The following is a 56,517-nucleotide window of genomic DNA, read 5'->3' on the forward strand; positions in this document are numbered from 1 at the left end:
ACAATGAGATCGTGGCTTGGCAGTTATCTGAACGCAACGACGTTAAACTTGTGCTCGACACTTTTGAACAGTGGACAAGAAAAAGAGACGTCTCGGAAGCAGTGCTCCATTCGGATCAGAGCTTCCAATATACGTCTCAAGCGTACAACACACGATTAGAAGCCTTCAACGTTAAGGGCAGCCACTCTCGCAAAGCAACCTGCCTAGATAACGCATGCATTGAATCCTTCTTTTCGCATCTCAAAACAGAGAAGTTGTACCTCCATCAGTGTAAGTCAGGAACCGAAATTCATCAAGCGATAGAAGAATACATTTATTTTTATAACTATCAACGGTTTCAAGCTAAACTTAAACAACGCGCACCGATTGAATATCGGCACGCGCTGGCAGCATAGCTTTTTTCATCTGTCTACTTGACGGGGGTATATCCAGAGCCTGCGGTTTTTTTTCGGAAAAATAAAAGTGAGGCTTGAAAAACTAATGATATTAGTTTATTATTTAACTAATGATATTAGTTTCTGGATAAGGAGCTGAACGGAATGAGAATTGTAAAAGGAAACAAGATCGTTCAACTGACGTACTTGCCGAATGTTTTTCCGGTCAATTGTTATTTGGTGGAAGAGGATGATGGGTTTACGCTGGTGGATGCGGCATTGCCGAATAACGCCGAGGCGATATGGAATGCCGCGGAGCGATTAGGCAAGCCGATCGCGCGCATCTTGCTCACCCATGCGCATGACGATCATGTCGGGGCGCTGGACCGTTTGAAGGAAAAGCTGCCGGGCATTCCCGTCCATATTTCCGCACGCGATGCGCTGCTCTTGGCGGGAGATGTTACGCTAGCGGCTGGGGAGCCGCAATTGCCGATCCGCGGAGGCGTGCCGAAGTCGGTGAAGACGAGACCCGACGTGCTGCTGAAGGATGGGGATCGAATCGGCTCGCTGCTGGCGATCGACGCCGCTGGCCATACGCCGGGGTCAATGGCATTCCTTGACGAGCGAACGGGTCTCTTGATTGCGGGAGACGCTTTTTATACGAGGGGCGGCGTGACTGTAACCAGTCGATTAAAGTGGTCATTCCCTTTCCCAGCCTTGGCGACTTGGAATGCCGAAGCCAGCCTGGCAACCGCGAAACGTCTTACGGAGCTGGAGCCGACCATGCTTGCAGCCGGGCATGGCAATCTGGTTTCCCGTCCGGTGGAAGCCATGAAAGCAGCGGTGGCGGACGCGGAGCGCGCTTGGAGCAAGAAAAGGAAAAGGGGAGCGTAACATGACGCCTAGACGCGGTCTGGATATGGAAATGATCGTACGGACGGCAGCAAGGATCGCCGATGAAAACGGAGTGGAGGCGGTCACGCTTGCAACGCTTGCAAGCGAGCTTGGCGTACGTTCTCCTTCGCTTTACAATCATGTGAACGGACTGCCAGAGCTTAAGGAAATGTTGACGACCCTTGGGTTAACGCAATTAAACGAGAGATTGAAGAACGCGGGAACAGGACTTGCTTGCGAAGAAGAATTGATCGCGATCGCGGATGCTTACTTGGCATTTGCGAGGGAGCATCCCGGGCTGTATGAATTGACGTTGAAGTCGCCGACGGGAGGAGCGGCCATCCAACGGGAGCTGGGAGCTCAGCTAGTAGGCAGGCTACTGACGGCAATGGAGCCGCTGCGATTAACCGAAGAGGATGGCATTCATGCCGTTAGAGGGTTCCGCAGCATTCTGCACGGCTTCGCCAGCATTGGGCAAAGAGGCGGCTTCGGGATGCCGATCGAAGTGAACGCCAGCATCCGATTCGTGCTGCGGAACTATATTCGCGGCTTAGTAGGTACAGTGAACGAGAGCGGCAGCGCCGATTAACCCGGCATCCTGCTGCAGCTTGGCGGGCACGATCAACGTTTCTCTTCCGCTAGGGTTCAAGGCATGGGCAGCAACGTATTCCCGCACGGCGGAGAAGAGAGGCTCGCCGACCTGGGACACGCCGCCGCCAATGACGATTTTCGAAGGATCAAGCAGATTAATCAAGGAAACGCAGCCCATGCCGATATACGTATATACGCGATCGATCAGCGAAGAGACGAGTGGATCGCCTTGAGCGGCGAGGTCGAACGCTTCTTTGGATGAAACATCCCTGCCGAGCAGCTCGCTTGCTTGACTCGCGATGGCCGTTCCCGAAGCCAGGCGCTCCCAGTAGCCGGAAGCCTCTTCCTTCGAAATGTTGCCTTGCGGATGTAGGAACATAAAGCCGGCATCGCCCGCATTGCCCGTCGATCCGGTGATGAGTTTCCCATGCAGATAAATGCCCGCCCCGATGCCGGTACTTATGGTAATAAATACGAAATTTTCAGCCTCCTGCGCGGCGCCTACCCATTTCTCCGCAAGCGTCGCCGCCGTCGCATCGTTCTCCATGCGGACCTGGAGCGGCAGAAGATCGCCAAGCCGCTCGACGACCGGATAGTCCCACCAGCTTTTCAGGTTAGGCGGGCAGGTCAACCGGCCGGTCCTTGTATTGAGCGGACCCGGCGCGCCGACGCCTATCCCTTTGAGCTCTTGCAAGGTTAAGCCTGCCGATTCCGCAAGCCGCCGCACTTCGTCTGCGACTTGACCGAGCATGTCCGAAGGCTGCAAAGCCAGATCGGTTTTCAGCGAGCTCTTCGCGGTTACCTCTCCGCGTTCGTTCACGAGTCCGATCGCGATCTTCGTTCCTCCGATATCGATTCCAACAGCAATGTTGCTCAAGTTCCATTCCCCCAGTTATGATAGCGAATTATGCAATATTTCTTTTTAGTCTATCATATCGGCTTGACCGGCGGAATAATGGGCGCAATATTGTACTTTTCGAAACGAATAACTAATGCTGTACAAAAAGAACGTTGTGTAGTAATATCCAATCGAATGAGACGTTCGAGGAGAGGATCCTCTGCCCTGCGCAGAGGGTCCTCCGTCCGTTCCGACATCTAAGCGAAGAAGGTATCGATCACGTATGGCACGGATCCCAAGGAAAAACTATTCTACAATAAGGCTCGGCATGCCGATGACGGCAAGGGTGTGGCGGAACGTGCGCATCGATGTAGGCGCCACGCTGCTCTTCAGCCTGTTCAACGTCGTGATGAACCAATTTTATATCGCCTTTGCGCTTCAGCAAGGCGCGGATAAACTCCAAGTGGGTCTGCTGGCGGCTGCGCCCGCGGTCGGACTTATTTTTTCGCCGTTCTGGGCGAGTTGGATAGAGAAAGCGAACAATCCCAAACCGTTCGTCATTCTGCCGAACGCAATCGGACGTTTGCTGCTGTTGCTGCCGGCCTTCTTCCCCGACCCGAGCGTATACGTAGCCGCCGCCATTGCCTTCCAGCTGTTAATGGGCATCCAGGCGCCCGCCTACGCATCGCTGGTATCTCGCATGTATCCGAGCGAAACCAGAGGAAGGTTGATGGGGTATGTGCGCGTCGCGATGGGTGTGGTGATGATACCGCTCGCGTACGTGGTCGGCAGCTGGGCGGAAGCAAACGGCCCGACAGGTCCGCTTATCGCCGCTTCCATTATGGGCGTCTTGTCGATCGGACTGTTCAACACGTTGAAGTTATCCAAGAAAAAGGATTCCGTATCAAAAGGCGACATTGCGATGCCGGCACCCGAACCTAACAAAAAGCGCGCCAGCTTCGACCTCAGGGAACAATGGAAACTCGTCAGGCATAATCGGACGTTAGGCGTATTTTTGCTCGCGACAACTTTCGCGGGGTTCGGTAATATGTTCGCGAGCCCGCTGTATCAGATCATCCAGGTAAACGTGCTTGATCTGTCAAACATCCAGATCGGCTATGCGAGGGTCGCTTATTTTACCGCTTTGCTGTTAACGTTCTGGATTGCGGGTATGATGATCGACAGGTATCCGATCAAATATACGCTTATGGTCGGAATCGGGGCTTACGCGGTCGTTCCGATGCTGTACGGGGTGTGGGGAACCTATCCGGCCGTCTTGCTCGGCAACGCCGTCCAAGGCATCGGCGAAGCGATTTGGGATATCGGCATTCTCGCCTTCGTTTTCCGGTTAGTGCCCGGACGAGAAGCGATGGTATTCGGCATTCATCTGATGCTGTTCGGTATTCGGGGCTCGCTCGGCCCGATTCTAGGCACTTCGTTATCGTCGAGCGTATCGATGAGCGCATTACTGATCGCGGCCTCGATCTGCGGATGGATCGGAACGATTATGTTCATGTGGTGGAACCGAGGCAAGGAACATAACTTATAGAGTCAAATTTGCCGAAAAATAAAGAAAGACGAAGCGAGAGAATTCTCTTGCTTCGTCTTTCTTTGATTCCAAGCATAATTACGCATGCACGCAGCATGTTTAGTACAACGAAATGGTTAACGTATCCCGTTCATAAAGGGAGTGAAGCGTAGCTTCGCTGCCGATAATTTCGACGCTGATCAGCGAGCTTATGCATTTTTTCAGGGCGTTTTTGCCGGTGGTCAGCTTTCGGTTAAGTACGGTGGACAGCTTTTCCAGTGCTTGTTTGTTCGTATCGGTTAAGTATACGGGTATTGTTTTATTTTGGAACAGCAGCATTGTTTTCATAAGGGGGTGCCTCCATCCTATGAAGGATTTATTAGCCAATAGCGCAGTTGAATTGGCGGTGTTATTTCTCATAGTGTAAGTGATAATTCTTAAATGTTTATTAAAAAAAAGTGAGCAAAAGGTTACAATCTTCTCATAATTCGGACGATCTGTTTATGTACGAACGGTCTGACATGAATAAAAACGGCCTCGGCTTATATAATAAGGGGGTTATCGGCATGTGTCAAAGCCTGTTTGGATCGGTAACTCCCTTGTCCCGGGAGGTGGGAATACCAAAATCGCATAAAAATAAACTAATAAGCCAACTGTTTTTCGATCTATATGATCGATATAATGATATACGTCAACCAAGCATTACAAGCAGATATGAGAAACTTTTTACCTTATCAATTCTTATGTGGTCACCAAAACTATATAAAAAAGGAGTGCAATACAATGAAACGTATGGGTATCGGTTTGCAAATGTATACGCTGCGCGACGCAACGGCCGAGAATTTCGAAGGAACCCTCCGCCAAGTTGCCGCAATGGGCTATGAAGGCGTCGAATTCGCCGGTTACGGGGATATCGAAGCGGACAAAATGCGCGACTTGCTGCAGGAGCTGAACTTGACGGCGATCGGAAGCCATATCGGCTTGCATTTGCTGGAGAATAATTTGGAGAATGAAATCGCTTACCTGAAAACGATCGGCGCGAAATACGCGATTTGCCCTTGGCTTCCGGTAGAAGCGCGCGATACGGAAGCTTGGCGCGGGCATCTCGTGAAATTCGAGCAATTCGGCAAGCGATTCCGTGAAGAAGGCATCGCGTTCGCTTACCATAACCACGAGTTCGAATTCGAAGTGGAAATCGACGGCGAAATCGTATTCGACGCGTTGTACGAGCGCATTTCCCCGGAATACCTCCAAGTGGAGATGGATATCGGCTGGGTTCAATATGCCGGCAAAGATCCGCTTGCCTACATTAAGAAATACACGAACCGCCTGCCGCTTCTCCACCTGAAGGACTTCCGCGGCGGTGAGAAGGGCAAAGGCATCGATACGGTCGAGCTTGGCCGCGGCGATCTGCCGCTAGTGCCGATTATCGGCGCGGCTTCCGAAGCGAACGTGGAATGGCTGATCGTCGAGCAGGATACTTGCGCGAATCCGCCGCTCGAGTCGGTTGCCGAAAGCATGCAGTGGATGAAAAACAACTATTTGAACCAATTTTAATGGAATCGATCAACAAATCATTTTATGGAAAGCAGGGGAACTGAATGTCTAAAGTACGTGTAGCCGTTATCGGCTGCGGATCCATCTCGAAATACCGCCATATTCCCGAATACGCGGCTCACCCGAACGTTGAGCTAGTCGCTTTCGTTGATCCCGTTATCGAACGCGCGGAAGAATACGCGGCCAAACACGGCGGCAAAGCTTATGCCGATTACGAAACGATGCTCGCCGAAGTGAAGCCGGACGCGGTAAGCGTATGTACGCCTAACGCGCTTCATGCGCCAATGACGATCGCAGCGGTGAACGCCGGCGCTCACGTCCTGGTCGAGAAGCCTATGGCCGTGACGGACAAAGAAGCGGAAGCGATGATCGAAGCCGCGAAACAAAACGGCGTAAATCTGATGGTTGGCCACAACCAACGTTTCATGCCGCCTCACGTTAAAGCGAAACAAATCCTTGAATCCGGCTCGCTGGGCAAAGTGTTGACGTTCCGTACTTCGTTCGGCCATCCCGGACCGGACGGCTGGAGCGTTGACGGCGCAAACAGCTGGTTCTTCCGCAAGGAAGAAGCGATTATGGGCGCAATGGGCGACCTTGGCGTGCATAAGTCCGACCTGATCCGTTGGATGCTGAACGATGAAGTAGCGGAAATCGCGGCGCTTGTTGGCACGCTTGACAAAAAAGGCACGCAAGTGGACGACAACGCATCCTGCGTGCTTCGCATGGAGAGCGGCGTGATCGGCACGCTGGTCGCAAGCTGGACGTATTATAGAGGCGAAGACAACAGTACGATCCTCTGGTGCGAGAACGGCGTAATGAAAATCGGCACTCATCCTGACGATCAAGTCATCGTCGAGCTCCGCAACGGTACGATCGAGAGACATAAGGTCGGTGCGATCTCCACGAACGACAAACAAGAGACGAGCGGCGTAGTCGATGCTTTCTTGACCAGCATTCTGACGAAGACGACTCCTGCCGTATCCGGCGAAGACGGACGCAAGTCGCTGAAAGTCATTCTGTGCGCCTTCGAATCGCAAGAAACAGGACGTTTCATTCAAGTAAACAACTAATCCTCACGGTATAGAAAACAGACCTCCGGCAAGCCGCTAAGGCTTGATCGGAGGTTTTTTTGCGCTGCGATCGCCGCATTTCTACCGGATTCGAGCCCGACAACGCGCATGAGTAGATTCTCATAATGCAGTCGCGGCGCAGGATTGAGTCGGATTTTCAAAGGATTGGCATTTTTTGTGTCATGAAAGGGCTTTAACCCCGTGCTAAGATAGGTGACGTCGGAAGGTTGTCCGAAAAAATCCAACATGCTTAGGGGGAAATTGATTCATGAAAATGCAACCCATTCGTATTGGCGTAGCGAGCCTGGTGGCAGCGACGATGATCGGAACAGGTTTGGCCGCTCCAAAAGCGGAGGCAGCATCCACGAACGATTCCAGCTTCAAGCTGCAAGCGAACTACATCAATTACGAACTCATTAACGATATTGCTTCCAAATACGGCATCGACCTTAGCAATTTCAACATTTCGTTTAATGGTATTGTCATCAAATGGCCAGGCAGCGGCACAACGAAACCGGTGCCGACGGCAACTACGGCGCCTACGGCTACGCCAGCGCCAACGGCTACTCCAGCACCTACAGTGAAGCCGACGCCAACGGCGACGCCGAAACCAACGGCAACGGTAAAACCGACGCCGACAGCGACACCTAAACCGACAGCAACTCCGAAACCGACCACGGGCACGGAAATGGGAACATTCCAGTCCCAAGTCGTCACGCTTGTAAACCAAGAGCGTGCGAAGGTCGGATTGCCGGCTCTGCAAGTCGACTCCCTGCTCAACAAGGTAGCGACGGAGAAAGCAAGAGACATGGACGTAAACAATTACTTTAGCCACACTTCTCCAACGTACGGTTCTCCGTTCGACATGATGCGTTCCTTCGGCGTGAAATACAGCTACGCCGGCGAGAATATCGCATCGGGACAACCGACGCCTGCCCGCGTTATGCAGGATTGGATGAACAGCCCGGGCCATAAAGCAAACATTTTGAACCGGAACTTTACGAAAATCGGCGTTGGATATGTGAACGGCGAATGGGTTCAAATGTTTATCGGGTAACAAATAAACGGTAATAAGCTAGCGGGGCAGCACCGAGGGACGCCAAGACGGAAGTTTTGGCGCTCCCACGCTGCTTACGCAATCTTTTCCTTTGGAGGTACAACGGTTTGAAGAAATGGATGATTACGACTGCAGCGATCGCAGTAACAGCCACGATATTCGCCGGTAACGCACAAGCCGCCGAACAAACACATAAGATTGAAAACAATGATACATTCTGGGAAATTTCGCTTCAATATAAAGTGCCGCTCAAACAATTAATGGACGCGAACGATTCCATGGATCCGCTTAACCTGAAGGTTGGCGCGGATGTCGTCATCCCTGGCAACGAAGCAGGCGAGAAGGAATCGGCCAAGAAAGTAACGGCACAATCGACGCCTGCTCCCGCGCAGCCTATCGCTATGACGGTAACGGCGCCCGGAGGAACTACGTATACCTATAAGAAACAAATGAAGGTGAAGGCAACGGCATATACGGCAGCCGCGTCGGAGAACGGCAAGTGGGGTGCGGTTGACTACTTCGGGAACAAGCTGAAGGTTGGTACGATTGCCGTTGATCCGAAGATGATTCCGCTCGGAACGAAGCTGTACGTGACCGGTTACGACTATGACGGTTTGCCGCAAGGCGGCATGGTGGCAACCGCAACCGATATGGGCGGCTCGATCAAGGGCAACCGAATCGATATCTTCGTGCCCGGCACCACCCAGCAAGCGAGCAAGTTCGGTTTTCAAGATGTGAAGGTATTTATTCTTAATTAGTTGATTCGAAAAAGGAAGGCGCCCTTGCCGAGGGCGCCTTTTTTAGCGGTATGGCCGTTTGCCTAGCAGCTCGGGCAGCGTTACCATTTCGTAGCCTTTGCCCTGCAACTGCTCGATGAGCACGGGCAAAGCATCGATCGTTCCCGCCAAGCTCTGTCCTTCCCCGCCTCCCGCATGCTGCAGAATGATAGAGCCTGGCTGAAGCGTCTTGCGAATATTGGCAAGCACCTTCGCGCTCGTCGGATTTTTCCGCCAATCCTCGGAATCTACATCCCAATTGACAATCGTAAATCCGGAGCCTTGTCCCCATTTCACCTGCTGCGGGAGAAGCTCCCCATAAGGCGGTCGAATGAACAGCGGCGATACGCCCACGATACGGCGTATAATGCCGTCCGTCTGCCAGATTTGATTTTGAAACTTGTTCAGGGTCAGCTTCGAGAAGACCGCGTGGTTATAAGAGTGATTACCGATAATATGGCCTTCGTTTATGATTCTTCGGACGAGGTCTGGATGTTTGGCTGCCCTGTCGCCTACGACAAAAAACGTCGCGCAAATCCGGTATCTGGCGAGAACGTCAAGAATCTCGGGCGTAAATCGGGGATCCGGAGCGTCGTCGAAGGTCAGTGCAACGCGCTTCTGATTGCGGGGGCCGTTCACCAGAAAGGAGGAAGGATATTGACGATGGAGCTTTACCCAGGACATATCGACCTTTTGAATTGCTTGCTTTTTTTTCTGTTTTTTCTTTTGTTTGGACTTGGCATGCTCGCGCGAGGATTGGGACTGATTCGGCGATTGATGTTCGGCTGATACGGACGGAGCAGCGGCGAACATAAACGCAACGATCGTTGCGGCAAAGATAAAACATTTCGATAAATGAGCGAGTCGCATACGTAAATTCATCCGTTCTTGTGTAAGTTGGCAGTAAAACTTCAAAGCGTGTAAAAAGTAGGTTCCCCGCTTGCGGTTGCCTTCATTCGCGAAAGATTGCGCTAATGCAAAAAACAACCCGATGCCATAGCCGCGCGGCTTGGGATCGGGTTGGAGGACATTGATCGTGGTTTTCTCACTTCATCTTGAATACTTGGATCGTACGCTGCAGCTGCGTGGCCATCGTCAGCATGCGTTCCGTCTCTTGAACGACCGCTTGAACGGATGCGATCTGCTCGTTCATCGATGCCGATACTTGTTCCGTGCCGGCAGCCGATTGCTGCGTAATGGCGGAGATGTTCTGAATCGCTCCCGAGATATGGCGGGCGCTCTCCAGCATGGCGTCGCTCTCTTGCGAGAATGCATAAATTTGCTTCGTAATGAATTGAATGCTTTGCACGATCTCTTGGAAGATCTCTTCGGACTCCCGGATATGCTCGGTTTGGAGCTTCACGACCTCTTCGTTCACTTTCATGTTGCTGATCGCGAGGCGAATGCCTTCATCGATGCTCTTCACCAGCGTGAATACTTGTTTCGTAGAAGCCGTCGATTCCTCGGCGAGTTTGCGCACCTCCTGGGCGACGACCGCAAACCCTCGTCCATGCTCTCCCGCACGCGCCGCCTCGATGGAAGCGTTCAAGGACAGCAGGTTCGTCTGTTCGGCAATATCGGAAATCGTGGACGTAATCGCCGAAATGCCTTGCGCTTTGCGAGCGAGCTCTTCGATCGTAGCGGATACCTTCGCCGTGGCTTCCACGTTGCGCTTCATGCCCTCCGCTTGAATCTCGAGCGCTTCTCTGCCTCTATCGACGATCGCGATCGTTTGTTCCGAGCGTTCGTTCATCTCTTTGGTCGATTGCGCGTACGCGCCGACCTTCTCTTCGATCTCGTTGATCGATGCGCTCATGTCGGATACGTCTTCGGAGATTTCGTTGGCTCCCGTAGCCAGCTCGCCAGCCGAAGCCGCGACCTGTTCCATGGCGGTCTGGATGCTGTTGTTCTTATCGAATATTCCACGGCTTGTATCGGCGACGTGGCGAATGATATTGGACGTCTCCGTCAGGATGTCGCGAAGCTTGTCCACCATGCTGTTGAAAGAATGGCCGAGCTCGCCGGAGCCGGAGCTGGAAGACATGTCGACTTTCTGGGTGAAGTCGCCCTTCGCGATCCGGTAAGCGGCGCCGGAAATTTCGTCGAAGGATTGCGTAATGGCTTTCTCGATGAAGGAGACCGTCGGATAAGCCGCGATCGCGAGAACAAGGGATACAAGCGTCACCGCGAGTACCGGCCCGTGGGCTAGCGCTGTCGTAAGAATCGTAACAATGGCAAATAGCGCTAAATTGAAATACGTCGTAATCAATAATTTATTGCGCACGGAGAGAGAGTAGTACCATTGGATCATTATGTAAGCGCTCCTTTAATTAGAATACCCATATTATAACACCGCGCTCGAAAATGGTCTATAATTGTCGACCTAATAAAAGTGATGTCGAGCTGAGACTTTTAGCTTATTTTGTTTAGGTATTTTAGCGCAATAACCGCTTCGGAAATTACTAATAACCTTTTCGGTGATTAATGCAATTGGCAATGTTACCATTAATTACAATTCGATGTTTGAAATCGTCATATGGTGTCGAAGCAACTGGGGAAAATGTCGAAAAACTAAAGGAGGCTTCGGTATGGAACTAAGTTCTGTTTCATTGGCAAGGCAGGTGGATTTTGTGTTCAGGCAATTGGAGGGCGAGCTCACGAACGCGGCGGCGGGTACGGTGCAGATTTGCATCCGGAATAACGCGGTGGGGAAATTCGGAATGAAACACCATCCGATCGAAAGCAAGGATGGCAAGATCGAAGGCGGAGACAAAGGTTTGACGCAGGCGCAAGTGCAAGCATTCCGCCAACTCGCGATCGATGCTCTGAAATACAGGAAGGATTGGACGCATGGCGAAATCTTGTATGATTTCTCAGTAAAACCAAGCTCGAATACGTGGTCGGCGAGCGTCCTCTATGAATCCAATTACAACATGGCAACCTGGAATAGCCGATACATGCCGCCGAAGTCGAAAAGCGCGAACTGGCTAAGCGAATATCAGTAAATCATAAAACGGCTGTTTCTAATTGGGCGGTTTTTGGCCCTGAAGAAACAGCCGTTCTGTTTCACAAACCAAATTCGAGATCGGGATACACGTAGGGAGATTCAGGCGCTTCGATACGCTCGATCCGCGTCGCGGTCAAAGTCAAGATTTCGTTGCCCATATAATTCGAAGTCGCGAGCGTTCCCGTTGCTTTCACCCATTCATCCTCGGCATACCCGCTTGCCTTCGGCCATTGAATCATAAGTCCGTACGGAAGAGCGTCCGCAGAGCAGCAATTCATGGCGAATCGGCTGACCGCCAGCCGCTCGGCTCCCATCTCTTCTTCCCGATACACGAATCCGCTGATCTCGATCTCCTTGCCGATAAACGCCTCCCGATACAGATCGAGCGCCGTCAATGTTTCGATGAATTGATGTTCCGGAATGCGTATGATTGGCTGGGCAAACAACCTCTTCCCGAGCGCCGCATGGTCGACTGTAAATTCGTCGAAAGGAAAGAGCGCGTCGAGATCGTCAGAAGCTGGTAAGGTCGAACCCGAATTTTCATTAGCTTCTTCCCCGGACAACCTAGCCTCTGTCCTCACGCCGACCTCGCTTCCTGTGAAGCTAATGCCCTTCTTCGCGGCAAGCGCGCTGCCTAACGTTCCTGTCGGTACAAGGAATCCAAGTATCAACGGGAATAAAAACAATCCATAGATCATGGCACTCTTCAGCTTCGAGGGCGAATGGTCATGCCCGCACTCGCATGCTTCGGCGGATCGTTTGATTATTCGGGCGCGAAGCGCGGCATAGAACTGATAGACGGCCGCCGCGTAGAGGCCGAGCGCCGACAGCTTCACAAGCAGCTCCATTCTCGGCGCGATGTAAAGCGTAATGTCGCCGGTATGGAACAAATAAACGATAAACATGGCAAATCCGGTCAGAATGAACGCTCGGATCAAATGCTGGGTCATCGTCATAATAACACCTCCGCGATGACGGCGCCCGCCAATGTAAACAACGCGGTTAGGACGATAAGCAAGGCGACGATACGTATTTTGAACGTAGAGAGCAGCATGAGCGTGTTTTTGAAATCGATCATCGGTCCGAATACGAGGAAAGCGAGCAGCGGTCCTTGCTGGAAGATGCCGCTGATAACGGGAACACGATGCCGAGCAAGGCCCCGAACAATACGCCGGCAATGGGGTTGCGCGGCATGATTCGCCGGATAAGCTCGTCCGTCACAAAAACCTGCAGCAAGGCGGAAAACAAGACGCCGAGCAGAATAAAGGGGAAAGCTTCCAATATAATGCTGATGAACAATATTTTGAACGACTGGAAGTTGCCCGGATCTAGTATCGCATCCCATGCGGCATGGGGGAGCTCGCGATTCATGAAAATCAATGCCAGCATAATGAGGCAGCCAACACCGAGCGCGGGCGTACCAATTCGGAATAACGCAGTTCGCATGAAAGTATTCCTTTCTTATTAGTAATCATTACGATAAACAACTAGCCCTACTATAACTTATGCGACTAAATCTGTCGATAGGACAAGTTCTGGTGTAAGAAAAAAGACCGGCGCCTTTGGGGCGTCAGTCTTGTTTGTGGTCCGCTTTGCGGCGAAGCCTTGCTTTGACGATGAACCCTGCCCCTATGCTGAATAGGGACAGCAAACCGAACAGAAGCACGAACCAACCGCTATAGCTGATCGAAACGGCGGTCGCGCTCATAAGCAGCACGGACAACACGGCAAAAAACATAGATAATGATTTGGACACTCGAAACTCTCCTTGGGCGCTTTGAAACGCGTACAAATATTTTTTAGAATACAGCATAGTTTCCGAAGCGATGCACATAATAAATTTGCAAGCTTGCAATACACATCAAAGTGCAGAGGACGAAAGGAGAAATTTCTTATGGCAGGAAGCAACCAACTCATTGTCCCACAAGCAACGCAAGCACTGAATCAACTGAAACTTGAGGCAGCGCAAGAATTGGGCGTGCAAATTCCGGCAGACGGCTATTACGGTAACGTTTCTACTCGTGATGCCGGTTCGCTTGGCGGATACATTACGAAGAAGCTTGTCCAAATTGCTGAGCAACAATTGTCCGGCGGCTACCGTTAATCGATTTCTCATACACAGGATGTAACAGCAAGACAAGCCCAGGGGAAACCTTGGGCTTCTTATTGTCCGACAGACAAGACTTAGAATTCAAGCGAAAGCCCCTTTCCATTGTGGAGGAAGGGGCTTGCTTTCGTCAACCCGCGAGCCGATTGCTTAGATACAACGAGGTTTCTCAATACGTATCCATACGCAGCCGTTTCATGAGCCTTTCCTCACTGAGCCAACCAACATAGGATCCGACTGTCTCGAATTGTTTGTTCATCAGCAAAACCGCGACGAACGGATATTGTTTGCGATGACGGTAACGAACATCCGACCATCTGACCTCGTACCCCCATGAATGCTCCTTGACGTCGGAGCAAGCGAAGCTCGTGAAGTAAAGAAACGAACGGATGGCCGGATCGTTTTTCGACTTAGCGACGGCCGGATGGCTGGAGCAACGCACCTTGTCGAGCCATTTGAGCGTATTGCTTCGCAAATTGCCAACGTAGAACGTTCCGTCCTCGCTTTGCTTCACGATGTTCCAGATCGACATGGATATCGTCGGGATTGCAATGTACGTATCGCTTGGGCGGTGGCTGGCATCGAGCTTCTTGAGCCTGTTCACGGTCGATTTGGCCGCGTACGTCCGCCAGACGAAATAGACCACCAGGAACAAGTACATAACCGGGAAAAGAACGGCGGGATTTACGAGACCCGTCGCCCACAGTAAAATGGCAATGAGATGCGTCGTAAAAATGATGGGATCGAAGATGTGAATAATATTCCACGATATCCACTTCTCGTTGAACGGTCGCATAGCTTGCGTGCCGTACGCATTAAACAGATCCGTGAACACGTGCACGACGACCGCCAGCAGCACCCAGCTGCCGATATGGAGCCATGGCAAGCTTCCCCTGTAGAACAATTGCAGGAGCACCGTGATGGCCACGGTCCATAACAGGATCGCCGGGATGGAATGCGACATGCCCCTGTGGTTCCGGATGTAGCTGGCATTGCCTTTGAGCCGGAACAGATTGTCAAGATCCGGCGCTTGAGAGCCGGCGACCGTCCCGAGAAGTACGGCGGTCTGGACGGCAGGACTTGCGGCTACGACCGGGTCGATCGTTGCAAGGCCCGCGAGACCGATCCCCATCACCAGATGTGTTCCTGTATCCATATTTTCAGTTGACCTCCCTTATGCGAAGACGATTGGGATTAGTATCGCCCGAAGCGGGGGGACTTTATCAGAAGAAGCGAGAGGAGACTGCCGCCAATGTTTATATGTTTCGCCGAATATCGGATCAGGCCGGAGTGCCGGGAGCAATACGAGCAGGAAACGGAACGATTAATGAAGGAAACGGGAGAGGGCATGCGATTGTACGAAGGAACGGATCAGCCCTGCCTATTCGTGGAAGTATGGAGTGCTTCATGTGCGGAAGAAGCGGAGCGAATCAAAAAAGAACGCCGCAGCGAGCGTTCTTCTTGGGCGGTCCTTTCGCAGTGGATCGACGGAGGGGAAGCCAAGCTCCACATATGGACGTTCAAGCCCGCGCATGTTTCGTCATCCTGAGCCATCGCCATTGTATCCCGTCCAGGGGTGACGGTCGATACGTCCGGCGACGGCGCATCGGATTCGGAATCCTTGCGAATGCGATTATTGTTGTCCGTTCATTCCCGTCGTGCCGGTTGTAAGCGGTGTGCTCGGCGTTACGACTGTGCCTTGGAACGGATATTCGTAGTTGATCGGACCGTCGAACGTGACATAATCCAGGTTGAGCATAAGTAACAGGTAACGCATACCGGTCGCCGGATCGCTAATAATAATATGATCGCGTCCCGCCGCTTCGATGACGCCCTTGAACACTTTGGCGTTCCATTCTTTATTGTTCTCGTACGTCATGTAGAACGTGGCCAGCTTGCCGCGGTTCAGACGCAGAATGTTTTCTACATACGACTCTTCGACGGCTGGCAGAGTGACGATATTGCCGCCGCTCGGCGTTACGAAGGATCCGCTTGGGACGGTACTCATCGGGCTCATCGTACCTGCCGCAGGCATCGTGCTTGTGTACGGCGGCGCGTATTGACCTTGACCTTGCGGATACCCGCGATATCCGAATCCGTACGGCTGATAGCCGTAACCTGACGGCGCGAAGCCTGCGTTTCCGTCCGTCGTGCTGACTTGTTGTTTGTAACCGAAGATACTCATTTCTCGTTGTTCCTCGCTTTCATGCAATGGAAATCGGAATCGTAATTAATAAACTGTCGGACATTCGCCGGCCTTCGGGATGTAGAAGCAATGCGCCTTGAATCGGCCGGCGTTGCTTTGGTTCCACCATGTTCCGGGACAGCCGCCTGCCGGACGGAAAAACCAAAGGGCGTTGGAAGCCGGATGCTGGCGTTCGCCGCCGATGACCCGTTTCGCAAGCCGGATTTCGCTTTCGCGCGCTTTTTGGTAGAAGTAGCTTTTGTGGATCGCCTCGAAGCCGCCTGGGCTTTGATACACCATATCGGGGATCGATCGGATGTTTTTGAAATCAAGACAGTTGCCGCGCACGCGGTTGACGCCGACATTGCCGACCATGAGCATACCCAGATCGCCTTCGCCTTCCGCTTCGGCGCGCATGAGGCGCGCAAGCATCTTCGTATCTTCGGCATTGGTTTTGATGACTGCCATAGATGAGATCCTTCACTCCCTTCGTCCTTGGAATGGGCGTTACACTACATGGTTAATGTATGGAACATTAGGCGGAAAGGTTACAAAATTCAAATACAACCGAATTGTCACATTATGAGTGTCGAAATCATGAACAAAGGCGGTGAACGTTGTCACCGCCAACATTTTTCGGTATGATTAGTAACGATTCAACAATGAAAGAGAGATGTTTTGCGCGTCTTGTCGCATACTCGGGAGGCTAGCTTTTGTGCTGAAGGATTTGATTGCGTTAACGAAACCGCGGCTGCTCCGGCTGAATATGTTTGCCGCTTTAGGCGGGTTCTGGGTAGCTTCCAAGTGGGAGCTTGACTTCCCGCTTATGATATGGATGTTGATCGGCTCGACATTGACGATGGCTTCGGCAACCGTCGTGAACAACTACTGGGACCGCGAGCTGGACCAGAAGATGGAGCGCACGAGAAACCGCACGCTGCCGATGGGAAGAATGACGCCTGCCGCAGTGTTGGCCTACGGCATTATTTTGGGCGTCGCCGGACTTGCCATCCTGTTCGTTCTCGATCCACTTACCGGCTTCCTTGGTTTGCTCGGCTGGTTCGTGTATATCGTCATCTATACCATGTGGCTGAAGCGCAGCTCGACATGGAGCACGTCAATCGGAGGCATTTCCGGGGCTATGCCGCCGGTAATCGGCTACTGCGCCGTAACGAACGAGGTTGACGCCGGAGCCTGGTTATTGTTCGCGCTTCTATTCTTATGGCAGCCCGCACACTTCTGGTCGCTCGCTATCCGCAGGGTCGAAGAATACCGCGAAGCCGGGTTCCCGCTGCTGCCGGTGGTCAAAGGCGTCAAACGGACCAAGCTGCAAATGATTCCTTACGTGCTTCTGCTGCTGCCGACGGTCGTGTTGCTTTATACGTACGGGTATGCAGGCATTTATTTTTTGATCATCTCGGCTGTGCTCAGCGTCGTATGGCTCGTTCATACGATTGGAGGCATACGTGCCGCGGATACAGAGAAGTGGGCGAAAGTTAATTTTTTGATTTCGGTTAATTATTTGATGATCGTATTTGTTGCGATGATCGCGAATACCGTGAAGTAACGGTTGTCTTAAGGCGAGGAGGATTGGATTTTTTGGTGTTTTTACGGAGGCATGCGTTCAAGATAGCCGTGCTCGCGTTATGTGCGGCGATGGGCATTTATTTGTTAATTACATACGTGTGGAAGCCGGAGGCGGCGCTGCCTGTGCTGCAATCCGCTCCGGAATTCGAAATGAACGACATCGACGGCAATCCGGTTTCGCTTTCGTCCACGAACGGGAAGGTCCGGCTTGTTTACTATTATTTCGCCAATTGTCCGGATGTGTGCCCGCCGACGACGTTCCTGCTGTCGGAAGCGCAGGACAAGCTTCGCGCGGAGGGCAAACTCGGGAGCGAGGCCGAGCTGATCTCGATCACCTTCGATCCGGAGAGGGATTCCCCGGACGCGATTCGGCAATTCGCCGAGCGGACCTCCGCGGAGCTGGACGGCTGGCATTTCCTTCGCGGAGACGGCGACGCTACAATCGAGCTCGCGAGGAAGATGGGAGTCAGCGTTGTGAAGGATCCGGAATCGGGGACGTTCTCCCATATGAACTTGATTGTCCTGATCGACAAGGATGGCCAAATCCGGCAGTTGATCAAAGGCAGCGACGAAAACTTGGACGCCAACTACATCGTAAATCAAGTGAACAAGCTGCTTTAAGCTAAATATGAAAATGCAGAAGGACCGTCGGGCAGCCCCGGCGGTCCTTTCTGTTACGTTTTACAAGCCGGAGAATAGCTTTACGAACTTCTCCATCGATTGCTCCATCGCCGCTTGCATGTCGGCCATGACGTTTGAAAGATGCGGCAACTTGTCGCTTTCACCGATCGTCTTCAAATAAGCGACCGCAGCCATGGAAACTTCCGTGTTAACGTTGATTTTGCAGATGCCGTTCGCGATCGAATCGCGGATTTTGTCATCCGGCGTACCGGAGCCGCCATGCAGAACAAGCGGCACGTCGACCGCTTGCCTGATGCGTCCGAGCAGTGGAATATCAATGTTCGGCTCGCCCGTGTACATGCCGTGCACGGTGCCGATGGCCGCCGCGAGGAAGTCGACGCCCGTTTCCTGCACGAACGCGCGGGCGGAATCCGGATCGGTCAGTGCGCCGCTGCCCTCTTCCTCGTCGGAGAAGGCGCCGCGGGCGAGCGAGCCGATCTCCGCTTCCACGGATACGCCGGCCATATGCGCGATCTCGACCATTTCCTTCGTGCGGCGAATATTTTCCTCAAGCGGATATTTGGAGCCGTCGTACATGACTGAACCGAAGCCGCAACGGATAGCCCGGATGATCGATTGTTTCTCATAAGCATGATCCAAATGGAGGGCAACCGGAATGCCGGCTTTCTCTGCGATCACCTTCACGAACGCGCTGAACGCTTCGACATCGACGGTATCGAAGTAACGCTCGCCGAGCGCGATGATAACGGGCTGGCGCAATCTTTCGGATACGGCAACAGCCGCTTGCACCGTTTCCATGCTGTAGACGTTAAACGCCGCTACGGCGTATCGCTTTCTGCGCGCTTCTTCAAGAATGGATCGGGTTGTTGTAAACATCGTGTATCGACCTCCATGTTTGTAGTTAAACTACATAATATTGAGTGACTACTTTGAATAATACTACATTTTAGCTACTACATCAATGTAGAAATACTACAATCTCGAATGGTGCACTCTGCCGAATCATCAATAAACAGTACCAAAGGGGTCGAAAATAGGCGGATTTCCATACACATTAGATGAAGTAATTGTTTTTCGAATGTAGTATAATGAATCTGTCGAGAAAAAAGACAACAAAAAAGTAGTAAAAATACATTGATATAGTTTCAAACATGTAGTATTATTACATCACGGCCGAAAGTGAGGATCGATCACGAACATGGCAACTTTTCAACATCGAATTAAAGCTTTGGAGAAAGAGTTAACCAATTCCGATCGAAAAATTTGGGGTGTTCTTGCAGAAAACGAAAAACCTTTCCTGTTATCGATGAACGAACTGTCCAAGTTAAGCGGCGTAAGCGAACCAAGCGTCGTACGGTTTTACCGCAAGCTTGGCTACACGAGCTATCAGGAGCTCAAGGTTGCGCTCGCTCAGGAAATGTCGGCGGATAACGAAGCCAGCAGCATTTACGAGCAAATTTCCATGACGGATACGGCGGAAGAAGTGTTCGAGAAGGTGCTCGACCAGACGATCGCCGCATTCCAGACTACGAAACACATGATCAATTACAAAGCGCTTCACCGCGTGGGAGAGATCATGGCGGAAGCCAAACGGCTTTATTTTTTCGGACAAGGCGTATCGGGTATTATCGCTTCGGATGCGGCACACAAATTTTTGAGGCTGGGCATGAACGCGATCGTGATGACGGATTTGCACATGGAAGCGATTGCGGCGTCGCATATGAATGCGGGAGATGTTATATTCGCCGTCTCGCATTCGGGAGAAACGATCGGGCTGCTCAACGTTCTGCAACAGGCTAAGGAGAAGGGCGTCAGAATTATTGTCATTACCGGCTTTGCCAAGTCATCGATCGCCCATGTCGCGGAAGAACTGCTCGTAACGAGCTCCAATGAGACGGATTACCGTTCCGATGCCATGATCAGCCGAATCGTGCAGCTGGCGATCATAGACAGCTTGTATGTCATATCCGTTCTGCGCAAGGGGAAAGCCGGCATCGACGCGGTCAACGCGTCCCGTCTGGCGGTGGCGAAGCTCAAAACATAACAACATGGGTATACGGAGGTCAACCAATGAAAATATTAACATTCGGAGACGCTATGATTCGCGGCGAACAATTCACGAAGGCAGCCGGCATGCTCGGCGATCACGAAATCGTGACGACGGATTGGGAAGCCGATTGGGGCAAGCTGCAGAACCGTCGTCTCGTCATCGAGCAGCAAGGTCCCGCGGTTGAGGAAGTGCCGCAGATGTTCAAGGACAACAAGGACGCGGATATGGTGCTCGGTCTGTTCGGACCGTTCTCGGCGGAAGGTATGGATGCTTTCGACGACCTAAAGCTGATAGGAGTTGCCCGTGCCGGCACCGAGAATGTAGATGTAAAAGCGGCTACCGAACGCGATATTGTTGTCGTTCACGTCATGGGCCGCAACGCGCAAGCCGTATCCGACTTCGCGATCGGCCTGATGCTGAACGAATCGAGGAACATCGCTCGCGCCCATCATTCGATCAAAAACGGCGAGTGGCGCAAAACATTCAGCAATTCGGATTATATTCCGGAGCTGAAGGGCAAGAAGGTCGGACTAGTCGGCTTCGGATATATCGGCCGCCTTGTCGCGAAGAAATTAAGCGGCTTCGACGTCGAAGTGATCGTATTCGATCCTTATGTGAAGCCGGAATCGATCGACATGCCGCATGTTACGATCGTGGACAAAGAAACGTTGTTCCGCGAGGCGGATTTTATATCGCTGCATGCCCGTCTGACCGAAGAGAATCATCATATGGTCAGCCGGAGCGAGCTGGCGATGATGAAGCCAACCGCATATCTGGTCAACTGCGCCCGTTCGGGCTTGATCGATACGGACGCGCTTGTCGAAGCTTTGAAGAACAAACAAATTGCGGGAGCGGGGCTGGACGTATTCGACATCGAGCCGCTTGAGGAAGGCAATCCGCTGCGCGAGCTGGACAACGTGACGCTTACGACCCATATCGCCGGCACGACTTCCGATGCTCTGATGCAATCTCCATTCTTGCTGGCGGAAGAAGTGAAGAAGGTGCTGGAGACGGGCCATGCAAGCTGGGTCAAAAACCCGGAAGTGTTGAGTCGTCCGAAAGTGAAGCAATGGATTGAATCTTTGCAATCTTAATAACTAGCTTTCGACAGACGGAATTTCATTATTCTGTCTGTCGGAAGCAACATTTAATCTCCATAAAGGCATAATATTGAAACCGCTTACAAAGGAGCGATTATCATGAGTGAAAACCTTCAATTATTACTGTACGCAGTTATCTCTATCGTCGGACTCATTATTTTGATCGGCAAATTCAAGCTCAATCCGTTTATCTCGCTCGTCATCGCCGGCTTGGCCATGGGTCTTATGTCGGGCATGAAGCTTGGCGAAATCGCGACGGCTTACCAGACGGGAGCAGGCAACATTATGGCCACGATCGCGATCATTCTCGGTCTCGGCACGATGCTCGGCAAGCTAATGGCTGAATCCGGCGGCGCCGAACGGATCGCAAGAACGATGATTTCGAGGTTCGGCGAGAAAAAAGTCCATTGGATCATGCTGATCGTTGCGTTTATTTGCGGCATTCCGGTATTTTTGCAAGTCGGCGTTGTTCTTCTTATCCCTCTTGTCTATACGCTTGCCCGCTCGACAGGAACGTCCCTCATCAAGATCGGCGTCGCCATGCTTGCCGGCGTTGCCGTCGTGCACAGCTTGGTGCCCCCGCATGCGGCGGCTATGGCCGTTATCGGCATTCTGAAAGCAGATGTCGGCATGACGCTTCTGTATTCGATCATCGTCGGTTTCCCAGCGGCGATCATTGCCGGCCCGCTGTACGGCAGCTGGATTGCGAAACGGGTTAATCCAGAAGTGTCCAAAGAGCTGATGGGCCAATTCGGCGGCAGCGAAAACGACGAAAAAAATCTGCCCGGCTTTGGCATCACGATGTTTACCATCTTGCTTCCGATTATTTTGATGCTGATCAAAACCGCTGTCGACCTATCGTTGCCGGATGGACATGGTGCCCGCACATTAATGTCGTTCATCGGCCATCCGATTACATCGCTCTTGATCTCGCTGGTTGTCGCTATGTTCACGTTCGGATTCGCTCGCGGCATGAAGGCCAAGCAAATGTCAGACATGCTGAACGATTGCTTGTCCCCAACCGCGTCGATCCTGCTCATTATCGCGGCAGGCGGCGGCTTCAACGCCGTGCTGGTTACAAGCGGCGTAGGCGAGGCTATCGCATCGTACGCTTCGGCTTTGAACTTGTCGGTACTCCTTCTTGGCTTTGCTATCGCCGGCCTCATTCGCGCTTCGATCGGCTCCGCTACAGTTTCGATGACGACGGCGGCAGGCATTGTTCTCCCGATCGCGGAGATGTCGCCGGGTACAAACATGGAGCTTCTGGTGCTCGCGATCGGCGCAGGCTCGATTATGCTAAGTCATGTGAACGACTCCGGCTTCTGGCTCGTGAAGCAATACTTTAACATGACGGTCTCGGAGACGTTGAAGACTTGGACAGTCATGATGACGATTATGTCGTTTGCGGCGTTCGCGATGGTTCTGTTGATGAGCATGATTGTTTGATTGCGAGCGGGTTGATTACAATATCCGATAGTTAAGCAACATAAATGTATGGAACAAGGAGGAGACACCGCTATGACTGAACAAAAAAAAGTTCTCCCTTTGGCAATGGTTATCGATTTGGGAACGACCGGCGGGCGCATCGCGCTCGTCGATTCCGCGGGAACGATACAAGCGATGTCCTATCGGGAATACAGCAGCATCTTTCATTCGCCGACGGTGATCGACCATGATCCCGAGACATGGCTGTGGTCCATCCGGGAGAATGCCGCGGAGCTTAAGCGAAAGGTGCCCGAGCTGTTCCCGCTCATTCAAGCGGTAACCGTCACAAGCCAACGGGCAACCTTTATCCCCGTCGACGCGAAGGGCAAGCCGATCGCGCATGCGATTCTGTGGCAGGACAAACGTTCCGTCAAGGAAGCCGCTTATTTGAGAGAGACGATCGGGGAGCAGACGATCTTTGCCAAGACGGGTCTGAAGATCGACCCTTACTTCTCTTTGCCGAAGCTTCTGTGGCTTCGCAGCGAGCGTGCGGAAATCTATGAGACAGCCGCATATTTTCTTAGCGTCCACGACTTCGCGATTTTTGCGCTGACAGGCGAATTCAAGACGGATTGGACGCAGGCTTCGCGCACGATGCTATTCAACATTCACGAATTCGCTTGGGATGAAGAGCTGGCGGGCATGGTGAACATCGACCTTGGCAAAATGCCAAAGGCTTACCCGACCGGCACGATTGCAGGGCCCGTAACGGCGGAAGCCGCGGAAGCATATGGCATTCCCGCGGGATTGCCCGTCGTCATGTCGGGCGGAGACCAGCAATGCGCGGCGCTCGGCGTCGGCGCGATCGAGCCGGGCATCGTCAAGGTGACGACCGGCACAGGTTCGTTCGTCGTTGCGCCAACGGACAAGCCGATCACTTCGCCGGAGCATAAAGTCGTCTGCAGCACTTCCGCCGTGCCTGGCCAGTGGATCATTGAAGCCGGGATCTTCACGAGCGGCTCGACGTACCGTTGGCTCAGAGACTTATTGGTCGACGATCGCTCTTACGAGAAGCTGAACGAGCTGGCGCTCGCATCGGTACCCGGAGCGAACGGCGTGCTGCATGTGCCGCATTATGCGGGAAGTGCCGCTCCGTACTGGAACGCTGACGCGACCGGCGTCCTGATGGGCGTCTCGCTCGGAACGAGTCGGGCGGATATCGTACGAGCCTATTTGGAAGGCATCTGCTTCGAGGTGAACAAAAACTTGCGCATTATCGATTCGATCCTGCAGCAAGAGGAGGACGCCGAATACAAACGTCTGTCGGCAATTCACGTCTGCGGCGGGTTGGTTCAATTCGATCTGTTCAACCAGATCCAAGCCGATATTTTCGGCATTGTCGTCATTCCAAACACGACGGAGCAAGGCAGCGCGGTCGGCGCCGCCATGAACGCTTTTACGTCGATTGGCGTATTCGCCGACTTGAAGGAAGCGCACCGCGCGATGAGCCAGCTGGACATGACGCGGATGAAGACGACGAATCGCGGGCTGAAGGCCGTCTACGCGGAGATGTCCGCTCTTCACGATGCGCTCTATCATTCCTTGAACAACAACGATATGTACGCAAGGCTGAAGCAAACGGCTTCCCGATTTGGCGAAGCGCTGGAAGACCAGCTCAATTAAAAATCGTCTTTGCTCCACTCGGAAGCGGGATCGAGCGCGGGATACACGATATGCGCGTCGAGGCCCGCTTTTTCCAATTGCTCAATCAAATATTCTACGGGCGTATGCTCGACGCCGGAATAACCTTTGCGCGTGTAGATGTGTTCCGCGTCGGGAAACAGATCGCTTAACATGCCTCGGATGCGGCGGCCGGAGGAATCGTTATCCGTGAAAACGTAGATCTGGCGGTCGCCAGCCTCCTTGAGGAGCTTCTCAAGCTGCAAGGTCCCTGGCGTACCGTACGTGCATAGGATCATGATTCGGTCATCCAGCACGCGCCGCAGTCTGCTCCGGTCATTTTTCCCCTCTACCACGATGGCAACGTCCATCCCGATCCCTCCAATCGCTACTTCTATATTAATGCTTAGTGTACCATACGGACAGCCCTCTCAAACAAGAAGGCCGCCTCTCGGCGCGGACGAGCGTCTGCGCCGAGAGGCGGCCACATGCGATTAAAGGACCATCATATCGGAATTACCAGAATCCGGCACATACGATGATTACGAGCAAGATAAACAATACAAGAACAGTGCCTACGCTGTTGTGACCAAAGCCTCTGCCTACGCCTGTCATTATGGAGTCACCCCTCTACGGTAGCGTTAAAGTCTGGCGGCCGGCTGCGTGAGCCAAGGCCTATGGACGATTAGCCGCCCGACACACAATATTCTATGTGCGGAGAAGACGAATGCCTTGTGCGTTTACCCAGTCTTCGAAAATTGGGTGTTCGGCGCAAGCGTGCGAAATTTGTAAAAGGGGAGAAGAGCCAGCGCCAGCATGAGCGCAATGAATGCAATGTAATAAGGCGAAACATGGTCGCGAAGCTGTCCTGCCAGCATTGGACCGAGAAAGGCGCCGACCGAGAAGGCGATGGACAGCACCGAAAATGTCCTGCCGTACCTTGTGCCGCCGCTTAACTCGATCAGCAAAGTGGAAAGCGCGGGCAATATGATGCCTTTGGCCATGCCAACGAACAACAGCATGACGGCTAGAGGCAACGGAACTTCTGTCGCGATGCCGAAATAGACCAAAGCCAGGCAAAGCGCGCCCCATAACGTTCGCTGGAACGCGGGCAATCGGTTCAGGAACAGCATGCTGAGCGTAATGAGCGCGCCGATGCTGACGACGGAGAATAAAAGGCCGGTCGTCATCATGGCTTCTCTTGTCTTCGCGAGCAGGGGAAGCTCGAAGGAAAGAATGCCCTGCGCGCAGCTGAGGGCGACGGGCAGCAGATAGATCAGCCACGGAATCGGCACGGATTGTGCGGCAGGCGTCTTGGCCTTCGATCCGGAGGGAGCGACTAAAGGATTTTGACCGGACGCCGCCACGCTGTTGTTCAGCTTTCGGTTAATTTCCTTGATGAATACGAGCGCGCAGATCGCCGTCCCGATCAAAACCCAGCCAAGAATCGTAAAGGCCGTGCCGAAGCCGATTTTGGCGACGAGATAAGCGCCTGCCGCCGGGGAGACGACGGAGGCGAGCGTGTGGACGAGGCCGTTGCCCGCCATTAGCTTGCCTTGCTCCGTAATGTCGCTCGTCAGCCTCGCTAGCAGCGACAAGCAGGCCGGCGACAGGAATGCTAGCACGAAGCCGCTGATGGAACGCAGCAGCAGAAGCTGCCACGGATCGGTGACGTACGCTTGGAACAGCAGGATGATGCCGGCGCCAAGCAGACTGAATACGATGAACAGCCGGCTGCCGTATCGGTCGACGCCGTAGCCGGCGATGACGTTGCCCGGCAAATGCGTGATGGAGTACATGCCCATCATGAGGCCGATGAAGGAAGGTGCAGCGCCGATAGAAATGGCGAACGGAGTCAAAATCGGATATTGAGCATGCAGGTCGAAAAAAGCGACGAACAGGAACAAATACAGCCATAACGCGGTTCTCACAAGCGGATCCTCCTTGCATTCAAATACTTGTTAAAAAACTTCCTCTTTAGAACATATACCTACTTGTACGCCTTGATGGGACAGGATATGTCTCCCGATTGCGGACGGCGGCGTTTACGCCCTATTCTTGGTAGGCTATAATATTTTGTAGTAGATGTTAGAAAGAGTTATAATAGGAGGGTTCGCGAATGGATTTTTTGGATTTTTCGGCATACGATACGGAGACATGGACAACGTTTTTACAAGAAAACTGGTTGGTGCTCGTTATTGCTTTGGTCGCGTTGCTGCTTATCGTCCGCGTCGTGAAGACGGTCGTCAAGTGGGCGCTTGCCGCGGTTATCGTCATCGGGGTCGTTCTCTACAGCGGTTATTCGCTTGACGACGTGAAGGAGATCGGCACCAAGATGATGGATACCGTGAAGCAGGAAGCGGTCACGGCGATGATCGGGGAAGCCGAGAACGCGGAGTACAAGGTAAACGAAGACGGCACGTATACGGTAACGACGTCGAACATCGAGCTGACGGGTGAGGTTGGGGCAAGCGAAGTGAAGGTATCCCTTAAGGGCGCGCCGGCTATTACGCTTCAGCTGGACGACGCCATTCTGACCTTTATCGAGCAAGCGAAACAAAACGGTTAACAGGCAGGCCCCGCAGGCCTGCATGGATGGGGAGTGTGTGACACATGCAGGACGATCCGCAAAAGCGGGAAATCGATAATCGGCGAAACTTTTCGTTCCGCCTGAACTTTTTTTTCTTTATTACGTTTGGGTTATTCAGTCTATTGATTGTAAGACTTGCGGTACTGCAGTTCGTAGAAGGGCCGACGCTTAGCGCGGAAGGACTGCGCAAGAGCACCCGGAACGACGCGATCGCGCCGATCCGGGGCAATATCTACGATGCGAACGGCTACCCGATCGCGTACTCGACTTCGACTCAATCGCTCTATTACAGCATTCAACCGGGCAAAGGCTACGAGGACAAAGCGAAGGCAACGGCCAAGCAGCTTGTAGAGATCTTCACGCAGTACGGCGATCCCAAGCAGGCGATGACCGAAGACGATATTATCCGCCAGATGGACCTGGAATTCGGGCGCAACACGATCTCCACGCCGCGTCGGATCAAATCCGGTCTAACGAAAAAAGAAGTCGCTTATTTCATGGAGAACCGGACGGATTTCACCGGCGTGGACATCATGGAAGAGAGCGTGCGCAATTACGACAAAAGCTCGATCGCGGTGCAGCTCGTCGGCTATTTGAAAAAATACAAAGGCGTCCGGGTCGACAACGAGTTCTATTCGGCGAAGATGGACGAAACGGATCCCGCGCTCAAATATTTGGAAGAGGAAGAGGTCGGACTCGACGGACTGGAGTTTATGTACCAGGACGTCTTGCGCGGAAAAAACGGGCTGAAGTCGTATCCGGTCAACAACCAGGAGCAAATTATCGGCCCGATGCAGATCACGAATCCGGAGAAAGGCGCGGATCTGTTCCTGACGATCAACAAGAACATCCAGCTTCATACGGAGCAGTCCATCATGAACCATCTCGAGAAAATCCGCAAATCGACCAACCGGTACGAGAAAGCGGAATTCGCGCAGACGGGTTTCGCGGTCGCTATGGAAGTCGACACGGGCAAGGTCGTCGCGATGGCGAGCATGCCGGATTACAATCCGAACATCTGGGCGGGCGGCCGGATTAGCCCTGAGGATTATGAGAACTTCAGCAACGTGCTCCCGAACGGCACGATCCGTACCGTCTATGGCCCATATAAGACAAAGGTCGACAGGGACAAACATCCATCCTCGATCGTTCCTCCGGGTTCGACGATGAAGCCATTATCCGTTCTGATCGGTTTGCAAGAAGGGTTATTCTCGCCAACGACCCGGTATAACGATACGGGATTGTTCACGTACGGCAGCAAGGGTTACGAAACCAACATCCGGAACTCCCAGAACAAGTCGTACGGCAGCATCGACGGAGCGGGCGGGATCGCCCATTCTTCCAACCCGTTCATGGCGGCGATGATCGGTAATAAGCTTTATTTGCGCGGAACCGTTAACGGCAAGTCCAGCGTCGAGATTTGGGACGGGTACATGAAGCAGTTCGGGCTTGGCGTATCGACGGAGAGCGGACTTCCGGGCGAGTCGCGCGGTATCATCGAATACTTCACCGAGGCGGAGCGGGGAAGCGCGCAGTCCGCGCTCATCCAGGCTTCCTTCGGGCAGCAAGGGCGTTACACGACTCTTCAGCTCGCGCAATATACCGCCATGCTGGCTAATCGGGGCAAGCGTATTAAGCCGCAGTTCGTGAATGAGATCAAGGATTCGGAAGGCAACCTCATTCAAGGCTATACGCCGGAGATACTGAATACCGTCGATATTCCAGAGGCGTACTGGAAGGAAATCGAAACCGGCATGGAGCAGGTTAACGTGCAGGGGTTCGAAGGTTTCGGACACGAATTCCGCAGGAAGACGGGTACCTCGGAGCAAGACGTGTCGCAGCGCACGGCCGAGAACGCGGTGTTCATCGCTTACGCGCCTGCTGATAACCCGAAGCTGGCGGTTGCGGTCATCGTGCCGGACGGCGGCTTCGGCGGTTATGGCGCGGCTCCGATCGCACGCCAAATCTTCGACGCCTACGACGCTGAGATCGGGCTGACCGGCACGCCGAACAAGGCGCTTGCGGCTCAGCTCGCGGCTGCATCGGCAGGCGGCGCTGCCGGCGGGACTAACGCCGACGGCACGCCTATCGCAGGCGCGGGCCAAGGGGCGGGAGACGCACAGTAGCAAAGCGGTACCGCTGCCGTTCGGCAGTAAGGCGAACGACGGGCGGTATCCGCGAAGCAAATGCGGGTGGATTATCGAGAGTTAGACCCGCGCCGATCAAAATCAATAAACAAAGGGGCTGTCCCAGAAGTAAACACTTTTAGGGGCAGCTTTTCTTCGTCTACATGGGGTGCAGCGGACTGAATGTGTACGAAAAATCGTACAAACGACGCCCAATCGGGGCGCATCGGGCCGAATGTGTACGAAAAATCGTACTCACGACGCCCATCTGGGGTACATCAGGCCGAATGTGTACGAAAAATCGTGCTCACAACGCACATTTGGGGCGCAGCGGGCTGAATGGATATGAAATTTCAAGCACGCAGGAGCTGTCCCAAGTCATCTATGACTTTCGGGACAGCCCCTGTTCGTTTATTCGGTAATTTGAAAATTCGCGAACTGTATTTTCGCCTCGGGCATGCCCGAATAAAGTTTTCGGTAAATCCCCCACTTCGGACGGTTGATCGTTGCCCCGTCTCTCCAGTTGTCTCTTGTTCCGCTGTATGACATTAGCGTCGTGCCGTCAAGCAGCTTCAGCGCCATGTTTATGGAGCCGCTGTCCGTATGTTTGACAGTGACCGTCGCTTCCACCCATTGTCCGTCCACATTCGAGAATTCCGTCTGAGCAAGCGTCGAGAGCTGGGCCGTGTCCGTCCCGACCGGATTGTGCCTGAACTTCAAATAGCCGTTGTCGAGAGAAAACGTCAATACCGGATAACCGTCATCGCCGTCGACCGCTTTTAATTGAAAGATATGATGGAAATTTCCCGATGGCGGCATCGGGTAAGGACTCATCGCCCGGAATTGCCACTTGTATGTAGTCGTTTGCCCGTTGGTAGCGGTTACATTGCTGGGCGAGCCTTTGTACGCCTTCACCTCGATACGCTGCCTGTCCGTATTGCTGCCGTCCAGTACCGCGGTATCCGATTCCGTTCCCGCTTTGAACATAAACACGTTTCCGACATAGGACGAAGTGGATTCGTACAGATGACCGGAATCGGTGGGACCATCGACCGGATCGGAACCCAAATATTGCTGAAAAATAGCCAGCGGCGAGCTTCCGCTGTTCGGTCCGTCGGAATTGATCGTTACCGTGGCGGCATATACGGTACTTGCGGCGAATACCGATGCGAGCGTCAAGGCGGCGGCGACTTTGTAAGACTTTTTCATTTCATGTTTCCTCCTGATCATTTGTTAGATTTGGTCGGATCCAATTGAAGGTAAAGTAAAGATAAGCAGCTCCTTTCCGAAGGAATAATTTCATTTTATAGAAATCATTTCTATCCGATATGCGTTTTTTTTCGGTGGCTTGTGCTTTTTTGCTTTTTGAACTGGCGAAAGGTTCTGAGAACGGCCTGATCATTATGTATCGGTTGACGAAAGCTCGTTGTCTGGAACAGGTTTGGCAGCCGACTCCGCAAACGCCAAAAAATAAATGTTGCACAAGAGAAACATTTTTGTGTATTATTAAAAAAGAGGCGTTAAACAAAATGTTATTACTTGGGGCAAATTGTTTGTCCTGTTCACTATTAATCAGCTTTGGGAGGGTCATGAATGAAAAGGACGAGTAAAGTGAATTCCGCGGTGCGGAGATTTGTGATGACGATCATATTTTTATCGCTCGCGGCTCTGACGCTTGCGGCATGCGGCGGGGAACAGTCGGGGACGACGAGCGGGGATGGGAAGCTGACAATTACGGCGACGACGGGCATGATCGCGGATATCGCGGCGGTAGTAGGCGGCGACCGCGTCGCTGTAACTGGACTCATGGGGCCGGGGATCGATCCCCATCTTTATAAGGCATCGCAAGGCGACGTGAAGAAGCTGGACGGAGCCGACATTATTTTTTATAACGGCCTTCACCTGGAGGGCAAGATGGGCGAAATTTTCGAGAAGCTGGAAAAGGGCAAACCCGTCGTCGCCGTCTCGAAGGATATCGACGAATCGAAGCTGCATGGCGATCCGAACGCGAAGGGCGGAGCGACGCATGACCCGCATATTTGGTTCAACGTGCAGCTGTGGATGTCGGCGGTCGAAGTAGTAAGAGATACGTTGAAGGAACAGGATGCCGAGAATGCCGATTATTACGAGTCGAGAGCTGCGGATTACTTGACCGAACTTTCGGAGCTGGACGGATACGCTCGCGAGCAAATCGCGCTTATTCCCGAGAAGAGCCGAATTCTGGTGACGGCCCATGACGCATTCGGATACTTCGGCGAGGCGTACGGTCTCAAAGTGTTGGGGCTGCAAGGCATGAATACGATGTCGGAATACGGCTCCAAAGACGTGAGCGAGCTTCGCGACTTCCTGGTGGATAACGGCATCAAGGCCGTGTTCATCGAATCCAGCGTTTCGTCCAAGTCGATCGAATCGGTCATCGAAGGCGCGAAGAAGCTCGGCCACGAGGTCGTCATCGGCGGACAGCTGTTCTCCGACGCTATGGGCGATCCGGGAACGGTCGAAGGTACTTATATCGGTATGGTGAAGCATAACGTAGATACGATCGTAGCTGCGCTCAAATAAACCGCCCACCACGAAAGGAAGCGAATGCGATGAGTATGGCGAAAACAATGACCGGAATGGCTGCGCGAGAAGCAGCCCCGCTGTCGATAAGCGGACTCAGCGTGGCATACCAGAAGAAACCCGTCCTGCGGAACGTTTCGTTCGAGGTGAACGAAGGCGAGCTGATCGGCGTCATCGGGCCGAACGGCGCGGGAAAGTCCACGATGATGAAGGCTGCGCTCGGACTCCTTCCAAGCATTAGCGGGGAAGTGCTCGTCTACGGCAAAAGCTTGAAAAGCCAGCGCAAGCTGATCGGCTATGTGCCGCAGCGCGAGTCGGTCGACTGGGACTTTCCGACGAACGCGCTCGACGTCGTTCTCATGGGGACATACGGCCGGCTCGGCTGGATCCGTCGCCCGGGCGCGAAGGAAAAGGCGCATGCGCTCGAATGCCTCCGGAAGGTCGGCATGGCCGACTTCGCCGACCGCCAGATCAGCCAGCTGTCCGGCGGGCAGCAGCAGCGCGTGTTCCTGGCTCGCGCGCTTGCCCAGAACGCGAAGCTGTATTTCATGGACGAACCGTTCGCCGGCGTCGACGCCGCGACGGAGAAAGCCATCATAACGCTGCTTCAAGAGCTGAAGAAACAAGGGAAAACCGTCATCGTCGTTCATCACGACTTGGCGACGGTCAGACAATATTTCGACTCCGTGCTGCTGCTGAACGTCGAGCTGCAAGCTTTCGGGCCAACCGAGTCGACGTTTACGCACGAGAAGCTGCAACGGACCTATGGCGGCAGGCTAGCCTTCCTGGACCAGGGCGAGGTCGCCATATCCGGCGCAAGCGGCGGAGGTGGTACGTTATGAGCAACTTCTTCGCGATGTTAGCCGATCCGAACATGCAGTGGATCTTCTTCGGCTGCATGCTGCTCGGCCTTAGCTCCGGCGTCATCGGCAGCTTCTCTTATTTGCGCAAACAAAGCTTGGTCGGGGATACGCTCGCGCATGCCGCGTTGCCGGGGATCTGCATCGCGTTTATGTTGACAGGCGTCAAGTCGATCGGGATCTTCCTGATCGGCGCCGGAATCGCCGGCGTCATCGCGACTTTCGGCATCGGCTATATTACGCGGCATTCCCGCTTGAAACAGGATGCGGCGCTTGGCATCGTGCTCAGTTCGTTCTTCGGTCTCGGAATCGTATTATTGACCTTCATCCAGCATGGGGACTACGGCAACCAATCCGGTCTCGACAAGTTTCTGTTCGGGCAAGCGGCGGCCATGGTCGGCTCCGACGTCGTCACGATGTCGGTCATCTGCCTCGCGCTCGTGTCGGTCTGCACGTTATTGTTCAAGCAGTTCAAGCTTATCTCGTTCGATCCCGGCTTCGCGAAGGGACTTGGTTATCCCGTCGCGCTGCTGGAGCAGCTTCTTATGCTGCTCGTCGTCGTGGCGGTCGTCGTCGGCATTCAAGCGGTTGGCGTCGTGCTCATCGCCGCTTTGCTGATCACGCCTGCCGTATCCGCCAGATACTGGACGAATAGACTCGGCTTCATGGTTGTCCTGTCTGGCGCGTTCGGGGCGTTAAGCGGGGCGCTGGGCACCTGGATCAGCTCCTCCGTCTCGAACCTGCCGACCGGTCCCGTTACGGTGCTTGCCGCTACGGCATTCTTCGGTATATCGGTGCTCTTCGGACCGGAGCGGGGGCTTCTCGCGAAACGTATACTGCGCATCCGAGTCAAGCGGCGGTTCCTGCTTGAGAACGACATTCGCAAACCTGTAGCCGGAGAGCGGATGAAAGGGGAGACGGCAGGATGAGCGACTTCTGGATTCTGTTAACCGGCAGTCTCGTTGCGGCATGCTGCGGGATCGTCGGCGTTTTCCTCGTGCTGCGCAAAATGGCGATGATCGGAGATGCGATCAGCCACTCGGTCATGCCGGGCATCGTCATTGCTTTCCTGATCAGCGGCTCGCGCGATTCGCTGCTCATGATGTTCGCCGCGCTTGCGTTCGGGCTGCTGACGACGTTCTTGATCGGGATGTTCCAGCGCAGCGGCATCCAATCGGATGCTTCGATCGGCGTCGTGTTCACCGCGTTATTCGCGATTGGCGTTATTCTGGTCAGCTTGTTCGCCAGACAGGTTCATCTGGATCAAGACGCCATTCTGTACGGAGAGATCGCGTTCGTCCATTGGAACCTGTGGGAGATCGGCGGCGTCAATCTGGGGCCGAAGGCGGTCTGGCTGCTTGGCGTTACGCTGCTGATCATCGGCCTTGTAATCGGGCTGTTCTACAAGCAGTTCAAGTTATGCGCGTTCGACCCGGCGCTGGCTGCCGCGATCGGCATTCCGGTCGCATTGTTCCATTATTTGCTGATGGGCCTCGTGTCGATGGCAACGGTCAGCTCGTTCGAAAGCGTAGGGGCAATCTTGGTCGTCGGAATGCTGATTATTCCGGCTTCGACCGCTTACTTGCTGACGGATCGGCTTGGCGTAATGATCGCGCTCAGCATCGTTGTTGGCGTAGTCAGCACCTTCATCGGCTACGGAGCTTCAATCGTGCTGGATGCGTCGATCGCAGGCTGCATTATCGTCGCCGCCGGGCTGCTGTTCGTCGCGACCTTCCTCTTGTCGCCTAGCCATGGACTCGTAAGCCGCAAGCTCCGTCAGCGCAAGCTGGCGGCCGAAGCGGCGAGCGGGACTCGGACGGCGTAATCGGGAAAGGAATAACGCTATATTATTTAATAATGATCGATGCTGCCCGGGAGGCAGCGATCGGATGAAGAGGATTGTTTCGGCCCCACGCGAATCGGCGGGGCATGAAGCATCCTCTTTTTTGCTGCGTAAATATATCGTTCGCCCGCCTAGCCCCGCCTCGCATACCCCGTCCCGCACGTCTGGCTGCAGAGGCGAAACAAGCTCGTCCATCATTTGGTTTCTTGCCGATTTGTGTTAGAATAAGCAGGTGTGCAAGGACGGATGAAGGGGATGACAGCATGTCGGATTACAAATTGCTGGCGCTCGATATGGACGGAACGCTCCTGAACGAGCTAAGTGAAATTAGCGGCGAGAACGCCGAGTGGATCCAAAAGGCGCTGGATATCGGCGTCATCGTAAGTTTCTCGACAGGGAGAGGCTTCGAAAGCGCGCTGCCGTACGCCGAACAGCTGAAGCTTGAGACGCCGATGATTACGGTGAACGGCGGCGAAGTTTGGGCGCGGCCGCATGTGCTGCACAAGCGGACGGAGCTAAGCCCGATCTACGTGAAGCGGCTGCACGAGCTTGCCGGCCAATATCCGGAGGTATGGTTCTGGGCGTATACGACGCAAACGGTTTACAACAAGGAACGTTGGTTCGATGCCAGCCGGGATTACGACTCCTTCCACTGGCTGAAGTTCGGCTATTATACCGAGGATGACCGGGCAAGGGAAGCGATTTTGGCGGAGACGCAGAGCTGGGAAGCGTTCGAGATCACCAATTCTTCGCCGCACAATATCGAACTGAATCCGCTCGGCGTCTCCAAGGCAAGCGCGCTCCGGGAGCTGTGCGGGCTTCTCGGCATCGAGATGTCCCAGGTGATCGCGGCGGGCGACAGTCTGAACGACATTGCCGCCATTCGGGAAGCCGGGTTAGGCGTCGCGATGGGGAACGCTCAAGAGGCCGTGAAGCTAGCGGCGGACGCAGTGACGCTGACGAACGATGAGAACGGCGTGGCAGAGATCATCAAGAAGTACATATTCGGAACGTAAGCGCAGAAGGGTGCTCGCTTAGTTTTCTTCTGCCAATCGTGCAAAGGAGGCTATAGGAGATGGATATTTTAGGTTGGTCCTTAATTATTATTTTGTTCGTCGTCGGCATGGTCGGCGCGATTTATCCCATCCTGCCGGGAGCGCTGGCGATTTACGCCGCGTTTTTCGTATACGGCTGGTTTTTCGCATTCGGCGATTTCGATTGGATTTTTTGGACGATCCAGACGTTGATCGTTATCGTGCTGTTCGTCGCGGATTACGCGGTCAGCGCCTGGGGGGTCAAACGGTTCGGCGGGACGAGGGCTTCCGTCATCGGAAGCACGATCGGCCTCATCATCGGACCTTTCGTCATTCCGGCGTTCGGCCTTATCATCGGTCCGTTCGCGGGTGCCGTCATCGGCGAACTGATGGCGGGCAAGAACTTCGAGCAATCCCTTAAAGCCGGCTGGGGCGCGCTGGTTGGCTTGTTTACGAGCGTTGTCGTGAAGGTCATTCTGCAGCTTGCGATGATCATCCTGTTTATTCTTTGGTTAGAATTCTAAATCTCTATTAGAAAAGAGAAGGCGGTTATAACAATGGTAAAAGTAACGGTATGGAACGAATTCCTGCATGAGAAAATCCACGACGAAGTCAAAGCGGTTTACCCGGACGGCATCCATCAGGCGCTGGCGAAAGGCCTTGCTGCTGCGGATATCGAGGTGGCTACCGCAACGTTGGAGGAGCCTGAGCACGGACTTACGGAAGATCGCCTGAACAATACCGACGTCCTGATCTGGTGGGGCCATATGGGTCACGACAAAGTCGAGGACTCTATTGTTGAACGCGTTCAGCAGCGCGTGCTGGAAGGCATGGGGCTTATCGTGCTGCACTCGGGACATTTCTCCAAAATTTTCAAAAAACTGATGGGTACCGGCTGTGACCTCAAGTGGCGCGAAGCGAACGAGAAGGAACGCATCTGGGTCGTCAACCCGGCACATCCGATCGCATCGGGATTGCCGGAGTACATTACGCTCGAGCATGAAGAGATGTACGGCGAACACTTCGATATTCCGGCGCCGGACGAGCTGATCTTCGTCAGCTGGTTCGAAGGCGGCGAAGTTTTCCGCAGCGGCTGCACGTTCAGCAGGGGCCAAGGTAAAATTTTCTACTTCCGTCCGGGCCACGAGACGTTCCCGACTTACTACAACCCGCAGATTCTGCAAGTGATCCAGAATGGCGTCCGATGGGCTGCGCCGTCCAGGGCGGCGGTTCCGGTGCGTGGCAACCACAAGCCTCTTGAACCGATTGGCGGCAAACAACAGGACTAAGGTTAAGGGGAAGAGAACAAGACGCCATGGTAAAAAAAGATTCGTTAATCAAAGGTACGCTAATCCTGGCGGCGGCAGCGCTGACAGCCCGATTCCTCGGGCTGTTCCAGCGCATACCGCTGGACTATATGCTCGGCCCCGAAGGCATGCTCGCCTTCAACGCGGCCAATCAGATCTATCTCCTGCTGTTGCTCGTCGCGACCGCAGGATTCCCCAGCGCCATCAGCAAGATGGTGTCGGAGCGGTACGCGCTCGGCAAGGAAGGCGAGGCAAGGAGAATTTATCATGCCGCGCTTGTCTTCGGCGCCGTCTCCGGCCTCATTCTTGCCGTGGCGTTGTTTGCGCTTGCGCCGCTCTACGCTACGGTCGCGAAGGAAGAATACGCGATGCTGTCCGTCCGGGCGATCGCTCCGGCGCTGCTTCTGTTCCCCATCATCGCGATGATGAGGGGGTACTTCCAAGGCAGGCAGTTCATATCGGCGGGCGGCACGTCCCAGATCGTGGAGCAATTTCTGCGCGTCGGCCTCGGCATCGGTCTCGGCGTCATCGTATTGTCCCTCGGCTGGGGGGATGATTGGGTCGCGGCGGCGGTGACGTTCGGCAGCGTGTTCGGGGCGATCGGAGCCTTCGCCATCATGGTATGGTTCGCTCGCAAGCTGAAGAAGCAGGACGGGGAGTCGCAGCCCCGCTATAACGGCGAAGCGGCGGCAGCGCTGATGCGGCCGGGCAAGGCGTCCGTCGGCGGTTCGCAGCTTAGATTCAGAACGATTTACGCGGAAATATTCAAGATGTCCTTGCCCGCAATGGTGACGTCTGCCGCCGTCAACTTGATCTATGCGTTCGATACGACCTTGTTCATTCGGCTGACGGAAAAGTTCTACACGGCAGCCGGCGAGGCCGTCGTCGCGGGATCCGACTACGGGGCTAAAGCGATGTCTCTGGCGGGCATTCCGCCGATTCTGGCGATTGCGCTTGGCTCATCCTTGATTCCGGTTATCGCGTCCGCCTATAAGCTCAAGAACTTGGGCGAGGTGCAGCGCCAAGCTTCCGTCGTGCTAAGAATCGTCTGCTTCACAGGCGTACCTCTTGCCTTGTTGCTCACGGTCGCCGCGTATTCGATCACGGGCCTCATCTTCGAGGTGCCGGAAGGCAGCAACGGGCCAACGGGCAGCGGCGCGGTTGCCGCGCTCGCGGCAGGCACGATTCTCCAAATTACGATGATGACGACAAATTCGATCCTGTACGGAATGGGCAAGCAGCGCATCTCCATGCGCCATACGTTGATCGGCCTTGTCTTGAAGGTTGTCATCAGCATTGCTCTAGCTCCTTTGCTTGGCGTATATGGGCTTATCATCGGCTCGACGGTCTGTTTCATTACGGCTACGGTGCTGAATCTGCGTTGGATTAACGCGGAAGTTAAGCTGACCGTTCTAGGCAAACGCTGGATTCCGTACCTCGTTTCTGTCGGGATTGCGGCGCTTGGAGGATGGGGCGCGGAAGCGGGTGTGCTTGCTTTGACCGGGGGCTTGGCCCCGAAGCTATCCTACTTCTTGGCTGCCGCTTCTGCGGCTGTCGTCGTCGGTTTGCTGTACGCGGCCATGCTCGTGCTTCTGAAGGTCGTAACCGCGGAGGATGCTTCTTCGCTGCCGGCAAGGCTGCGCAAACCGTTCTTGAAGGTCATGCGGATCGTCTCCAGGGTATAGGCGGGACAAACTCTCTTCCAATCATTTACAAGAGGGAATCTTCTCTTGTACAATAGTAGTTATCTCGTCGAATGAACATTCGAGAGATTGTTAGTCTTCTACATAACATTTGGGAGAATAAGGGGAGAAACAAGGTGAAGAACAAGCTGCTGAAGAGAGCGGCGGTCGCCGTGCTTGCGCTTGCCGTCATGATCGTGGCTGGCTGCCAGGCGATCGCGGGACTGGACTTGAACCAGGTATTGAAGAATGCCGCCAAAGTGACCTCAGGCGAAAGTAAAAGCTCCTTCGAGTTTCAATTGCGTTTGAACGAAGACGCGCTCGAGGAGTACGAAGAAGAAGAAGCGGACTTTTATCGTTTAATCTCGCATATTAAGGTAGAGCTGGATCGCGTATTGGTAGAGGATGAATCGAATCTTTCTTTGGAAGGCAGCCTTTCTTTCGGCGATCTAGGCATACCGTTCGGTCTGCGTATGTCGGAGACGACGATGGTTCTCGAGCTGGAAGGCGCGAAAAAGCCGATCGCGATCGATTTGTCGGATGAGGCGATCGCTTCCATGTCGGGCGTTGAAATCAGCGAAGGGAACGAAGTTTCGCAGGAGGAAGAGGAGACCATCGCGGAGATTGGACGGCAGATTACGGACTTGGTCAGCGGTTATGCCATCAACAATCTTCCGAATCCGAGCGGCCTCAGCGCCACCCCTGTAACCGAGCCGATCGGCGGCGTTCAGACGTCCATGATGAAGCTCCAGTTCACGATGGACGGCCCGGCAATCTGGGAATGGATCAAATCCTATCTCGACGCTCTATTGAATGATAGGGAGGGATTGGAAGCCACGGTTCGAGGCATTCTGGAGCTGCTGGAAAACAATCCGGTTTATTGGGAGATGCTAGGGGAGATCAATCCGTTAGAGAGCGATGAGCTGGACGCGCCGACGGTCGACGACATGGCGAAGGAAGCTGTCGACGAAATCGTCCTGCTGCTCGAATCTTACCAAGAAGAAATCGAATGGATGGAAACCGAAGACAAAGAAACGCTGGATTCGCTTCTGAACGAGTCGCTTCAGCTCAAGATGGACACGTACGTGGATGCGAAGCTCGATATTCGGAAGCAAGCGCTGGAGCTGAACTACGAGCTGGAAGACGACATGGACGAAGAGCTTGAGCTGCCGTTTACAGGCTTCACGCTGAAGACCTCTTCCGAGCATTGGAATGTGAACGGAAGCGTCGCCGCCGACGAACCGGCCGTTACGGACGACATGCTGACTTCTGCCGAGCTTGAAGAGCTTGAAGGGCACGAAGCCCTTGAATACGTAGACGAACAATCGGCGCTTTACGAGCTGCTGAAGAATAAACTGCACGTGACGCGCCAAACCTATTTCGCGTACAGCGACGATTACTACAACCCGCCGATTATCGTGCCCGGCTATATTACGATCGTCGCGGTTCGCGACGTGGCGGACGCATTCGGAGCTTCGACGACGTACGAAGCGGCTACCCGCGAGATAACGGTCCATGACGAGCTCACGAATACCCGAATCGTCATGAAGGTCGGCAGCGACGTCGTTAAAGTGAACGGCAAGGAAGAGGTTTGGCCATTCCCCGTCATGACGGTCGACGGCACGACGTACGTGCCGGCGCGCAAGCTTGCCGAGGCGCTCGGCGCCGACATCGAATGGCAGACGGTGTACGAGGATTGGAAGGAACTGTCGATTTCTCGAGAACCTTAAGACGACAACACGTCTTGAACTATTTTGCGTAAGGAGTGGGCAGCATGCAGAAACTAACGACGGAAGCCGAGTTCCGCGAAGCGGTCGGCCGAGATGGATTAACGGTGGCTGTGTTCAAGACGACTTGGTGCAAGGATTGCCATTTCATCGACCCGTTTATGCCGGAGCTCGTCCGTTCCTATGCGGGTCGCGCCGAGTTTGTTGAGATCGACCGCGACGATTTGCCTGATTTATGCTCCGAGCTTAACATTCTGGGCATTCCGAGTTTCATCGCGTTCGATCGCGGCAGCGAGCTGATTCGGTTCGTCAGCAAGCTTCGCAAGTCGCGCGAAGAAATCGAGCAATTCGTGGACCGGGCTATCGAGGTGCGCGAAACGCTTAACCGGAACTAAACGAGCTGCGTTCGCATAGGAAAGTCCGTTCGGGCAATCGGCCACTGGCCTTCCCGGAGCGGGCTTTCCTTTTGTGTCATTACCGTGAATTGCCGCGCCCGGCAAGGCACGTTCACATTTTCAACATGGCTTTTGACACCGCCAATCGCTATAATTAATCTGTCAACTCCTATAGGTAAGTTCAAAAGCCCAATTTTGATTTGAACATCTAATTATTATTTCGCACTATTATGGAAAACAGGTGATTAATGATGGTAACCGGCCGTTTTCGCGCGTTTGCGATCGCATCGTGCATCGGAATGCTTCTTGTACTGTTAGCCGGAGCTCTTGTAACGAATACCGGATCCGGTCGCGGCTGCGGAGACGACTGGCCGCTATGCCACGGCAAGTTTATCCCGGCCTATACGCTGGAAACGGCGATCGAGCTTTCCCATCGGGTCGTAAGCGGCTTGGAAGGTCTGTTGGTGCTTGGCGTAGCGATCGCGGTCTATCGCAAATACATCAAAAACCGCGAAGCCTATAAGGAACCCCTCTTCTACGCGGCCGGCGCGCTGTGGTTCACGATTATCCAAGCGTTGATGGGCGCGGCGGCCGTGAAGTGGTACCAATCCCCTCCGGTCATGGCGATCCATTTCGGCATTTCGATTATCGCGTTTGCGGCTACGATGCTGCTGGTCATTTGGACCTATCGGGCGAAGCGCGGAACTCTCCAGACGACGATGACCGTGCCGAAGTCCGTTTTCACTTGGACGCTGGCAACGTCAATCTTCTGTTACGTCGTCATCTATTTGGGGGCGTTCATCCGGCATACGGAATCCGCAGGAGGCTGCGTAGGCTGGCCGCTCTGCAACGGCGAGGTGATTCCCGAGATGACGGGAGCGACGTCGATCGTGTTCATCCACCGGGTGGGGGCGCTGATCATCGGGCTTATGATTTTGGGCTTGTACCTGCACATCCGCAAGACGACGGGCGAATCTTCTTCGATGACGTCGGCCGCGGGCTGGGTGCTGCTGCTGCTGGTCGCGCAAGTGATGAGCGGCGCATGGTTGACCGCAACGGTCGGCAACGAGGATTGGTTTATCTTCACCAGCCTGGTTCATAACTTAATTATCGTAGCTTTATTCGGATTATTAATGGATATTCTCATTCGTTCCTGGCGGCTGAGGGAAGGACGTGGACAAGCATGAGCTTCGCGAATTTGCGCGAATACTTGGAAGTACTGAAGAAGGGCGGCGATCTGAAAATCATAGAGGCGCCCGTCGACCCTTATCTGGAGCTGGCGGAGATTCACCGCAGAGTCATTGAACATGAAGGACCGGCGCTGCTGTTCACGAACGTCAAGGGCAGCTCGTTCCCGGTGGTGACGAATCTGTTCGGAACGGACCGGCGCGTCGACCTTGCGTTCGGTCCGAAGCCGGAAGCGATCATGAAGACGATCATCGGCGCGACCGAACGGATCATGCCGCCGACGCCCAAGGCGATCTGGGGCGAGCGCGGTCTAATCTGGGACATGATGAAGGTCGGCATGAAAACGGTGCCGAAAAGCAACGCCCCGATTCTCGGGCAATTGAACAAATCGAAGCCGCTGGCCGGCCTCCCGGCCGTTACAAGCTGGCAAGAAGACGGCGGGCCGTTCATCACGCTACCGCTCGTCTACACGGAGAGCCTGAAATCCCGCAAAAAACATAATCTAGGCATGTACCGGATGCAAATCTTCGACGACTCGACGACGGGGATGCACTGGCAAATACATAAAGGCGGCGGCTTCCATTATTACGAGGCCGAGCAGAGAGGCGAGGCGCTTCCGGTATCGGTATTTCTCGGAGGGCCGCCGGCGCTCATCGCATCGGCGATCGCGCCGCTTCCCGAACATCTGCCGGAGTTGCTCATGGCGTCGCTCATCCTGGGCGAGAAGCTGCCGGTCGTAAACGATCCGCAGGGCGGACACCGGATGCCGGCCGAAGCGGAATTCGTCATCAGCGGCAAAGTGCCGCCGCATCTTCGCAGGCCGGAAGGGCCGTTCGGCGACCACTTCGGCTATTATTCGCTTACCCATGATTTCCCTGTATTCCAGGTCAGCCATATGTGGCATCGTAAGGATGCGATCTATCCGGCTACCATTGTAGGCAAGCCTCGCCAAGAAGACTATTATTTGGGCGAGTTCCTGCAGCGTCTGCTGGCACCGGCGTTCCCGATGGTCATGCCGGGCGTCAAGGAGCTGTGGGCATACGCTGAAGCTGGCGTCCATGCGCTTGCGGCCGCCGTCGTGCGCGAATCATATTCGCGCGAAGCGTTGTCGACCGCGTTCAGCATCTTGGGACAAGGTCAGCTGACGCTTACCAAATTCCTGATGCTGACGGATCAGCCGATCGATCTTTCGCGATTCGACGTGCTAATGGAAACGGTGCTGGAGCGGTTCCAACCGGGAACCGATCTGTTCGTTTTCGACGAAACGTCGCATGATACGCTCGACTATACGAGCGGCAAGCTGAATCACGGCAGCAAAGCCGTCATGCTTGGGGTCGGCGAGCCCGTTCGCAAGCTGCCGTCCGAATACACGGAAGGCGCCATCGAAGAAATACGGAACGCGAAGCCGTACTGCCGCGGCTGCCTTGTCGTTTCCGGCGCTTCGTACGAACATGAGCCGCAGCTGGCGGAACGGCTGCTGGCGCGTCTGACGGAACGAGGAACGGAATGGCCGCTCGTCATTCTGGCGGACGATGCGGAAATCGTCAGCGGCCAAACGTCCTTCCTGTGGACCGTTTTTACGAGATTTAATCCGGCCGACGATATTTACGCAAGCGCAGAGATCAAGAGACATCACTTCGGATACCGTCTGCCGATCGTTATCGACGCGAGAATGAAACCGGGATATCCGGACGAGCTATTCCCACGCGAGGACATCGTGAAGCTGGTGGATAGCCGCTGGAGCGAATATAAGCTGTAAGGAGGCGCTTACTACCATGCTTCGATTTATGTTCGGCGAGACGGAGAGGGAGCCTGCCGGAGGCTTGGAGGAGACCTACAAGCTGATGGAGCAGTTTGCCGGGATCGCTTCGGCGCGAATTAAACAAGGCGCTCCCCAAGGAGACAAGCTTCGCAAATACGAAGTATGGGCGAGAGGGCTGCGCGCTTCCTTGATGGAGCTTGAGCAAAGCCATTACGCCGCCAGTATCTTTAAGGAACGAATCGTTTCGGGTTCGGTGGAAGCGATGCTACCCGAGGAGAAGCTGGATTACGATCGGTACGTTTATTTCGACAAAAATGCGTTTATCCGCGTCTTCTCGTTGCTCGATAAGTTAGGAACGCTGCTTAACGACATGCTCGAGATGAAGACAGAGCGGATCAAGCCGCACTTTTCTTATTTCACCGTGCTCCGCAACATGCGCGACCGCAACGTCCATCCGGAGCTGACCTGGAAGCTGAACGAGGCGAAGGAGCAATGCAAGGATGCGATGAATCGGCTGCGCAAGCGCAGAAATACGGAGATTCATTATATGAATTCGGAAATGCATGACGATCTGATCCAAAGTCAGAGGATGTACGGGGAAGAAATCAAGCTGGAGAATATCGGCAAGCAGGCGGAAGACTTGGCCGGCTGCTTGCATATGGCCATCGAATCGTTGCGGCTGACCTTCCGCTATGCGAACTCGCTAATGCGAAGCAAGAGCCTATAATCCCGGGAGAGGGTGGAATGCGCGTGGAGCTGAAAGGCAGAACGGCATTGGTGACCGGGAGCGCCAAGGGACTTGGGAAAAGAACGGCGCTTCAGCTTGCCCAACAAGGATGCAATGTCATTATTAATTATTTGGAGTCCGAGCAGGACGCATGGGAAGTCAAGCGGACGATCGAAGCCATGGGTGTCGGCGCGATTACGGTTCAGGCGGATATCGCGACGATCGAAGGAGCGCATAAGCTCGCCGACGAGGCGGAATCTTGGGCCGGCGGCGTCGACATCCTCGTCAATAACGCGGGGCCGTTCGTCCGCAAGCGCAAGCTGTTCAGCGATTACGACGAAGAGACGATAATCCGTCTGTTGCATGGCAACCTGCTTAGCGTCATGCTCCTCGACCATCGGCTCCTGCCCCACATGAGAAAGCAAAAGTGGGGGCGCATCGTTCACTTCGGCTTCGGCCATGCCAACGAGGCGCGCGCATGGCCGCATCGCGCGGTATACGCCGCGGCCAAGACGGGCCTCGTTTCTTTCACCAAGTCGCTGGCGGTCGAGGAAGCGCCGTTCGGCATTACGGTCAATCTGATCGGACCCGGCGATATCCGCGGAGCGAACAAGGAGCGGTCGATCGAGGAGGCGGAGAACGAACATGATCCGGAATCGCCGCTCGGGAGACCCGGAACCGGCGAAGACGTCGCCAGGGTGATCTTGTTTCTTTGCGAGAACAAGTCGAGCTTCCTGACGGGCAACGTGATCGATGTCACGGGCGGCTTCGATCCGATCAGGGCTAACATTAAAGACCTTTAAATGGGTCAGCTCCAAAAAAAGAGTCTTATCCGGTGCAGGCAATCGCCTCATCCGAATAAGACTCTTTGTTTCTTAGAATACTTGAACGACTTCGACTACACCGTCGACTTCTTCAAGCAAAGCGCGTTCGATACCGGCTTTCAGCGTGATTGTCGAGCTAGGGCAGCTGCCGCATGCGCCCATTAGGCGCAGCTTCACGATGCCGTCCTCCACGTCAACCAATTCTACGTCGCCGCCGTCGCGTTGCAGGAAGGGACGAAGCTTATCCAGTACGTCCAACACTTCGTCGTACATTGTTTCTTGTACTTGTTCACTCATTGCAATCCACTCCTTTCTCCCCTATTATAGTACAAAGCGAAGCAGATGAAAATGGTTCGCAATCCGCAATCCTAAAAGTCAGGTGATTATAGATGATAAAACCGATGATCGAATTTTGCGCAAGCAACATGCACCATGGAACCGACGAAGTCATGCGCCGCTTCGAAGAAGACGATGACTTCGAAGTGAACGAATACGGCTGTCTCGGCAACTGCGGCGAATGTTACTTGAAGCCTTACGCCTTAGTGGACGGCACCATTGTAGCCGTCGACGACGTTCTTGAGCTGTACGAGGCGGTGCTGGCGTCGATCAAGCAGCAGAAAGCCGATCAAGAAGCGTTGGACAAGCTGCTGGACGATCTTCCATAACGGTATGCCGACATAGCCGGAGCTTCGTTGACATGCCGCTTAAGGGCCATTTTAGCCGAGATGACGCTTGGAGCGCCACAGCACGCCGCTCTTGACGAGGCGCGGCACGCGGCCGAGAATAGGCGTGCCGCCCATGAGGCCGAATCCGCTCTTTTTGCCTAGGGAACCGAGCACGCCCTTCAGCTTGATCTTCCCGAGGCGAGGCGTCTTGTCATGCCAGATCGCCTGGAGCACCTCCGTGATTTGTTTGCCCTGCGCGCCGGCAGCTTGACCGCTAGGCGAGAACGGCAGCGACGCGCAGTCGCCAACTACGTACACGTTCGTGTAAGCCGGAAGTTGGTGATACGCGTTTAGGATCAGTCGGCCTTGATTGTCCTTGGGCAAATCGATCCGCTGGACGAGCTCGACGGGCTGGATGCCGGCCGTCCATACCGTCACGTCGGTAAAGATCGATTCGGAGGAATTGGCATCGTATAGTTGTCCTTGCTCCAGACGCGTCAGCGCGACATGGCCGCGCATTTCGACCTGATGCTCCATGAACCAGTCCGCGACGAAATTTTGCAGTCTTCCCGGGAAAGCGGATAGTACGCTCGGTCCGCGGTCGAGGATTCGAATGTTCAGGTCTGGACGGCTTTCCCTCAGCTCCGCCGCGACTTCCACCCCGCTTAACCCGCCTCCGACGATCGTCACTTGACCGTATGGCTTCACGTCATTAAGCTGCGCGTACGTTCTTCTCGAAGCCGAGAACGTCTGGATGCTCGTCGAGAATTGCTCCGCTCCTTCAATGCCGTGGTATTTGTCCGTGCAGCCAAGGCCGATGACGAGCCAGTCGTAGGAGATCGGTTCGTGGCCTTCCACCATGACCAGTTCGTTCTCCATATCGATTCCCGTAATTTCGCCGTAAGCGTATTGCACGCGCGGATCGTTCGGGAACTTCACCCGCAGCTCGAGATCCGATACCGTACCCGCAGCCAGCGCGTAATATTCCGTCTTAAGCCCTTGGAACGGCATGCGGTCGACGAGCAGGATCGACACGTCGTGCGGCAATTGCTGTTCGATCAATTCGTTCACGCTGGCGGTGCCGCCGTAGCCGCCTCCCAGAATAACTACTTTTCTCATTGGTTCTCCAGCTCCACGATTCGTGATGTGATTGTAGGTTGCGCCTACATCAGGGGGATTACTCATTCATAAATTTTGATTTCGTTGTAGAAAGTGTCACGTTCGACCGGGATTCTTCCCGCGCCCTTGATGAGCCATATCAGATCCTCGCGCGTAATGCCTTCGGGGGTCAGCGCGCCCGCAGCATGGCTGATCTTCTCCTTCACGATCGTGCCGTGCGCGTCGGAAGCGCCCATCGTAAGGGCAACCTGCGTCAGCTGCACACCGATATTGATGAAGTAAGCTTTGATATGCTGGAAGTTATCCAGCATGAGGCGGCTGATCGCGATCGTCTTCAAATCCTCGAACGCCGAGTTGCGGCGGCGGATGCCGGCCTTCGGATTAATCGGCTGCATGGACAGCGGAATGAACACGAGGAAGCCGTTCGTCTCGTCTTGAAGCTCGCGAATATGCATCAGATGGCGGATCCGGTCTTCCTTCGATTCGATGGAGCCGTACAGCATCGTCGTATGCGTGCGAAGGCCGAGCTGATGGGCTGTGCGATGAACCTCCAAGTATTGCGTGACATCCGCCTTGTCGACGCGCATTTTTTTGCGGTAGTGGTCGGACAGAATTTCAGCTCCGCCGCCGGTGAGCGACTGAAGGCCTGCCTTCATAAGCTCTTCGAGCACTTCCTTGTACGACAATCCGCTAATGCGGGAGAAAAAGTCGATCTCCGCAGCCGTATAAGCTTTCAGCGTTACGTCGGGGAACCGTGCTTTGAGCGCCTTTAGGGAGTCGACGTAATACTGGAACGGCACATGCGGATTATGGCCGCCGACGATATGGAACTCCCGGACGCCAGGGTGGAAATGCTGCTCCACGTAGCGGATCATTTCTTCGCCGCTAAGCGTGTACGCTCCGGGATCTCCTTCATCCTTGCGGAAGTTGCAGAACGCGCAATGCGCTTCGCATACGTTGGTGAAGTAGAGGCTCATGTTCTCGATGAAATAAACCTTCTTCCCGTTCTTGCGAAGTGCAACCTCGTTGGCGAGCTGTCCGATCGTCAACAAGTCTTCCGATTGATATAAGAAAACGCCGTCTTCGAGCGATAGGCGCTCTCCATGACGCACTTTTTCGATAATGGACTGCATGTGTTTCTCTTGCGTAGGTACGATCACGTTCATAGCGAAGCCTCCTTCGACCCCGTATCGAATCATGGATGAAAGATCGGGATCAAGTATGATACAAACAGGATGTTTGTGAAAAAAATAACATACAATTGCGTCTAATTTTCTGTAACTATTATAAACCTCACACGTAGCATGGGCAACAAAAAAAGTATTTGGCAGCGAAAAACCGGGTATCCGCGGTTTCCAAAGATCAAACCTTGAGCAAGCCGGCGCACTGGAGTATACTATGGATAAGTAAGTGAATGGAGGGATGAAGCATGATCACGATCAGTGGGCTTGCATCTGAGAAGATAAAGGATATGCTGGAGCAAGAGGCGACGCCGGGATTATTTTTGCGCGTAGGCGTTAAGGAAGGCGGCTGCAGCGGCTTCTCGTACGGCATGGGATTCGACGACGAAGTAAACGAGGGCGACCAAACGCTGGATTCCGGCGGACTGAAGGTCGTCGTGGATGCGGAAAGCATCAAATATTTGAACGGACTGATTATCGATTACAAGGAATCCGCCATGGGCGGCGGCTTCACGATCGACAATCCGAACGCCAGCGTGACATGCGGCTGCGGTTCCTCGTTCCGTACGGCGACGGATGCCGGTAAGCCTGCGGAAGCGGGCGAGTGTTAATCGTCCGTGCGACCTTTTTGATGCAACGATAAAATCGGATAACCTCCTGAGCGACCGGGCGAATACGGCCCGGCAATCCGGGAGGTTTTTCTATTTTTGCCCCAAGGATTGTCGCCCGGCATTCGGGGGAAGCGTATAATGGTAATAACCTTTCACTACATATGGAATAGGATGAATGCTTATGCTTCGGCCGTTCGGATGGAGTGTCCGCGATTTTCGCGCAATCTATAAGAAGCTGCTCGTGTTCGAATATTTGTTTATGCTTCTGACCAGCTTCGCGGTCCTTCCGATCCTCAACTATATATTCAACAAAATCATGTGGGTGCTCGGCACCGGTTCTTTGCTGAATAACGACGTATACAGAATCGGGTACAGCTACGAGGGATTAACGGGATTGATCGTCATCGGCGTGATCGCTTCGTTCGTGCTGTTCATCGAATTCGGCGTCGTCATCACGATTGCGCAGAAACATTATTTCGGGCAAAATGTGTTGATATCCGATGCGTTGTGGACGACGCTGAGGCAGGCGCCGAGGCTGTTCGGCTTCGGTCTCGTACAGCTGGTGTTTTTCCTCCTGGTGCTTATTCCGTTCGTCGACTCGCCGCTGTCTGCCGCGTTTTACCGGCTGTTCAACGTGCCGATTTTCTTGAATAAGCGAGTGTTCGACTCTTCTCAGCTCATGCTCGTATTATACGCGCTGCTGCTGCTCGCCGCGCTGTACACCGTGCTTCGCTGGATATTCGTCCTGCACTTTATCGTGCTCGAAGGCCAGAGCATTACAGAGGCCATCCGCAACAGTCTCGCGCTGACGAGGAGCAAGCGGCTACGGTTGTTCTTCTCCTTGTTTCTGCTGAACGGCATCGTGCTGGGCGTCGGTTTTGCCTTGATTTCATCGATCTCGTATTTGCCCGCGTGGCTGGATAACAACGTGCTTAAGCTGTTCACGGATCATTACACGCTGACGTTATCGACGCTGCTTGCCTATATGTTTACGTTATCGCTTATCCCGTTCAACATCATTTATTTGACCCGCTTGTATTACGATTACGGCCAGCGCTTCGGCATCGAGGCGGAGGACCGGCTCGAGCTCAAGCGGAGTCCGCTGCTCGGCAGATTAGAGAAGCGGATCACGGGCATGCTGGAAGGCGTGCAGAGGAAACGCGCCGTTTACGCTTCGCTCGCGATCATCTATGTTTGTCTGGCGCTGTTGGTCAGCTACTCGACCAATGACAACCTCGTCTACGCGAAGTGGGGCGTGCTCGTGTCCGCGCACCGGGGCGACAGCGAAGCCGCGCCCGAAAATTCGCTGCAATCGGTTCGGTCGGCAATCGAGAAGGGTTTCCAATCGGTCGAGCTAGACGTACAGTTGACGAAGGACGGCACGGCCGTGCTGCATCACGATTATCAATTGCTTCGGATGGCCGGCGTGAAGAAACGCGTCAGCGAGCTGACGTTCGACCAGCTGGCGAAGCTGAGCATCGGAACGTACGATGCTCCGACGATGCCGGAAGATAACGAGGATGCGGAGGAAGGAAAGAAAGGCGAACCCGAAATCGTGCGGATTCCTTTATTGTCGGAGGTCCTGGCGGAAGCGCAGGGCAAGATCAAGCTGCTGCTCGACCTTAAGCCGTACGGAGACGGAGAGGCGCTGGTCCGGGAAGTCGTCGCGCTGGTCGATGCCTTCGAGATGGAGGAGGATGTGTACATCCAATCCTTCGACAGCAAGTCGCTCTCGCTTATCCGTTCGCTTAATCCGGATATTCGAATCGGTCAAATCCTCTATTTCGCCTTAGGCGATTTGACGACGCTCGACGTGGATTTCTATACGATCGAACAAGTGATGCTGACCGACCAGCTCGTCGACCATGCGCATCGGAACGGCAGGGAAGTGTGGGTGTGGACGGTCAACAGCAGCCGCAACATGAAGGAAGTGCTGAAGTTTCGGATCGACGGGATCATTACCGATTACCCCGACCGGGCGCAGACAATGGTTGAGCTGAATCTCTAATGCGTGGCTTCTAGGAATGGGAATTTGGGAGGATCTTCATGTACAAAATATTTATCGTGGAAGACGATGACAAGATTGCCTCGATTCTAGCGGGTAAAATGGAGCAATACGGCTACGTAGCCGCCGCGGCGACGAACTTCCGGGACTTGATGCCTCAGCTCGCGGCATTTGATCCGCAGCTGGTGCTGCTCGATATCAATCTGCCTTACTTCGACGGGTATTACTGGTGCCGGCAAATTCGAATGCGTTCCAGCATGCCGATTATTTTCATCTCCGCTAGGGCAGGCGAGATGGATCAGGTGATGGCGCTCGAGAACGGCGGAGACGATTATATTACGAAGCCGATCGCGCTCGAATTGCTGATGGCGAAGGTGAGAGGCGCGCTTCGGCGCGTCTACGGCGAATATGCGGCTCCGGCGGCGACAGCCTTGACGGTTCATGGACAACCTGTCCCGGTGGCCGAGGATACCGGGCATGAGCTTGCGGCCGGCGAGCTCAAGCTTCATCTAAGCCGCAACGAAGCCGAATGGAGAGGACGGCGCGTCGAGCTGACCAAAAACGAGATTCTGCTCGCGGAATGTTTGCTTCGCAAGCCCGGACATGTCATTTCTAGGGAACAATTGTTGGAGGCGTTATGGGACGACGTGCAGTTCGTCGACGACAACACGCTTACGGTGAACGTGACGCGGCTTCGCAAGAAACTTGAAGAGCTGGGCTTGCCGAAAGTCGTCGAGACGATCCGGGGACAAGGGTATAAGCTATCCCTGGAAGGAATGGAGGAACGGCAGTGAGGCGCGATTCCGATCGGCAGCCTGGACGAGGCATGTTCGGCGTGTTCATGCGGGACAGGCTGTTGTATATCCTCTGCGTCCTCGTCATCGTCGGGCTCGCCGTTTGCCTGCTCCTGTTGGAGAGGAAACGTTACCCGGGAATGGTGGAAACGGGAACGGTCTATTATTTCATCCTATTGTCTTTTGTTGCGCTGTTCGCTTGGCTCGCCGCCGATTATATCCGCCAGCGTTATTACTTTAAGCAAATGTACGAAGCGATCGAGCGGACGGACGACCTGCAGGCGTCCACGATCGTCCAATCCGCCGCTACCGAAGAGCAGCGGCTTGTCATAGAGCTTCTGCAGGAGCAGCACCGCGCGTTTCTTGGCGAGCTGAACCGCTACCGCCGCAGCCAAGAGATGCATAACCATTTCGTGCTTCAATGGGTTCATCATATGAAAACGCCTATATCGGTCATCCATCTGCAAATGCAGGAAGGGGCCGAGAGCGGCTGGAAGACGGAGGAAGAGCAGCGATCGATGGCGGCTAGCATGATCGAGGAAGCGGATCGCCTGACGCGCGGGCTGGAGATGATGCTTCATACGGCAAGACTCGACAAGTTCGAACTGGATGTCCATATTCGAAGGCTGCCGCTGCACGACCTGATCCGGACGGCCATCAACGCGCATAAGCGGCTTTGCATTCGCCATTCCATCTTCCCGAAAGTGGAAGGCGAGCTGTGGGTGGAGTCCGACGAGAAGTGGATGACGTTCGTCCTGAATCAATTGGTCAGCAATGCGATCAAATATAGCAAAAACAAGCCAGGCGCCAAGGCGCTGTTGTTCCGCTTGCTGCAGCAAGAGGCGGGCAGAGGCGAGCTTATCGTGTCCGATGAAGGCATCGGCATCGCGCCGCAGGACATTCCGCGCGTCTTCGATCCGTTCTTCACCGGCGAGAACGGGCGGACGACAGGCGAGTCGACCGGCATGGGGCTGTATTTGGCGAAGCGGGTCATGACGAAGCTGGGCCATGGCATCCGCGTCGAATCGGAGCTTGGATCCGGTACGACGGTGACGCTGACGTTCGAGCCGAAGGGCATCCACGTCATAGAATTGGATAGGTAGCGCGAGAGCGTGCGGCGAATATGACAATTCTGTAAGATTCGGAAACGCGGTTTGAAAGGTTAATCGATGGGTCGTGCGCTCCCCTGGGTATATACTGGTGCTATTGAAGCACATTAGAACCAATCAAGGAGGAGCTGCATCAAATGAGCGTACTTAAAGCGCAAGGATTAGGCAAAATATATAGCAGCAAAGGCAATGTCGTATACAAGGCGCTGGAGGACATCGACCTTCAAGTGGAAGCGGGAGAATTCGTTGGCGTTATGGGGCCTTCGGGCAGCGGCAAGACGACGCTTCTCAATCTGCTCGCGACGATCGACCGCCCGACTTCCGGCGCGATCGAAATCAATGGCATCAATCCGACGAAGCTGACGGAGAACAAGCTGGCGTTGTTCCGCCGCCGCGAGCTCGGGTTCGTCTTCCAGGATTTTAACCTGCTGGACACGTTATCGATCAAGGAAAACATTATTTTGCCGCTCGTGCTCGAGGGCATGGCGCCGCGCCAGATCGAGCAGCGGCTGATGCCGATCGCCGAGATGCTGCAGATCGCGGCCATTATGGACAAGCGGACGTATGAAGTATCGGGCGGCCAGAAGCAGCGCGCGGCCATCGCGCGCGCCATTATCTATCAGCCGTCGCTCGTACTCGCGGACGAATTGACGGGCAACCTTGATTCCAAGTCCGCCAAGGACGTCATGGACGCGCTGAAGGAGATGAATGAGAAGCTAAAGGCTACGGTGCTGATGGTGACGCATGATCCGTTCTCCGCCAGCTACTGTCAGCGCATCGTGTTTATCAAGGACGGCAAGTTTTTCTCGGAAATACGGAAGGGCGTAAACCGCCAGGCGTTTTTCCAGCAAATACTGGACGCGTTAAGCGTGCTGGGAGGGAATTTCGATGACGTTCCGTTCGCTCGCGCTTAGCAACGTCAGAGGCAATTGGAGGGCGTACAGCGCCTTCTTCCTGAGCAGCGTCTTTTCGGTCATGATCTTCTACATTTACGCCGCGTTCATCTACCATCCCGACGTGGTCAGTGGGCAAATTCTGTCAGCCTTGAAGGTGCGGACCGGCATGATGTTCTGCCTTTATATCATCATCATCTTCTCGTTCCTGTTCATCCTCTATTCCAATTCCGCGTTTTTGAAGACCAGGAAGCAGGAATTCGGCTTGTTTTCGTTGTTCGGAATGACGAGGTCGCAGCTGCGCAAGCTGGTCATCTACGAGAATATGGCGATATCCGTCATGGCGATCGGCGTCGGACTCGGACTCGGATTATTGTTCAGCAAGCTATTTTTTATGGCGCTGGGCGCGTTGCTCGAGATGAAGGAAACCATCTCGTTCGCCGTTCCGGCGAAGGCGGTATGGATGACCTCCGGAGGGTTCTTCGTTCTTTTCATGGTCATCTCGGCGTGGACCGTCATTCGGATGCGGAAGACGGAAATCATCGAGCTGTTGACCGCTTCCAGAAAGCCGAAGGGAAAGCTCGTATATTCCCGGTGGCTGGTGGCTTTAGCCGCAGCATGCCTAGTATCGGGCTACGCGATGGCCGTGCTCATGAACGCGGGCACGTTCGTGCTGTTGTCGCTCCCGATTCTGGCCACCGTCGTCGTGGGCACCTATTTCCTGTTCACGCAGCTCAGCATTTTGCTGATCGGCTGGTTCCAGAAGCGGACCGGCATTTATTACAAGAAAACGAATATGCTGATCTTCGCCCAGTTAGGCTATAAGATTCGGGACAACGCACGTATTCTGTTCGTCGTCTCCATCTTGAGCGCCGTCATCCTGACGGCCATGGGCACGGTGTACATCATGCAGATCCAAGGCAAACAGGATATGATGGAAAACTCGCCTTACACGCTTGCCTACGTCGAGAAGGGGCTGCATGCCGAAAAGGTGATCGACCAAAAGAAGCTGAGAGGCATTTTGAAGGATGACGGTTACAAAATCACCAAGGAAGCAAAGGTTATCGGCATTGCGCTCGAAAAATACCATTTGACGTTCGAGGGAGAGAGCATGGAGCTCGGCCGCGACAATTGGGATGATGTGGATTTCTCGATGTCCGCCTTTATCATGTCCGCCTCGGATTACAATAAGCTGGCGAAGGAGCAGGGACAGCCTGCGATCGAAGCGGAGAGCGGCAAGCTGACTGTCGCGTATCCGCATTTCTATAATAAAACTTACGGAAGCGGAACGGCATCGGGCTTGATCGGCGGGGAGAAGGTCGAGCTGCCCGTCGCCGGCACCGTAAGCGAAAACATCGCGAACAATTGGATCGACTCGAACGCGGTAACGATCGTGATGGACGACTTGAGCTTCGTGAATCTGATCGCCAAGGTTCCGGAGGAAGAACAACGGGTATTTTACGGCTTCGAGCTTTCGGGCTGGGAGAAGTCGGCGCCTACCGTGGAGAAGCTTACCGCTCTCGTTCCGGAAGAGATGTCCGGGGAGAAGGATTTCTCGCGGGCGGAGAGCTTCGCGTCCATGAACGTGACGATCTCGCTGACGCTGTTCATCGGCTTGTTTATCAGCTTGCTGTTCTTTATCGCGGCGGGCAGCATGATTTACTTCAAGCTGTTCACGGAGCTTCAGGAGGATCAGACGCAATATAAGGGACTCGCCCGCATCGGCATGACGCGGAAAGAAATCCGGCGCATCGTCGTCAGCCAGATCGCGATCGTCTTCTTTATCCCGTGCATCGTCGGCATTATCCATGCGCTCTTCGCCATGGTCTCGCTGGACAACATGATGGGCTCGTCCAATTGGCTGTATTCTTTCGTTGTCATCGGCATCTATATCGTGATGCAGACGCTCTATTTCCTTCTTGCGAGCGGCACGTACATGAAGAGCATGCTGAAGGGAACGGCCGTTTCGTAAAGTGTTGCAAATAAACCGGCCTGCCGCGCCCCTTAATCGGGACGCGGCAGGCCGGTTTTGCGTTTTCGCCGCCGAGCGGGCTTTCCGGAGTCGGGCGATTCATTTCGTCAGCAGATGCGCGACGGATTCCACTCGAACATCGCTGCCGCTGCGGTAGCCGGCCATGGTTTCGCACGAGTAGGCGATGCTGCCGCTAAGATCCAGCAGCGTTAGCCGATTGCCGTGTTTAGCCCCTGTGTCGATGCCGATCCGTCTCTCGTCTGACCAAATCGTGCCAACGGGAGCGCCGAGCTTGAACGTCGGCGTATGGCCGAACACGATTCGGCGTTTGCCGGTTATTCGGCTCGCCGGATGGAGATAGAACTCTTCCCGTATTTCCGTTAAGTCCCGAACGGTCTGGTTCTGGAACGCTCTGCCTGGGCGAATGCCGGCATGGACGAACAAATAGTCGCCGGTCTTCAGATACAGGGGAAGCGATAGAATCCATTTGGCATATTGGTGATAGGTCGCGTTTCCTCTCCTGGCGAGAGAAGCAAGCTTCAGTTCCTGATTGCCGGGGATTGCCAGCGCTCCGGATGCGACAAGCTTACGGATCGTATCGAGCGTGTCCCAGCTCGCGGGTTTGTCCGCGTCGATGTAATCCCCGAGCAGCATGAGCCTGTCGGCGTTCGGATCATATGCCGCAGCTTCCAATAGCGCAAGTAAGCCGTCTTTGTGCCCATGGATGTCCGATATGGCAAACAAACGAGCTTCCTCGCCGCTTAATGAATGATTGGCCACTCTCGATCGACTACCTTTCGTCCTCTTTCCTGTACATGTATGCGGAGTCCTGGACAAATGCTGGCCGTAACGGACTCGCCGGCTGCGAGAGGGTTCTCATGTACAATATATAACCGCCGGCCGCAACTGGTATCGGCTACTGCACGGCAGCAAACGCCCTCGTTATGGCCTAAACCGTTACACGCGCCGAATACTTAGCCGCGACGCTTCAGCCGGCCGAAGTATTTCACCATCTCCTTGAGCGTATGCGACCTTCCGATCGGGCCCCAGGTATCCCATTCCCTGCTGTCGGG

Annotated in this window: 60 protein-coding genes (1 of these 60 only partly in view); 40 read left to right on the plus strand and 20 right to left on the minus strand. The window is 54.2% G+C overall.

The genetic code is table 11. The features are described from left to right. The 3 genes from RB620_RS10195 to RB620_RS10205 all read left to right on the plus strand — a co-directional run. Positions 1-395: IS3 family transposase (locus RB620_RS10195; protein WP_308093995.1), on the plus strand; the 395-nt coding region annotated here is incomplete at its 5' end. Positions 396-539: 144 nt separating this feature from the next. Continuing rightward, complete coding sequence (locus tag RB620_RS10200) at positions 540-1,268, plus strand: MBL fold metallo-hydrolase (RefSeq protein WP_308093996.1); 729 nt, start codon at positions 540-542, stop codon at positions 1,266-1,268. Position 1,269: 1 nt separating this feature from the next. Beyond that, complete coding sequence (locus tag RB620_RS10205; RefSeq protein WP_308093997.1) at positions 1,270-1,857, plus strand: TetR/AcrR family transcriptional regulator; 588 nt, start codon at positions 1,270-1,272, stop codon at positions 1,855-1,857. On the opposite strand, the gene RB620_RS10210 is transcribed toward RB620_RS10205, so the two are convergent. Further along, the gene (locus RB620_RS10210) at positions 1,819-2,736 is read right to left on the minus strand and encodes an ROK family protein (protein WP_308093998.1); all 918 of its coding nucleotides are present in this window, start codon (positions 2,734-2,736) and stop codon (positions 1,819-1,821) included. The two genes, RB620_RS10205 and RB620_RS10210, sit on opposite strands and share 39 nt — an antisense overlap. 244 nt (positions 2,737-2,980) lie before the next feature. Between RB620_RS10210 and RB620_RS10215 the strand changes: the two genes are divergently transcribed. After that, positions 2,981-4,246 (plus strand): MFS transporter, encoded by a 1,266-nt coding sequence (locus RB620_RS10215; RefSeq protein ID WP_308093999.1) that lies wholly within the window; start codon positions 2,981-2,983, stop codon positions 4,244-4,246. Between the two features lie 99 nt (positions 4,247-4,345). Here the strand turns inward: RB620_RS10215 and RB620_RS10220 are convergent, their stop codons facing one another. Continuing rightward, on the minus strand, positions 4,346-4,573 hold the full coding sequence (locus tag RB620_RS10220) for a 3-dehydroquinate dehydratase (protein ID WP_308094000.1): 228 nt from the start codon (positions 4,571-4,573) through the stop codon (positions 4,346-4,348). Positions 4,574-5,008: 435 nt separating this feature from the next. On the opposite strand from RB620_RS10220, the gene RB620_RS10225 reads away from it, so the two are divergent. From RB620_RS10225 to RB620_RS10240, 4 genes are all read left to right on the plus strand, one after another. Then, complete coding sequence (locus RB620_RS10225; RefSeq protein ID WP_308094001.1) at positions 5,009-5,782, plus strand: sugar phosphate isomerase/epimerase family protein; 774 nt, start codon at positions 5,009-5,011, stop codon at positions 5,780-5,782. Between the two features lie 44 nt (positions 5,783-5,826). Further along, positions 5,827-6,852, plus strand: coding sequence for a Gfo/Idh/MocA family protein (locus RB620_RS10230; protein WP_308094002.1), 1,026 nt, complete (start codon positions 5,827-5,829; stop codon positions 6,850-6,852). A 268-nt stretch (positions 6,853-7,120) separates the two neighbouring features. Next, positions 7,121-7,909, plus strand: coding sequence for a CAP domain-containing protein (locus tag RB620_RS10235; RefSeq protein WP_308094003.1), 789 nt, complete (start codon positions 7,121-7,123; stop codon positions 7,907-7,909). Positions 7,910-8,016: 107 nt separating this feature from the next. Continuing rightward, positions 8,017-8,667 carry a 3D domain-containing protein gene (locus tag RB620_RS10240; protein ID WP_308094004.1) on the plus strand — a complete coding sequence of 217 codons (651 nt, stop codon included), beginning with the start codon at positions 8,017-8,019 and terminating at the stop codon, positions 8,665-8,667. Between the two features lie 42 nt (positions 8,668-8,709). Here the strand turns inward: RB620_RS10240 and RB620_RS10245 are convergent, their stop codons facing one another. Both RB620_RS10245 and RB620_RS10250 read right to left on the minus strand, forming a co-directional pair. After that, positions 8,710-9,555 (minus strand): polysaccharide deacetylase family protein, encoded by an 846-nt coding sequence (locus RB620_RS10245; RefSeq protein ID WP_308094005.1) that lies wholly within the window; start codon positions 9,553-9,555, stop codon positions 8,710-8,712. Between the two features lie 175 nt (positions 9,556-9,730). Next, positions 9,731-10,993, minus strand: coding sequence for a methyl-accepting chemotaxis protein (locus RB620_RS10250; protein WP_308094256.1), 1,263 nt, complete (start codon positions 10,991-10,993; stop codon positions 9,731-9,733). 280 nt (positions 10,994-11,273) lie between these two features. Here RB620_RS10250 and RB620_RS10255 point away from each other — a divergent pair, with 280 nt between their 5' ends. After that, positions 11,274-11,690: an O-methyltransferase gene (locus RB620_RS10255; RefSeq protein WP_308094006.1), complete on the plus strand. Its 417-nt coding sequence runs from the start codon at positions 11,274-11,276 to the stop codon at positions 11,688-11,690. 61 nt (positions 11,691-11,751) lie between these two features. On the opposite strand, the gene RB620_RS10260 is transcribed toward RB620_RS10255, so the two are convergent. The 4 genes from RB620_RS10260 to RB620_RS10275 form a co-directional block, all read right to left on the minus strand. Then, positions 11,752-12,648 (minus strand): TIGR03943 family putative permease subunit, encoded by an 897-nt coding sequence (locus tag RB620_RS10260; protein WP_308094007.1) that lies wholly within the window; start codon positions 12,646-12,648, stop codon positions 11,752-11,754. Beyond that, entirely contained in the window at positions 12,645-12,770 is a 126-nt protein-coding gene (locus tag RB620_RS10265) for a hypothetical protein (RefSeq protein WP_308094008.1), read from the minus strand. Before RB620_RS10265 ends, RB620_RS10260 begins: the two co-directional genes overlap by 4 nt. Further along, a complete protein-coding gene (locus RB620_RS10270; protein ID WP_308094009.1) occupies positions 12,767-13,138 on the minus strand; it encodes a permease in 372 nt (123 codons plus the stop codon). The genes RB620_RS10265 and RB620_RS10270 overlap by 4 nt, the downstream gene beginning before the upstream one ends. Before the next feature lie 124 nt (positions 13,139-13,262). After that, positions 13,263-13,448 (minus strand): hypothetical protein, encoded by a 186-nt coding sequence (locus RB620_RS10275; RefSeq protein WP_308094010.1) that lies wholly within the window; start codon positions 13,446-13,448, stop codon positions 13,263-13,265. Positions 13,449-13,586: 138 nt separating this feature from the next. Between RB620_RS10275 and RB620_RS10280 the strand changes: the two genes are divergently transcribed. Continuing rightward, a complete protein-coding gene (locus RB620_RS10280; RefSeq protein ID WP_308094011.1) occupies positions 13,587-13,796 on the plus strand; it encodes an alpha/beta-type small acid-soluble spore protein in 210 nt (69 codons plus the stop codon). A gap of 172 nt (positions 13,797-13,968) precedes the next feature. Here RB620_RS10280 and RB620_RS10285 read toward each other — a convergent pair whose 3' ends face one another. Further along, the gene (locus RB620_RS10285; RefSeq protein ID WP_308094013.1) at positions 13,969-14,955 is read right to left on the minus strand and encodes a metal-dependent hydrolase; all 987 of its coding nucleotides are present in this window, start codon (positions 14,953-14,955) and stop codon (positions 13,969-13,971) included. A gap of 96 nt (positions 14,956-15,051) precedes the next feature. On the opposite strand from RB620_RS10285, the gene RB620_RS10290 reads away from it, so the two are divergent. Further along, complete coding sequence (locus tag RB620_RS10290; RefSeq protein WP_308094015.1) at positions 15,052-15,348, plus strand: hypothetical protein; 297 nt, start codon at positions 15,052-15,054, stop codon at positions 15,346-15,348. An 84-nt stretch (positions 15,349-15,432) separates the two neighbouring features. Here RB620_RS10290 and gerQ read toward each other — a convergent pair whose 3' ends face one another. Together gerQ and RB620_RS10300 are read right to left on the minus strand one after the other, a co-directional pair. Further along, positions 15,433-15,984, minus strand: coding sequence for a spore coat protein GerQ (gene gerQ / locus RB620_RS10295; RefSeq protein WP_308094017.1), 552 nt, complete (start codon positions 15,982-15,984; stop codon positions 15,433-15,435). 45 nt (positions 15,985-16,029) lie between these two features. Next, entirely contained in the window at positions 16,030-16,452 is a 423-nt protein-coding gene (locus tag RB620_RS10300) for a cell wall hydrolase (RefSeq protein WP_308094019.1), read from the minus strand. A gap of 247 nt (positions 16,453-16,699) precedes the next feature. Here RB620_RS10300 and cyoE point away from each other — a divergent pair, with 247 nt between their 5' ends. After that, on the plus strand, positions 16,700-17,551 hold the full coding sequence (cyoE, locus tag RB620_RS10305) for a heme o synthase (protein WP_308094020.1): 852 nt from the start codon (positions 16,700-16,702) through the stop codon (positions 17,549-17,551). Between the two features lie 35 nt (positions 17,552-17,586). Continuing rightward, a complete protein-coding gene (locus RB620_RS10310; protein WP_308094258.1) occupies positions 17,587-18,192 on the plus strand; it encodes an SCO family protein in 606 nt (201 codons plus the stop codon). Between the two features lie 60 nt (positions 18,193-18,252). Here the strand turns inward: RB620_RS10310 and RB620_RS10315 are convergent, their stop codons facing one another. Further along, positions 18,253-19,089 carry a class II fructose-bisphosphate aldolase gene (locus RB620_RS10315; protein WP_308094022.1) on the minus strand — a complete coding sequence of 279 codons (837 nt, stop codon included), beginning with the start codon at positions 19,087-19,089 and terminating at the stop codon, positions 18,253-18,255. A 322-nt stretch (positions 19,090-19,411) separates the two neighbouring features. Between RB620_RS10315 and RB620_RS10320 the strand changes: the two genes are divergently transcribed. The 4 genes from RB620_RS10320 to RB620_RS10335 all read left to right on the plus strand — a co-directional run bounded on the left by RB620_RS10320 (position 19,412) and on the right by RB620_RS10335 (position 24,471). Then, positions 19,412-20,257, plus strand: a complete 846-nt coding sequence (locus tag RB620_RS10320) for a MurR/RpiR family transcriptional regulator (RefSeq protein ID WP_308094024.1) — start codon at positions 19,412-19,414, stop codon at positions 20,255-20,257. Positions 20,258-20,283: 26 nt separating this feature from the next. Then, on the plus strand, positions 20,284-21,357 hold the full coding sequence (locus RB620_RS10325; RefSeq protein ID WP_308094026.1) for a 2-hydroxyacid dehydrogenase: 1,074 nt from the start codon (positions 20,284-20,286) through the stop codon (positions 21,355-21,357). A gap of 105 nt (positions 21,358-21,462) precedes the next feature. Next, positions 21,463-22,809 carry a GntT/GntP/DsdX family permease gene (locus tag RB620_RS10330; RefSeq protein WP_308094028.1) on the plus strand — a complete coding sequence of 449 codons (1,347 nt, stop codon included), beginning with the start codon at positions 21,463-21,465 and terminating at the stop codon, positions 22,807-22,809. Between the two features lie 72 nt (positions 22,810-22,881). Then, complete coding sequence (locus RB620_RS10335) at positions 22,882-24,471, plus strand: FGGY-family carbohydrate kinase (RefSeq protein ID WP_308094030.1); 1,590 nt, start codon at positions 22,882-22,884, stop codon at positions 24,469-24,471. Here the strand turns inward: RB620_RS10335 and RB620_RS10340 are convergent. Continuing rightward, complete coding sequence (locus RB620_RS10340; protein ID WP_308094031.1) at positions 24,468-24,839, minus strand: ribonuclease M5; 372 nt, start codon at positions 24,837-24,839, stop codon at positions 24,468-24,470. The genes RB620_RS10335 and RB620_RS10340 overlap by 4 nt on opposite strands. A gap of 369 nt (positions 24,840-25,208) precedes the next feature. Next, complete coding sequence (locus tag RB620_RS10345) at positions 25,209-26,399, minus strand: MFS transporter (protein WP_308094033.1); 1,191 nt, start codon at positions 26,397-26,399, stop codon at positions 25,209-25,211. A gap of 188 nt (positions 26,400-26,587) precedes the next feature. Here RB620_RS10345 and RB620_RS10350 point away from each other — a divergent pair, with 188 nt between their 5' ends. Together RB620_RS10350 and RB620_RS10355 are read left to right on the plus strand one after the other, a co-directional pair. Continuing rightward, a complete protein-coding gene (locus tag RB620_RS10350; protein ID WP_308094034.1) occupies positions 26,588-27,037 on the plus strand; it encodes a hypothetical protein in 450 nt (149 codons plus the stop codon). Positions 27,038-27,081: 44 nt separating this feature from the next. Then, the gene (locus RB620_RS10355; protein ID WP_308094035.1) at positions 27,082-29,184 is read left to right on the plus strand and encodes a peptidoglycan D,D-transpeptidase FtsI family protein; all 2,103 of its coding nucleotides are present in this window, start codon (positions 27,082-27,084) and stop codon (positions 29,182-29,184) included. Between the two features lie 411 nt (positions 29,185-29,595). Here RB620_RS10355 and RB620_RS10360 read toward each other — a convergent pair whose 3' ends face one another. Further along, a complete protein-coding gene (locus RB620_RS10360) occupies positions 29,596-30,393 on the minus strand; it encodes a heparin lyase I family protein (protein ID WP_308094036.1) in 798 nt (265 codons plus the stop codon). A 384-nt stretch (positions 30,394-30,777) separates the two neighbouring features. Here RB620_RS10360 and RB620_RS10365 point away from each other — a divergent pair, with 384 nt between their 5' ends. From RB620_RS10365 to RB620_RS10430, 14 genes are all read left to right on the plus strand, one after another. After that, the gene (locus RB620_RS10365; RefSeq protein WP_308094037.1) at positions 30,778-31,746 is read left to right on the plus strand and encodes a metal ABC transporter solute-binding protein, Zn/Mn family; all 969 of its coding nucleotides are present in this window, start codon (positions 30,778-30,780) and stop codon (positions 31,744-31,746) included. Positions 31,747-31,781: 35 nt separating this feature from the next. Beyond that, complete coding sequence (locus RB620_RS10370) at positions 31,782-32,588, plus strand: metal ABC transporter ATP-binding protein (protein ID WP_374121393.1); 807 nt, start codon at positions 31,782-31,784, stop codon at positions 32,586-32,588. Next, a complete protein-coding gene (locus tag RB620_RS10375) occupies positions 32,585-33,535 on the plus strand; it encodes a metal ABC transporter permease (RefSeq protein WP_308094039.1) in 951 nt (316 codons plus the stop codon). Before RB620_RS10370 ends, RB620_RS10375 begins: the two co-directional genes overlap by 4 nt. After that, positions 33,532-34,431: a metal ABC transporter permease gene (locus RB620_RS10380; protein WP_308094040.1), complete on the plus strand. Its 900-nt coding sequence runs from the start codon at positions 33,532-33,534 to the stop codon at positions 34,429-34,431. The genes RB620_RS10375 and RB620_RS10380 overlap by 4 nt, the downstream gene beginning before the upstream one ends. Positions 34,432-34,712: 281 nt before the next feature. Then, positions 34,713-35,465, plus strand: a complete 753-nt coding sequence (locus RB620_RS10385) for a Cof-type HAD-IIB family hydrolase (protein ID WP_308094042.1) — start codon at positions 34,713-34,715, stop codon at positions 35,463-35,465. Positions 35,466-35,524: 59 nt separating this feature from the next. After that, on the plus strand, positions 35,525-36,007 hold the full coding sequence (locus tag RB620_RS10390) for a DUF456 domain-containing protein (protein WP_308094044.1): 483 nt from the start codon (positions 35,525-35,527) through the stop codon (positions 36,005-36,007). 33 nt (positions 36,008-36,040) lie between these two features. Next, entirely contained in the window at positions 36,041-36,772 is a 732-nt protein-coding gene (locus RB620_RS10395; RefSeq protein ID WP_308094046.1) for a ThuA domain-containing protein, read from the plus strand. Positions 36,773-36,798: 26 nt separating this feature from the next. Beyond that, positions 36,799-38,475, plus strand: coding sequence for a putative polysaccharide biosynthesis protein (locus RB620_RS10400; RefSeq protein WP_308094048.1), 1,677 nt, complete (start codon positions 36,799-36,801; stop codon positions 38,473-38,475). 134 nt (positions 38,476-38,609) lie between these two features. Beyond that, positions 38,610-40,202: a copper amine oxidase N-terminal domain-containing protein gene (locus RB620_RS10405; protein WP_308094049.1), complete on the plus strand. Its 1,593-nt coding sequence runs from the start codon at positions 38,610-38,612 to the stop codon at positions 40,200-40,202. A 44-nt stretch (positions 40,203-40,246) separates the two neighbouring features. Next, entirely contained in the window at positions 40,247-40,594 is a 348-nt protein-coding gene (locus RB620_RS10410) for a thioredoxin family protein (protein ID WP_308094050.1), read from the plus strand. A gap of 251 nt (positions 40,595-40,845) precedes the next feature. Next, positions 40,846-41,781 carry a COX15/CtaA family protein gene (locus RB620_RS10415; protein WP_374121394.1) on the plus strand — a complete coding sequence of 312 codons (936 nt, stop codon included), beginning with the start codon at positions 40,846-40,848 and terminating at the stop codon, positions 41,779-41,781. Next, a complete protein-coding gene (locus RB620_RS10420) occupies positions 41,778-43,541 on the plus strand; it encodes a UbiD family decarboxylase (protein ID WP_308094052.1) in 1,764 nt (587 codons plus the stop codon). Before RB620_RS10415 ends, RB620_RS10420 begins: the two co-directional genes overlap by 4 nt. 16 nt (positions 43,542-43,557) lie before the next feature. Then, positions 43,558-44,271: a Cthe_2314 family HEPN domain-containing protein gene (locus RB620_RS10425; RefSeq protein WP_308094053.1), complete on the plus strand. Its 714-nt coding sequence runs from the start codon at positions 43,558-43,560 to the stop codon at positions 44,269-44,271. A 17-nt stretch (positions 44,272-44,288) separates the two neighbouring features. After that, on the plus strand, positions 44,289-45,074 hold the full coding sequence (locus tag RB620_RS10430) for an SDR family oxidoreductase (RefSeq protein WP_308094055.1): 786 nt from the start codon (positions 44,289-44,291) through the stop codon (positions 45,072-45,074). Between the two features lie 72 nt (positions 45,075-45,146). On the opposite strand, the gene RB620_RS10435 is transcribed toward RB620_RS10430, so the two are convergent. Continuing rightward, positions 45,147-45,392, minus strand: a complete 246-nt coding sequence (locus tag RB620_RS10435) for a NifU family protein (RefSeq protein WP_087570549.1) — start codon at positions 45,390-45,392, stop codon at positions 45,147-45,149. Between the two features lie 92 nt (positions 45,393-45,484). Between RB620_RS10435 and RB620_RS10440 the strand changes: the two genes are divergently transcribed. Next, on the plus strand, positions 45,485-45,760 hold the full coding sequence (locus RB620_RS10440) for a YuzB family protein (RefSeq protein WP_308094059.1): 276 nt from the start codon (positions 45,485-45,487) through the stop codon (positions 45,758-45,760). Positions 45,761-45,811: 51 nt separating this feature from the next. Here the strand turns inward: RB620_RS10440 and RB620_RS10445 are convergent, their stop codons facing one another. Both RB620_RS10445 and mqnE read right to left on the minus strand, forming a co-directional pair. After that, positions 45,812-46,879, minus strand: coding sequence for an NAD(P)/FAD-dependent oxidoreductase (locus RB620_RS10445; protein ID WP_308094061.1), 1,068 nt, complete (start codon positions 46,877-46,879; stop codon positions 45,812-45,814). 62 nt (positions 46,880-46,941) lie between these two features. Continuing rightward, positions 46,942-48,045 (minus strand): aminofutalosine synthase MqnE, encoded by a 1,104-nt coding sequence (gene mqnE, locus RB620_RS10450; RefSeq protein ID WP_308094063.1) that lies wholly within the window; start codon positions 48,043-48,045, stop codon positions 46,942-46,944. Between the two features lie 263 nt (positions 48,046-48,308). Between mqnE and erpA the strand changes: the two genes are divergently transcribed. The 6 genes from erpA to RB620_RS10480 all read left to right on the plus strand — a co-directional run bounded on the left by erpA (position 48,309) and on the right by RB620_RS10480 (position 55,444). After that, positions 48,309-48,671, plus strand: a complete 363-nt coding sequence (erpA, locus tag RB620_RS10455) for an iron-sulfur cluster insertion protein ErpA (RefSeq protein WP_308094065.1) — start codon at positions 48,309-48,311, stop codon at positions 48,669-48,671. Positions 48,672-48,852: 181 nt separating this feature from the next. Then, on the plus strand, positions 48,853-50,679 hold the full coding sequence (locus tag RB620_RS10460; protein ID WP_308094067.1) for a glycerophosphoryl diester phosphodiesterase membrane domain-containing protein: 1,827 nt from the start codon (positions 48,853-48,855) through the stop codon (positions 50,677-50,679). A 38-nt stretch (positions 50,680-50,717) separates the two neighbouring features. Then, entirely contained in the window at positions 50,718-51,470 is a 753-nt protein-coding gene (locus RB620_RS10465) for a response regulator transcription factor (RefSeq protein WP_308094069.1), read from the plus strand. Continuing rightward, on the plus strand, positions 51,467-52,573 hold the full coding sequence (locus RB620_RS10470; RefSeq protein ID WP_308094071.1) for a sensor histidine kinase: 1,107 nt from the start codon (positions 51,467-51,469) through the stop codon (positions 52,571-52,573). The genes RB620_RS10465 and RB620_RS10470 overlap by 4 nt, the downstream gene beginning before the upstream one ends. A 143-nt stretch (positions 52,574-52,716) precedes the next feature. Beyond that, positions 52,717-53,493: an ABC transporter ATP-binding protein gene (locus tag RB620_RS10475; RefSeq protein ID WP_308094074.1), complete on the plus strand. Its 777-nt coding sequence runs from the start codon at positions 52,717-52,719 to the stop codon at positions 53,491-53,493. Continuing rightward, positions 53,468-55,444, plus strand: a complete 1,977-nt coding sequence (locus RB620_RS10480) for an FtsX-like permease family protein (protein ID WP_308094076.1) — start codon at positions 53,468-53,470, stop codon at positions 55,442-55,444. The genes RB620_RS10475 and RB620_RS10480 overlap by 26 nt, the downstream gene beginning before the upstream one ends. 99 nt (positions 55,445-55,543) lie before the next feature. On the opposite strand, the gene RB620_RS10485 is transcribed toward RB620_RS10480, so the two are convergent. Further along, positions 55,544-56,224: a metallophosphoesterase gene (locus RB620_RS10485; protein ID WP_308094077.1), complete on the minus strand. Its 681-nt coding sequence runs from the start codon at positions 56,222-56,224 to the stop codon at positions 55,544-55,546. A 194-nt stretch (positions 56,225-56,418) separates the two neighbouring features. Then, positions 56,419-56,517: the 3' portion of an ABC transporter substrate-binding protein gene (locus RB620_RS10490; RefSeq protein ID WP_308094078.1), read on the minus strand. The gene runs 198 nt beyond the window's last position; the window shows 99 of its 297 coding nt (coding positions 199-297); its start codon lies beyond the right edge, outside the window; it ends in the stop codon at positions 56,419-56,421.

It is taken from the genome of Paenibacillus sp. LHD-117 (assembly GCF_030929555.1).
In the GTDB taxonomy this organism is placed as follows: Bacteria; Bacillota; Bacilli; order Paenibacillales; family Paenibacillaceae; genus Pristimantibacillus.

What these genes read in the sequence shown, in the direction of transcription:
- RB620_RS10200 (WP_308093996.1), top strand. Translation starts at nt 540, where the DNA reads ATGAGAATTGTAAAAGGAAACAAGATCGTTCAACTGACGTACTTGCCG.
- RB620_RS10205 (WP_308093997.1), top strand. Translation starts at nt 1,270, where the DNA reads ATGACGCCTAGACGCGGTCTGGATATGGAAATGATCGTACGGACGGCA.
- RB620_RS10215 (WP_308093999.1), top strand. Translation starts at nt 2,981, where the DNA reads ATGGCACGGATCCCAAGGAAAAACTATTCTACAATAAGGCTCGGCATG.
- RB620_RS10220 (WP_308094000.1), bottom strand. Translation starts at nt 4,573, where the DNA reads ATGAAAACAATGCTGCTGTTCCAAAATAAAACAATACCCGTATACTTA.
- RB620_RS10225 (WP_308094001.1), top strand. Translation starts at nt 5,009, where the DNA reads ATGAAACGTATGGGTATCGGTTTGCAAATGTATACGCTGCGCGACGCA.
- RB620_RS10230 (WP_308094002.1), top strand. Translation starts at nt 5,827, where the DNA reads ATGTCTAAAGTACGTGTAGCCGTTATCGGCTGCGGATCCATCTCGAAA.
- RB620_RS10235 (WP_308094003.1), top strand. Translation starts at nt 7,121, where the DNA reads ATGAAAATGCAACCCATTCGTATTGGCGTAGCGAGCCTGGTGGCAGCG.
- RB620_RS10245 (WP_308094005.1), bottom strand. Translation starts at nt 9,555, where the DNA reads ATGCGACTCGCTCATTTATCGAAATGTTTTATCTTTGCCGCAACGATC.
- RB620_RS10255 (WP_308094006.1), top strand. Translation starts at nt 11,274, where the DNA reads ATGGAACTAAGTTCTGTTTCATTGGCAAGGCAGGTGGATTTTGTGTTC.
- RB620_RS10260 (WP_308094007.1), bottom strand. Translation starts at nt 12,648, where the DNA reads ATGACGATGACCCAGCATTTGATCCGAGCGTTCATTCTGACCGGATTT.
- RB620_RS10265 (WP_308094008.1), bottom strand. Translation starts at nt 12,770, where the DNA reads ATGATCGATTTCAAAAACACGCTCATGCTGCTCTCTACGTTCAAAATA.
- RB620_RS10270 (WP_308094009.1), bottom strand. Translation starts at nt 13,138, where the DNA reads ATGCGAACTGCGTTATTCCGAATTGGTACGCCCGCGCTCGGTGTTGGC.
- RB620_RS10280 (WP_308094011.1), top strand. Translation starts at nt 13,587, where the DNA reads ATGGCAGGAAGCAACCAACTCATTGTCCCACAAGCAACGCAAGCACTG.
- RB620_RS10285 (WP_308094013.1), bottom strand. Translation starts at nt 14,955, where the DNA reads ATGGATACAGGAACACATCTGGTGATGGGGATCGGTCTCGCGGGCCTT.
- RB620_RS10290 (WP_308094015.1), top strand. Translation starts at nt 15,052, where the DNA reads ATGTTTATATGTTTCGCCGAATATCGGATCAGGCCGGAGTGCCGGGAG.
- gerQ (WP_308094017.1), bottom strand. Translation starts at nt 15,984, where the DNA reads ATGAGTATCTTCGGTTACAAACAACAAGTCAGCACGACGGACGGAAAC.
- RB620_RS10300 (WP_308094019.1), bottom strand. Translation starts at nt 16,452, where the DNA reads ATGGCAGTCATCAAAACCAATGCCGAAGATACGAAGATGCTTGCGCGC.
- RB620_RS10315 (WP_308094022.1), bottom strand. Translation starts at nt 19,089, where the DNA reads ATGTTTACAACAACCCGATCCATTCTTGAAGAAGCGCGCAGAAAGCGA.
- RB620_RS10320 (WP_308094024.1), top strand. Translation starts at nt 19,412, where the DNA reads ATGGCAACTTTTCAACATCGAATTAAAGCTTTGGAGAAAGAGTTAACC.
- RB620_RS10325 (WP_308094026.1), top strand. Translation starts at nt 20,284, where the DNA reads ATGAAAATATTAACATTCGGAGACGCTATGATTCGCGGCGAACAATTC.
- RB620_RS10330 (WP_308094028.1), top strand. Translation starts at nt 21,463, where the DNA reads ATGAGTGAAAACCTTCAATTATTACTGTACGCAGTTATCTCTATCGTC.
- RB620_RS10335 (WP_308094030.1), top strand. Translation starts at nt 22,882, where the DNA reads ATGACTGAACAAAAAAAAGTTCTCCCTTTGGCAATGGTTATCGATTTG.
- RB620_RS10340 (WP_308094031.1), bottom strand. Translation starts at nt 24,839, where the DNA reads ATGGACGTTGCCATCGTGGTAGAGGGGAAAAATGACCGGAGCAGACTG.
- RB620_RS10350 (WP_308094034.1), top strand. Translation starts at nt 26,588, where the DNA reads ATGGATTTTTTGGATTTTTCGGCATACGATACGGAGACATGGACAACG.
- RB620_RS10355 (WP_308094035.1), top strand. Translation starts at nt 27,082, where the DNA reads ATGCAGGACGATCCGCAAAAGCGGGAAATCGATAATCGGCGAAACTTT.
- RB620_RS10360 (WP_308094036.1), bottom strand. Translation starts at nt 30,393, where the DNA reads ATGAAAAAGTCTTACAAAGTCGCCGCCGCCTTGACGCTCGCATCGGTA.
- RB620_RS10365 (WP_308094037.1), top strand. Translation starts at nt 30,778, where the DNA reads ATGAAAAGGACGAGTAAAGTGAATTCCGCGGTGCGGAGATTTGTGATG.
- RB620_RS10370 (WP_374121393.1), top strand. Translation starts at nt 31,782, where the DNA reads ATGGCGAAAACAATGACCGGAATGGCTGCGCGAGAAGCAGCCCCGCTG.
- RB620_RS10375 (WP_308094039.1), top strand. Translation starts at nt 32,585, where the DNA reads ATGAGCAACTTCTTCGCGATGTTAGCCGATCCGAACATGCAGTGGATC.
- RB620_RS10380 (WP_308094040.1), top strand. Translation starts at nt 33,532, where the DNA reads ATGAGCGACTTCTGGATTCTGTTAACCGGCAGTCTCGTTGCGGCATGC.
- RB620_RS10385 (WP_308094042.1), top strand. Translation starts at nt 34,713, where the DNA reads ATGTCGGATTACAAATTGCTGGCGCTCGATATGGACGGAACGCTCCTG.
- RB620_RS10390 (WP_308094044.1), top strand. Translation starts at nt 35,525, where the DNA reads ATGGATATTTTAGGTTGGTCCTTAATTATTATTTTGTTCGTCGTCGGC.
- RB620_RS10395 (WP_308094046.1), top strand. Translation starts at nt 36,041, where the DNA reads ATGGTAAAAGTAACGGTATGGAACGAATTCCTGCATGAGAAAATCCAC.
- RB620_RS10400 (WP_308094048.1), top strand. Translation starts at nt 36,799, where the DNA reads ATGGTAAAAAAAGATTCGTTAATCAAAGGTACGCTAATCCTGGCGGCG.
- RB620_RS10410 (WP_308094050.1), top strand. Translation starts at nt 40,247, where the DNA reads ATGCAGAAACTAACGACGGAAGCCGAGTTCCGCGAAGCGGTCGGCCGA.
- RB620_RS10415 (WP_374121394.1), top strand. Translation starts at nt 40,846, where the DNA reads ATGGTAACCGGCCGTTTTCGCGCGTTTGCGATCGCATCGTGCATCGGA.
- RB620_RS10420 (WP_308094052.1), top strand. Translation starts at nt 41,778, where the DNA reads ATGAGCTTCGCGAATTTGCGCGAATACTTGGAAGTACTGAAGAAGGGC.
- RB620_RS10425 (WP_308094053.1), top strand. Translation starts at nt 43,558, where the DNA reads ATGCTTCGATTTATGTTCGGCGAGACGGAGAGGGAGCCTGCCGGAGGC.
- RB620_RS10430 (WP_308094055.1), top strand. Translation starts at nt 44,289, where the DNA reads ATGCGCGTGGAGCTGAAAGGCAGAACGGCATTGGTGACCGGGAGCGCC.
- RB620_RS10435 (WP_087570549.1), bottom strand. Translation starts at nt 45,392, where the DNA reads ATGAGTGAACAAGTACAAGAAACAATGTACGACGAAGTGTTGGACGTA.
- RB620_RS10440 (WP_308094059.1), top strand. Translation starts at nt 45,485, where the DNA reads ATGATAAAACCGATGATCGAATTTTGCGCAAGCAACATGCACCATGGA.
- RB620_RS10445 (WP_308094061.1), bottom strand. Translation starts at nt 46,879, where the DNA reads ATGAGAAAAGTAGTTATTCTGGGAGGCGGCTACGGCGGCACCGCCAGC.
- mqnE (WP_308094063.1), bottom strand. Translation starts at nt 48,045, where the DNA reads ATGAACGTGATCGTACCTACGCAAGAGAAACACATGCAGTCCATTATC.
- erpA (WP_308094065.1), top strand. Translation starts at nt 48,309, where the DNA reads ATGATCACGATCAGTGGGCTTGCATCTGAGAAGATAAAGGATATGCTG.
- RB620_RS10460 (WP_308094067.1), top strand. Translation starts at nt 48,853, where the DNA reads ATGCTTCGGCCGTTCGGATGGAGTGTCCGCGATTTTCGCGCAATCTAT.
- RB620_RS10465 (WP_308094069.1), top strand. Translation starts at nt 50,718, where the DNA reads ATGTACAAAATATTTATCGTGGAAGACGATGACAAGATTGCCTCGATT.
- RB620_RS10475 (WP_308094074.1), top strand. Translation starts at nt 52,717, where the DNA reads ATGAGCGTACTTAAAGCGCAAGGATTAGGCAAAATATATAGCAGCAAA.
- RB620_RS10480 (WP_308094076.1), top strand. Translation starts at nt 53,468, where the DNA reads ATGACGTTCCGTTCGCTCGCGCTTAGCAACGTCAGAGGCAATTGGAGG.